This is a genomic window from Mycolicibacterium komossense (assembly GCF_025822605.1).
Taxonomy (GTDB): domain Bacteria; phylum Actinomycetota; class Actinomycetes; order Mycobacteriales; family Mycobacteriaceae; genus Mycobacterium; species Mycobacterium komossense.
Genome location: NZ_JACKTY010000038.1, coordinates 1 through 57,671 on the forward strand (window position 1 = coordinate 1; position 57,671 = coordinate 57,671).

The 57,671-nt window shown below is 65.1% G+C and carries 49 protein-coding genes and 1 pseudogene (1 of these 50 running past the window's edge); 27 read left to right on the forward strand and 23 right to left on the reverse strand.

Annotation, left to right across the window (positions count from 1 at the left end):
* On the reverse strand, positions 1 to 118 hold a 118-nt coding region (locus tag H7J73_RS23570; protein ID WP_264070212.1), incomplete at its 3' end, for an MmpS family transport accessory protein.
* Positions 119 to 554: 436 nt separating this feature from the next.
* Here H7J73_RS23570 and H7J73_RS23575 point away from each other — a divergent pair.
* Entirely contained in the window at positions 555 to 2,195 is a 1,641-nt protein-coding gene (locus H7J73_RS23575; protein ID WP_264070148.1) for a GGDEF domain-containing protein, read from the forward strand.
* A gap of 2 nt (positions 2,196 to 2,197) precedes the next feature.
* Here the strand turns inward: H7J73_RS23575 and H7J73_RS23580 are convergent, their stop codons facing one another.
* The 3 genes from H7J73_RS23580 to H7J73_RS23590 all read right to left on the reverse strand — a co-directional run bounded on the left by H7J73_RS23580 (position 2,198) and on the right by H7J73_RS23590 (position 5,488).
* Positions 2,198 to 3,709 (reverse strand): PPE family protein, encoded by a 1,512-nt coding sequence (locus H7J73_RS23580; RefSeq protein ID WP_264070149.1) that lies wholly within the window; start codon positions 3,707 to 3,709, stop codon positions 2,198 to 2,200.
* A gap of 195 nt (positions 3,710 to 3,904) precedes the next feature.
* Positions 3,905 to 4,255 carry a cupin domain-containing protein gene (locus tag H7J73_RS23585; RefSeq protein WP_264070150.1) on the reverse strand — a complete coding sequence of 117 codons (351 nt, stop codon included), beginning with the start codon at positions 4,253 to 4,255 and terminating at the stop codon, positions 3,905 to 3,907.
* A 30-nt stretch (positions 4,256 to 4,285) separates the two neighbouring features.
* Positions 4,286 to 5,488, reverse strand: coding sequence for an NAD(P)/FAD-dependent oxidoreductase (locus H7J73_RS23590; protein WP_264070151.1), 1,203 nt, complete (start codon positions 5,486 to 5,488; stop codon positions 4,286 to 4,288).
* Between the two features lie 74 nt (positions 5,489 to 5,562).
* On the opposite strand from H7J73_RS23590, the gene H7J73_RS23595 reads away from it, so the two are divergent.
* Positions 5,563 to 6,738 (forward strand): acyl-CoA dehydrogenase family protein, encoded by a 1,176-nt coding sequence (locus tag H7J73_RS23595; RefSeq protein ID WP_264070152.1) that lies wholly within the window; start codon positions 5,563 to 5,565, stop codon positions 6,736 to 6,738.
* On the opposite strand, the gene H7J73_RS23600 is transcribed toward H7J73_RS23595, so the two are convergent.
* The 3 genes from H7J73_RS23600 to H7J73_RS23610 all read right to left on the reverse strand — a co-directional run bounded on the left by H7J73_RS23600 (position 6,735) and on the right by H7J73_RS23610 (position 11,230).
* Entirely contained in the window at positions 6,735 to 8,729 is a 1,995-nt protein-coding gene (locus tag H7J73_RS23600; RefSeq protein WP_264070213.1) for a YhgE/Pip domain-containing protein, read from the reverse strand. The two genes, H7J73_RS23595 and H7J73_RS23600, sit on opposite strands and share 4 nt — an antisense overlap.
* A gap of 14 nt (positions 8,730 to 8,743) precedes the next feature.
* The gene (locus H7J73_RS23605; protein WP_264070153.1) at positions 8,744 to 9,415 is read right to left on the reverse strand and encodes an ATP-binding cassette domain-containing protein; all 672 of its coding nucleotides are present in this window, start codon (positions 9,413 to 9,415) and stop codon (positions 8,744 to 8,746) included.
* A 147-nt stretch (positions 9,416 to 9,562) separates the two neighbouring features.
* On the reverse strand, positions 9,563 to 11,230 hold the full coding sequence (locus H7J73_RS23610) for a PucR family transcriptional regulator (RefSeq protein ID WP_264070154.1): 1,668 nt from the start codon (positions 11,228 to 11,230) through the stop codon (positions 9,563 to 9,565).
* An 81-nt stretch (positions 11,231 to 11,311) separates the two neighbouring features.
* On the opposite strand from H7J73_RS23610, the gene H7J73_RS23615 reads away from it, so the two are divergent.
* Both H7J73_RS23615 and H7J73_RS23620 read left to right on the forward strand, forming a co-directional pair.
* Positions 11,312 to 12,838 carry a CoA-acylating methylmalonate-semialdehyde dehydrogenase gene (locus tag H7J73_RS23615; protein ID WP_264070156.1) on the forward strand — a complete coding sequence of 509 codons (1,527 nt, stop codon included), beginning with the start codon at positions 11,312 to 11,314 and terminating at the stop codon, positions 12,836 to 12,838.
* Between the two features lie 12 nt (positions 12,839 to 12,850).
* The gene (locus tag H7J73_RS23620) at positions 12,851 to 14,236 is read left to right on the forward strand and encodes an aspartate aminotransferase family protein (RefSeq protein WP_264070157.1); all 1,386 of its coding nucleotides are present in this window, start codon (positions 12,851 to 12,853) and stop codon (positions 14,234 to 14,236) included.
* Between the two features lie 171 nt (positions 14,237 to 14,407).
* On the opposite strand, the gene H7J73_RS23625 is transcribed toward H7J73_RS23620, so the two are convergent.
* Both H7J73_RS23625 and H7J73_RS23630 read right to left on the reverse strand, forming a co-directional pair.
* Positions 14,408 to 16,879, reverse strand: a complete 2,472-nt coding sequence (locus H7J73_RS23625) for a GcvT family protein (protein WP_264070158.1) — start codon at positions 16,877 to 16,879, stop codon at positions 14,408 to 14,410.
* Positions 16,880 to 16,920: 41 nt separating this feature from the next.
* Complete coding sequence (locus tag H7J73_RS23630; protein WP_264070159.1) at positions 16,921 to 17,841, reverse strand: phosphotransferase; 921 nt, start codon at positions 17,839 to 17,841, stop codon at positions 16,921 to 16,923.
* 376 nt (positions 17,842 to 18,217) lie between these two features.
* Between H7J73_RS23630 and H7J73_RS23635 the strand changes: the two genes are divergently transcribed.
* Together H7J73_RS23635 and H7J73_RS23640 are read left to right on the forward strand one after the other, a co-directional pair.
* Positions 18,218 to 19,024 carry an Rv1363c family protein gene (locus H7J73_RS23635; protein WP_264070160.1) on the forward strand — a complete coding sequence of 269 codons (807 nt, stop codon included), beginning with the start codon at positions 18,218 to 18,220 and terminating at the stop codon, positions 19,022 to 19,024.
* Positions 19,021 to 19,746, forward strand: coding sequence for a hypothetical protein (locus H7J73_RS23640; protein ID WP_264070161.1), 726 nt, complete (start codon positions 19,021 to 19,023; stop codon positions 19,744 to 19,746). Before H7J73_RS23635 ends, H7J73_RS23640 begins: the two co-directional genes overlap by 4 nt.
* Positions 19,747 to 19,810: 64 nt before the next feature.
* Here the strand turns inward: H7J73_RS23640 and H7J73_RS23645 are convergent, their stop codons facing one another.
* The 3 genes from H7J73_RS23645 to H7J73_RS23655 are packed head-to-tail and all read right to left on the reverse strand — an operon-like array spanning position 19,811 to position 23,096.
* A complete protein-coding gene (locus H7J73_RS23645) occupies positions 19,811 to 20,449 on the reverse strand; it encodes a fatty-acid--CoA ligase (RefSeq protein ID WP_264070162.1) in 639 nt (212 codons plus the stop codon).
* Positions 20,446 to 21,873, reverse strand: a complete 1,428-nt coding sequence (locus H7J73_RS23650) for a FadD3 family acyl-CoA ligase (protein ID WP_264070163.1) — start codon at positions 21,871 to 21,873, stop codon at positions 20,446 to 20,448. Before H7J73_RS23650 ends, H7J73_RS23645 begins: the two co-directional genes overlap by 4 nt.
* Before the next feature lie 32 nt (positions 21,874 to 21,905).
* On the reverse strand, positions 21,906 to 23,096 hold the full coding sequence (locus H7J73_RS23655) for an amidohydrolase family protein (RefSeq protein WP_264070164.1): 1,191 nt from the start codon (positions 23,094 to 23,096) through the stop codon (positions 21,906 to 21,908).
* 253 nt (positions 23,097 to 23,349) lie between these two features.
* Between H7J73_RS23655 and H7J73_RS23660 the strand changes: the two genes are divergently transcribed.
* Positions 23,350 to 24,081 carry an enoyl-CoA hydratase/isomerase family protein gene (locus H7J73_RS23660; protein WP_264070214.1) on the forward strand — a complete coding sequence of 244 codons (732 nt, stop codon included), beginning with the start codon at positions 23,350 to 23,352 and terminating at the stop codon, positions 24,079 to 24,081.
* Here the strand turns inward: H7J73_RS23660 and H7J73_RS23665 are convergent.
* From H7J73_RS23665 to H7J73_RS23680, 4 genes are all read right to left on the reverse strand, one after another.
* Positions 24,078 to 25,793, reverse strand: coding sequence for a diol dehydratase reactivase ATPase-like domain-containing protein (locus tag H7J73_RS23665; RefSeq protein ID WP_264070165.1), 1,716 nt, complete (start codon positions 25,791 to 25,793; stop codon positions 24,078 to 24,080). The two genes, H7J73_RS23660 and H7J73_RS23665, sit on opposite strands and share 4 nt — an antisense overlap.
* Positions 25,790 to 26,125 (reverse strand): diol dehydratase small subunit, encoded by a 336-nt coding sequence (locus tag H7J73_RS23670; RefSeq protein ID WP_264070166.1) that lies wholly within the window; start codon positions 26,123 to 26,125, stop codon positions 25,790 to 25,792. Before H7J73_RS23670 ends, H7J73_RS23665 begins: the two co-directional genes overlap by 4 nt.
* On the reverse strand, positions 26,122 to 28,353 hold the full coding sequence (locus tag H7J73_RS23675) for a propanediol/glycerol family dehydratase large subunit (RefSeq protein ID WP_264070216.1): 2,232 nt from the start codon (positions 28,351 to 28,353) through the stop codon (positions 26,122 to 26,124). Before H7J73_RS23675 ends, H7J73_RS23670 begins: the two co-directional genes overlap by 4 nt.
* A 145-nt stretch (positions 28,354 to 28,498) precedes the next feature.
* Positions 28,499 to 30,031, reverse strand: a complete 1,533-nt coding sequence (locus H7J73_RS23680; protein ID WP_264070167.1) for an APC family permease — start codon at positions 30,029 to 30,031, stop codon at positions 28,499 to 28,501.
* 182 nt (positions 30,032 to 30,213) lie between these two features.
* Here H7J73_RS23680 and H7J73_RS23685 point away from each other — a divergent pair, with 182 nt between their 5' ends.
* Genes H7J73_RS23685 through H7J73_RS23730 form a run of 10 tightly spaced genes read left to right on the forward strand, consistent with a single transcriptional unit; the run spans position 30,214 to position 38,083 of the window.
* A complete protein-coding gene (locus tag H7J73_RS23685) occupies positions 30,214 to 31,494 on the forward strand; it encodes a class-III pyridoxal-phosphate-dependent aminotransferase (RefSeq protein ID WP_264070168.1) in 1,281 nt (426 codons plus the stop codon).
* Positions 31,491 to 33,038, forward strand: a complete 1,548-nt coding sequence (locus H7J73_RS23690) for an aldehyde dehydrogenase family protein (RefSeq protein ID WP_264070169.1) — start codon at positions 31,491 to 31,493, stop codon at positions 33,036 to 33,038. The genes H7J73_RS23685 and H7J73_RS23690 overlap by 4 nt, the downstream gene beginning before the upstream one ends.
* A gap of 3 nt (positions 33,039 to 33,041) precedes the next feature.
* Positions 33,042 to 33,647, forward strand: coding sequence for a BMC domain-containing protein (locus H7J73_RS23695; protein ID WP_264070170.1), 606 nt, complete (start codon positions 33,042 to 33,044; stop codon positions 33,645 to 33,647).
* A gap of 8 nt (positions 33,648 to 33,655) precedes the next feature.
* On the forward strand, positions 33,656 to 34,153 hold the full coding sequence (locus H7J73_RS23700; RefSeq protein WP_264070217.1) for a hypothetical protein: 498 nt from the start codon (positions 33,656 to 33,658) through the stop codon (positions 34,151 to 34,153).
* A complete protein-coding gene (locus tag H7J73_RS23705; RefSeq protein WP_264070171.1) occupies positions 34,150 to 34,404 on the forward strand; it encodes a EutN/CcmL family microcompartment protein in 255 nt (84 codons plus the stop codon). Before H7J73_RS23700 ends, H7J73_RS23705 begins: the two co-directional genes overlap by 4 nt.
* Before the next feature lie 56 nt (positions 34,405 to 34,460).
* Positions 34,461 to 34,742, forward strand: a complete 282-nt coding sequence (locus H7J73_RS23710; protein ID WP_264070172.1) for a BMC domain-containing protein — start codon at positions 34,461 to 34,463, stop codon at positions 34,740 to 34,742.
* A gap of 11 nt (positions 34,743 to 34,753) precedes the next feature.
* Positions 34,754 to 35,419, forward strand: a complete 666-nt coding sequence (locus tag H7J73_RS23715; RefSeq protein WP_264070173.1) for a microcompartment protein — start codon at positions 34,754 to 34,756, stop codon at positions 35,417 to 35,419.
* A gap of 35 nt (positions 35,420 to 35,454) precedes the next feature.
* Positions 35,455 to 36,450 (forward strand): phosphotransferase enzyme family protein, encoded by a 996-nt coding sequence (locus tag H7J73_RS23720; protein WP_435405567.1) that lies wholly within the window; start codon positions 35,455 to 35,457, stop codon positions 36,448 to 36,450.
* Between the two features lie 27 nt (positions 36,451 to 36,477).
* On the forward strand, positions 36,478 to 37,257 hold the full coding sequence (gene fabG / locus H7J73_RS23725) for a 3-oxoacyl-ACP reductase FabG (RefSeq protein ID WP_264070175.1): 780 nt from the start codon (positions 36,478 to 36,480) through the stop codon (positions 37,255 to 37,257).
* 46 nt (positions 37,258 to 37,303) lie between these two features.
* The gene (locus H7J73_RS23730) at positions 37,304 to 38,083 is read left to right on the forward strand and encodes a GntR family transcriptional regulator (protein WP_264070176.1); all 780 of its coding nucleotides are present in this window, start codon (positions 37,304 to 37,306) and stop codon (positions 38,081 to 38,083) included.
* A gap of 45 nt (positions 38,084 to 38,128) precedes the next feature.
* Here the strand turns inward: H7J73_RS23730 and H7J73_RS23735 are convergent, their stop codons facing one another.
* A complete protein-coding gene (locus tag H7J73_RS23735) occupies positions 38,129 to 38,740 on the reverse strand; it encodes a TetR/AcrR family transcriptional regulator (RefSeq protein ID WP_264070177.1) in 612 nt (203 codons plus the stop codon).
* Between the two features lie 137 nt (positions 38,741 to 38,877).
* On the opposite strand from H7J73_RS23735, the gene H7J73_RS23740 reads away from it, so the two are divergent.
* The 4 genes and pseudogenes from H7J73_RS23740 to H7J73_RS23755 all read left to right on the forward strand — a co-directional run bounded on the left by H7J73_RS23740 (position 38,878) and on the right by H7J73_RS23755 (position 44,064).
* Entirely contained in the window at positions 38,878 to 40,155 is a 1,278-nt protein-coding gene (locus H7J73_RS23740; protein WP_264070178.1) for a cytochrome P450, read from the forward strand.
* A 222-nt stretch (positions 40,156 to 40,377) separates the two neighbouring features.
* Positions 40,378 to 41,580, forward strand: a complete 1,203-nt coding sequence (locus H7J73_RS23745) for a cytochrome P450 (protein WP_264070179.1) — start codon at positions 40,378 to 40,380, stop codon at positions 41,578 to 41,580.
* A gap of 32 nt (positions 41,581 to 41,612) precedes the next feature.
* On the forward strand, positions 41,613 to 42,452 hold the full coding sequence (locus H7J73_RS23750) for a mycofactocin-coupled SDR family oxidoreductase (protein ID WP_264070180.1): 840 nt from the start codon (positions 41,613 to 41,615) through the stop codon (positions 42,450 to 42,452).
* Positions 42,453 to 42,622: 170 nt separating this feature from the next.
* Positions 42,623 to 44,064 (forward strand): annotated as a pseudogene (locus H7J73_RS23755) (13E12 repeat family protein).
* A 13-nt stretch (positions 44,065 to 44,077) separates the two neighbouring features.
* Here the strand turns inward: H7J73_RS23755 and H7J73_RS23760 are convergent.
* From H7J73_RS23760 to H7J73_RS23780, 5 genes are read right to left on the reverse strand one after another with little or no spacing between them, the layout of a single operon-like run.
* On the reverse strand, positions 44,078 to 46,510 hold the full coding sequence (locus H7J73_RS23760; protein ID WP_264070181.1) for a CaiB/BaiF CoA transferase family protein: 2,433 nt from the start codon (positions 46,508 to 46,510) through the stop codon (positions 44,078 to 44,080).
* Positions 46,511 to 46,512: 2 nt separating this feature from the next.
* The gene (locus H7J73_RS23765; RefSeq protein WP_264070182.1) at positions 46,513 to 47,478 is read right to left on the reverse strand and encodes an enoyl-CoA hydratase/isomerase family protein; all 966 of its coding nucleotides are present in this window, start codon (positions 47,476 to 47,478) and stop codon (positions 46,513 to 46,515) included.
* Positions 47,459 to 48,601: a M24 family metallopeptidase gene (locus H7J73_RS23770; protein WP_264070183.1), complete on the reverse strand. Its 1,143-nt coding sequence runs from the start codon at positions 48,599 to 48,601 to the stop codon at positions 47,459 to 47,461. The genes H7J73_RS23765 and H7J73_RS23770 overlap by 20 nt, the downstream gene beginning before the upstream one ends.
* The gene (locus tag H7J73_RS23775; protein WP_264070184.1) at positions 48,598 to 49,860 is read right to left on the reverse strand and encodes a M24 family metallopeptidase; all 1,263 of its coding nucleotides are present in this window, start codon (positions 49,858 to 49,860) and stop codon (positions 48,598 to 48,600) included. Before H7J73_RS23775 ends, H7J73_RS23770 begins: the two co-directional genes overlap by 4 nt.
* Complete coding sequence (locus H7J73_RS23780) at positions 49,860 to 51,059, reverse strand: amidohydrolase family protein (RefSeq protein ID WP_264070185.1); 1,200 nt, start codon at positions 51,057 to 51,059, stop codon at positions 49,860 to 49,862. The genes H7J73_RS23775 and H7J73_RS23780 overlap by 1 nt, the downstream gene beginning before the upstream one ends.
* 390 nt (positions 51,060 to 51,449) lie before the next feature.
* Between H7J73_RS23780 and H7J73_RS23785 the strand changes: the two genes are divergently transcribed.
* The 6 genes from H7J73_RS23785 (at position 51,450) to H7J73_RS23810 (ending at position 57,025) form a co-directional block, all read left to right on the forward strand.
* On the forward strand, positions 51,450 to 52,514 hold the full coding sequence (locus H7J73_RS23785) for a phosphotransferase family protein (RefSeq protein ID WP_264070186.1): 1,065 nt from the start codon (positions 51,450 to 51,452) through the stop codon (positions 52,512 to 52,514).
* A gap of 1 nt (position 52,515) precedes the next feature.
* Entirely contained in the window at positions 52,516 to 53,280 is a 765-nt protein-coding gene (locus H7J73_RS23790; RefSeq protein ID WP_264070187.1) for an SDR family NAD(P)-dependent oxidoreductase, read from the forward strand.
* 10 nt (positions 53,281 to 53,290) lie between these two features.
* On the forward strand, positions 53,291 to 54,604 hold the full coding sequence (locus H7J73_RS23795) for an acyl-CoA dehydrogenase family protein (protein WP_264070188.1): 1,314 nt from the start codon (positions 53,291 to 53,293) through the stop codon (positions 54,602 to 54,604).
* Positions 54,605 to 54,606: 2 nt separating this feature from the next.
* The gene (locus H7J73_RS23800) at positions 54,607 to 55,233 is read left to right on the forward strand and encodes a TetR/AcrR family transcriptional regulator (protein ID WP_264070189.1); all 627 of its coding nucleotides are present in this window, start codon (positions 54,607 to 54,609) and stop codon (positions 55,231 to 55,233) included.
* Positions 55,230 to 56,201 carry an NADPH:quinone oxidoreductase family protein gene (locus tag H7J73_RS23805; protein ID WP_264070190.1) on the forward strand — a complete coding sequence of 324 codons (972 nt, stop codon included), beginning with the start codon at positions 55,230 to 55,232 and terminating at the stop codon, positions 56,199 to 56,201. The genes H7J73_RS23800 and H7J73_RS23805 overlap by 4 nt, the downstream gene beginning before the upstream one ends.
* 110 nt (positions 56,202 to 56,311) lie before the next feature.
* Entirely contained in the window at positions 56,312 to 57,025 is a 714-nt protein-coding gene (locus H7J73_RS23810) for an esterase (RefSeq protein WP_264070191.1), read from the forward strand.
* Here H7J73_RS23810 and H7J73_RS23815 read toward each other — a convergent pair whose 3' ends face one another.
* Positions 57,026 to 57,671: the 3' portion of a cytochrome P450 gene (locus tag H7J73_RS23815; RefSeq protein ID WP_264070192.1), read on the reverse strand. 587 nt of this gene lie beyond the right edge of the window; 646 of the gene's 1,233 nt are visible here — the last part of the coding sequence; the start codon falls outside the window, past its right edge; it ends in the stop codon at positions 57,026 to 57,028. It abuts the gene before it with no gap.

Sequence of the window (57,671 nt, forward strand, 5' to 3'; positions counted from 1 at the left end):
ACTGACTCGCCGGATCCGGCGCCCCGAAAAACGTCTTGATCCGCATCACGGTGAAAGCCCCGATCAGCACCACCACGACAATCAGCACCGGAATCCAGGCCCTCTTGAGGAGTTTCATCGCCGAGACGCCATTCGTTCATTCACCTTTCGATGCCAGTGGCCCGAGGTGGAGCCACGACAAGCCTGGGCGGGAACGACCGAGGACTCAGAAGAGTGCACCTTTAGGTGCACTCTTCGACGCCACTTCCCCGCATTCAGCGTGTTGAGCTGAGTTAAGTTATCTAATTAGTTTGTCTATGGCAAGAACATCGACCACTATGCGCGCACCCGCGCAAAAGAGTGCGCCGAATTGTCCCGCCACCTTCCGATCTGCCTCTGGACATCGGATAAATGACCGCACGAGCGGGTTGCGAGTGAGGGGGATCGCGATCAATCGCTCCGGCCTCGCGACGGCCGAGTGCCCGCACCCGCTGGCTCTTCGGCGTGTCGACGCCGACTTTCGGTACATTCGACACCGGGTGCTGTTTCGTCTCGCAAAAACTCGGGTGGGGGCTGTGTCTGACTGGACGGTGAGTCGATCACAGCACGTCAAAGCTGGCGCCGACGCACCATCGACACATGCGGCAGCCGAGGGCGATCTGCCGGTTCTGCAGGCACTCCTGCACATCTCCCGGGCAGTCTTGGCTGCCGATTACTTCGACGAAGTCCTGGAAGTCATCGCCGAACAATCGCGGGCCCTCCTCGGCGCCGCATCGGTTTCGATCAGCCGGTGGGACCTCGAGCACCAAGTGCTGCGAACACTGATCAATGCGGGCGATCTCCTGCCCGGGGATGCGCGGTGGCCTGACAGCGAGGTGTACCTGGTCTCCGACGACATCCATATCCAGGGGCTACTTCACCATGGCCGGCCCTACACCAACGCGATCGACGACCCGGACGTGGACCCCGCCTGCGCAGCGGCCCTGCGCCAACTCGGCCGGGAAAGCGAGGTCGCTGTCCCCGTCATGTCGGACGGGGCGATTTGGGGCGAAATTTGGGCCAGCGGTGGCGGCGGGCGGCGGTTCGGTTCGGACGATGTGCAGTTACTCCAAGCAGTCGCCGCGCACGCGGCCGTGGCGATCAGCCGTTCCGAACTGTTCAGCACCGTCTGGCGCTATGCCTACCAAGATCCCCTGACCGGGCTGGCCAATCGCCGCGCCCTCGACCAGTTTTTCGCCGGAATCGATTGGGATACAGCGCACCCCGTTCTGCTGCTGTGCGATCTGGACAGTTTCAAACAGATCAACGACACGGACGGCCACCCTGCCGGCGACGCCTTACTGACTCGCGTGGCCCGCACTCTGGATGAGACTGCCGCCGCCAGTCCCGGCTCGATCGTCGTACGCCTTGGTGGCGACGAGTTCTGCGTCGTACTACGCGAATCGATACTCGCCGACGCCGAGCACTTTGCCCAGCAGGTCAGTCGACGACTCATCACGCCGGGGCTGGCACCGATCACATTGAGCTGGGGCGCAGCCGATATGCGCGGCGACGTGCGCTGCGGACAGGATCTGGTCGCGGCCGCAGACTCGGCCCTGTTGGAGGCCAAACGGCTCGGGCGCGGCTGGTTTCGATCGACCAGCGCCGAACTGTACACGGCGACCAGTGACGACCGACGGCGATCCGCCTCGGACGACACCCTCCGCAATGCCGACCGGCTCGTGCCCCGTATCGTCAGCCTCCTCGACCAACGGCACCATCTGACCACTATCGCGGCGTTGGAAATCGTTGCAGCGGAGACTCATCGAGCGATCAACGCGGCCGCTTGGACGATTTCCGTGCTCACCGACGGCGGCACGGCAATACAAACCGTGCGGGGCGTCGACAGCAAGCGTGACCCGGAGTCGGGGTTGCGGGTCGCCAAGACCATCGACCCCTCGACCTCCTATCTCCTGAGTGACTACCCGGCGACCGCCAAGGCGCTGGGTGAGGGTTGTGCTTTTCTCGCCGCGATCGACCTGAAGGGATCTGATCCGGCCGAGGTTGCCCTGCTCGTCGAGCACGGCTATCGGGCGGTCCTGGCCGTCGGTCTCGACGACGGCGACGAACGCTATCTGCTCGAGATCTTTTCTGACGTCGGACACCGTGACCTCACGGCCATCTCCCCCCACGTGCGCGTGCTCACCCATTACTGCACCGCAGTGAGACAGCGGTAGGCCTACTTCTCGCCGGCCCTGGAGTCGGTGTCGTGCGCTCCCCAGGTGCCGGGCATCATCGGCACGGTCGGGCCGTTGCCGAATGAATCGGCGGCCAGGGTGGTCAGTCCGGCGGCAGGTGCCGCGGATGTGGTTGTCACCCCGGCGAATCCGGAGCTGCCAGCACCACTTGGCGATGCGCTGATCCTCACCGGTTCGTCATCGCGGGGCGGGCCGGGGGCGTCGTTGTCCATCGTCATGAACTCGTCGCGGTATCCGCGGTCTTTCGCGTTGGCGACGCGCCGGCGGCGAGCCTTGGCCTGCGCGCGACTGGCGGCCACCGCTGCCGCCGTCGCCGCCGCGGCGGCCGAATCGGGTGCGACGGCGACCGACCCGGTGCGCAGCGTCGGGCCGAAGCCGGGTGGATAGTCGCCGCGAACCGCGTAGCCGAAGCTTTCAGCGCCGGTCGTGGGCATCGGAGCCGGACTTGGCGCGGCGGGCGCCGGCGCTGGTGCAGGAGCCGGCGCGGGCGCCGCCACGCCGGGACTGACTGCGGTGGGCGCGATGCTCGCGATCGGCCAGGTTCTCGCCTCTTCGGCGGGAACGATTTCCGGGTCCAGACCGGCAGCCTGGGCCTCGGCCATCTGGGTCAGCCCGACGATGCCAAGGACGATCGGGATCGCCGCCAGCCCCGCCGTCGGAGCCAGGATCGCCGCGTAGATCGGGGTGCCGATCAGGGCGAACGTCGCCGCGTAGGCAAAAACGTAGAACAACGGTAGCCAGGTGACGGCCGCCGCCGCCGGGTTCGTCGCGAAATCGACGACGATCTGGAATAGCGTACCGATCGGGTTCTGGATCAAACTTCTGAGCACTCGGTACATGCTCGTGAAGTGCGCGGACCAGGACAGCCATTCCTCGATCGGGTCAGTGAAGGGGCCCTCGGCGGGGACAGCGGCGGCAGTGGCTGTGGCCCTTGCCGTGCCCGCCTCGCCGACGCCGGGGATGAGCACGACGGGGGCCGGGGTGAGCCGCGGCGCTGCCGCCAATGCCCCACCGGCGATGGCCTGATAGGTGGTCATCACCGTGGCCGCCTGAATCCACATCCGGACGTAGTCGGCCTCGTTGAGCGCGATCGGGATGGTGTTGATCCCAAAGAAATTCGTGCCGAGCAACACACCGTGTGTGGCGTGGTTGGCCGCCAGTTCAGCCAGTGTCGGCATCGCGGCCAGGGCGCCGGCATAGGACGCCGCGGCAGTCTCCTGGGCCGCCGCCACACCTGCGCTGTCGACACTTGCCTGCATCAACCACGCCAGGTACGGAGCGTGCGCCGCGACATACTGCTCGGCGCTTGGGCCCTGCCAGGCTGCCTGCGCGGATCCCAGGAGTGCGGTGAGTTCGGTTACCGCACTGGCATATTCGGCGCTCAATGAACTCCACGCAGCAGCGGCCGCCACGAGTGAGCCCGGGCCAGAACCGCTACTGAGCAGGGCCGAATGCACTTCGGGCGGTACAGCGAACCAGACCGGCGCGGTCATCGAGTCACCCGACCCAGTGGGAGGGCGCCGACGAAGCGGGCCACGGCGGCGGCGGTAGCGATGGCCATATCGTGTCTCGCGGAGGCTGCGCGCAGCTGTCCCGCGTCTCCTTTGCGTCTTTCCCCGGCGTTAGTTGCCATGAAGTTAGCATTGGATAACCTAACTGTCGAGTCGCCGTCGGGCGCGACCGTCGAGTCAGAAGATCGAGTAGACCTTGCGGACCGTTTCGTGGATATCCCAGCTTCCGGTCCATCCGAGCGGGAACACCGCGACATCGCCGACACCGATCTCGGCAGGCTCTCCCCCGTCGGGCGTCACCGTCATTCGGCCCGCCACGAGATAGATGACCTCGTTGGTCTCCAGCGTCCAGTGCGACGGACCGGGCGCACACTGCCAGATGCCTGCCGACGACGTGCCGTCGACCCACACCTCGAATCCGTGGGTGGCCATCGGTGCGCCGGTGGCCTCCTCCAACGGGCCCCAGTCTTCGAGCTCGGCATCGACGGCGCCGGCGAGAATCGGGGTGATCACTGCTTGGGAAGTCATTGAAGAACCGGCTTTCTGTTAGGAAACACTTTACTGTCCAACGCTTTCCGGGAACGGAAGCGAGATCGGTTCTGGTGCCACCCGGCTGCGGCCCTGCGCGTCGAACCGGTCAAGGCCGAGGTCGGTCAGGTCGAGCCAGTCACAGCCACCGGTGGTGGTCAGGTCGGCAGCCACCTGGGCGACCGCCGGGCCCCACATCATCCCGTGCCCGGCCGCGCTGGCGACCACGGAGCCCGCGACCGGCCCGTCGTCGGTCAGCAGCGGGCCGAGGATGGGCAGGTGGTCGGGGGTGTAGTCGATGGTCGCGGCCCAGGTCCGGCGCAGACCGAGGCCCTTGACCGCCGGATAGAGCACTTCCATGCGGCTCAGCGCCTTCTGGTAGTAGATCCAGTCGAATTCCCCTGCGGCACCTGGTGCTTCGTCGGGATTGCTCATCCCCCACAGCAGGCCGCCGAATTCTCCTGGCCGCCAATAGATTCCCGAGACCACGTCAAAGACCATCGGCAGGGCGTTGACGTCGACCGACGGCACCGGCGCCGTCACCACCACCTGGTGGCGGGTACCACCGGCATGAATCCGACCACCGGCCAGTGCACCGACGTCACCGAGTTGCGGTCCGCCCGTGAGCACGACATGGTCGGTGTCGATCGGGCCCGCAGACGTATCGACACCGACCACCCGCCCGCCTGCGGTCCGCAGACCGGTGAATGCGCAGCGTTCGCGAACATCGACACCCACTGCGGTAAGCGCCGCTGTGTAGGCGAGCACATTGCGCGGTGCGTCGATGTACCCGTCACCATCGGCGCTGGAAGCTCCCATGGTCACTCCGGGCGCCATCCCGGTATCGCGGTCGTCGACGTCGGCGGCGGACAACCATTCGACATCGAGCCCGATCTTCTTCTGCAACGCGATCCGGACGTGCGCCTGATCCACCTCGGCCTGGCTGAAGCAGGGCATCAGATATCCCTGGGCCCGGAATCCGCAGTCCAGCGGGAACCGGTCGCCGCTGGCACGGTAGAACTCCTGTGCGCGCATCCCCAGCCGGATCGCGGTTTCGGTGCCGCCCTGAGCGCGGACCATGCCCGCGGCGCGGCTACTGGCCCCTTCACCGAGGGTCTGCGCATCCAGCAGTACAACCCGCTTGAGCCCTCCTTCGGCGAGTAACACGGCCGTCCACCCACCGACCGTTCCACCACCCACCACGACGACATCAGCGATTTGGGAGCTGGTCATAGTACGAAACGCTGACATAGACTGAACGCTCAGTCAAGTGGTCGGGACGACTTCGAGAGAGCGGGTGCAGCCGGATGTACGGTCTGTCGGACGAGGATCTGCGGATCCGCGACACGGCGCGCGAGTTCGCGCAGTCGCTGATGCCCTACGAGGTCGAAGCCGAACTCGCCGATGGGGCGTTGCCGACCGAACTGACAGCCGAACACCAGGCCCGCGCAATCGAGCTGGGGCTCTTCGCCACCAATATGCCCACCTCTGTCGGTGGTCGGGGATGTACTGCCCTGCAACAAGTTCTGGTGCAGGAGCAGGTCGGCACCGTCACCAACGGGCTGGCCTGGGTGGCCCACACTCCCCCGCAGTGGTGGGTCGAGGTCGCCACCGAATACCAGCGTGATCGCTGGCTGCTGCCCGCGGTACGCGGCGAGAAGCACGAGGCGTACGCGATCACCGAGGAGTTCGCCGGCTCCGACGTCTCCGGCCTCGAAGCCAGCGCCACCCGAGACGGTGACGAGTACGTCGTCAACGGCATCAAATGGCACGTCACCTCGTTCAATCTTGCCGAGTACTGCTTCGTGCAAGCCGTGCTCGACAACGGCCCCCACGCCGGCGATCATGTGTTGCTGGTCGTCGACCTGCCGTGGCCGGGTGTGGAAGTGGTACGGACACCCAAGTATTCGCACAACATTGCCGACGAGCACCCCATCGTCTCCTTCACCGATGTCCGAGTGCCTGCGTCACATCTGGTGGGCGCCGAGGGTGAGGGGATGACGTTCTCCCAGGACTGGTTCCGCTTCGAAAGGGTGATGGTGGCCGCCCGCTGTGTCGGCGCGGCACAGCGACTTCTGGACGAGATGACGACATTCGCCCGCGACCGGATCATCGACGGCAAGCCACTGGGCGAGTACCAGTTGGTGGCAGGCATGTTGGCCGACAGCGCCACCGAACTGTTCGCCGCCCGGTCCATGCTCTACGAGGTCGCCCGATCAATCGACGCCGGCCTCGACCGCAAGGCGCTGCACGGTCAGGCCTCAATGGCGAAACTGTACTGTTCGGAGATGGCCGGCCGGGTCGCTGACCGCGCGGTGCAGGTGTTCGGCGGGCGCGGCTACATGCGGGAGAACGTCGCCGAGCGGATGTTCCGGGAACTGCGGGTGGAGCGCATTTGGGAAGGCGCCAGCGAGATCCAGCGGATCATCGTGGCCCGCCAACTGATGAACCGCGGGCCGCAGGCACTGCTGGGCGCCCGCTAGACCTCGATCGGCGGGTGCAGGCGTTCCATGGTGTACTGCCGATTTCGTCTTGCGGCCCAGGAGCTCGCGGCCAGCGATGCGGCGAGCACACCAGTCAGAACCGCGATCGAGATCCACAGCCGCGAATCGATCCCACCGACCGTGAGCTGACGTAAACCGTTGACCGCGTACGTCATCGGATCAAACGGATGAATGATCTGGAACGGTTTCGCGGTCGTCTCCACCGGATAGATACCGCCGGCGGACACCAGCTGGAACATCAGGAATGCCAGCGTCGCCACCCGGCCAACGGCCACCCCGAACACCGCGTTGAACGCCTGGATCAGCGCCAGGAAGCAGCCCGCGACCAACAGCAGGAACGCCACCGTCGCCACCGGATACTTGGCGTGCAGCCCGACCCCGAAGTGCACGACCGCATACATCACCACCACCTGGCAGACGGCGACCAGGAGTGCCGGCCAGTACGACGCCAGCACCACCCTCAAGGCGCCAAGGCCGTTGATGATGGGCCGGGACTGCAACGGCGTCAACAGCATCCAGATGATGAGCGCGCCGATGAACAGGGCCAAGGGAAGGAAGAACGGCGCGAAACCGGTGCCGAATGTCGCGGCCTGGTTGTGGGACACCATCTCCAGCGCGACGGGCGCGGCGACCGTGCGGGCGACCTGGGTGCGCTGCTCGGGCGTCCACGACGGCACCTGGGTGGAACCCTGCCGGAGTTTGCCTGCCAGCTCCTGCGCGCCGCCCTGCAGCTGTTGGGTGCCATCGGCGAGTGTGGTTGCCCCACCCGCCAATTGCCGACTTCCGTCGGTCAACTGCACCAGCCCCGAGGACAGTCGTTGCGCACCCGAGTCGAGTTGGTTGACGCCGTCGCGCAGTTTGACGACGTCGGCGCGCAACCCGCCGTTGAGCGCGGATGTCATGAAGGTCCGCAGCTGACTGTTGGGATCACCCAGTTCGGCCTGGAGCGACGCGGCGCTGTCGCGCAGCCGCGTCAACCCCTCGTCGGTGGTGGGGTTGATTCCCTGCGCGTTCAGCAGGTTCTGCGCGCCACCGAGGAAATCCCCCAGGTCCCGCACACTCGGGTCGGGGTTGGCGCGCAACAAGTTCACGGCCTGGTCGACGATGGCTGCCGCCTGAGCCTGGTTGATGTTCAGCGCCGCGACGCGGTCCGTCGTCGATCGCACCGCGCCGCTGAGCCGTTCAGCCGCCTTACCGACCTCGTCAGGGTCCAGATGCAGATCGCCGACGCGGTCCAATACGTGCAGCAGCGGATCGGTCGCCTTGTTGACCGAGGCCGACAACTCCCGCGTCCCCGCCGTCAGCTTCGCGGAGCCGTCGCGCGCCACAGCCATGCTGGTGGCCAACGTGTTCGCCCCGGTGGCGAGCTGGTGGGCACCGTTGTTGGCAGTGGTCAGACCGGTGGCGAGCTGGTCGGCCCCGTCGGCCGCCTTGACCAAACCGGAACCGGCGTCGGTCAACCCGGTCAGTACGGTTCCGATCGTCTGCTCCCCGACGCGCGCGTTGACCTGGCTGATCACCTCCCGCGCCGCGTTCTGCCCGATGATCGAGCCGAGATAGTTGTTGGCGTCGTTGAAGGTGAACCGCAGCGGCGCCTGCTTGGGTTGCCCCCCGGCGGGGGACGCGATGTCGGCGCTGAACTCCGCGGGAAGGGTGATGGAGAAGTAGTACTTGCCGCTCGCCACGCCGTCCGCCGCCTCCGCGGCCGAGACCTGGTGCAGATCCAGCTGGCCCGACGTCAGCAAGGCGGCGGCCACCTGATCGCCGGCCCGCAGTGGCTTGCCGTCGGCGACGGCTCCGGTGTCCTCGTTGACCAGCGCGACGGGCACCTTGTTGACTTCGGCGAAGGGATTCCAGAACGCCCAGAGATACATCGCGCCGTAGAGCAGCGGCATCAAGATGATGGTCACCAGCGCGATACGCGGCAGCACACCGCGGGAGTACTTCTTGAGATCGGTACCCAACGACATTCCGGCCAGCACGGCTACGCCCTGTCTTTCGTGGCTTCAGTGGAGTTTTCAGCGGCCTCGGCCATCTCGGCGCGAGAGGTGTTCTCGACGGGTAGGTGCCGGACGTCGTGGCCGGTGATCGTGTTCACGGTCGCGGTGATCACGGTCTGTTGACGGCCGAGCTCGAGGAGCCGTCCGATGAGCAGGTCGCGGTTGCGGTCGCTGGTCACGAAGTCCAGGTGCCCGACCACCAACAGTGGTGGGCGCAACGTGTTGGCCAGCGCGATCCGCAGCAGCAGCCGATCCAGTTCGCTGAGCTCCTCGAAATACTCAGTCAACGGGGGCAGCGGCAGCTCACCGAAAACGGGGCCACAGACCCGTGCGAGATCTTCCTCGTCGGCGCGCCGGATCAGTCGATACCACTGTGCGTCCCAGCGCAGCTGCTCGGTGATCAAGTCGCGCACCGTCACCGATTCCGCCACTGTGTCGAGTTCGTCGATGCCGGCCAGCGCTGACGCCGCGAAGATGTCTTTGGCCCGGGTATGCCCGAAGACCGTCAATTCACCTGAGGCGGGCCGCATCCGCCCGGCGAGCGTCAGCAGTAGCGCAGTTCGGCCGGAACCGGCGGGACACACCAAAGCGGTGACTCCACCGCCGGTGATGTCCAGATCGATCGGGCCGTAGACCGGCCCCCATGGCCCGTGCATCCTGATTCCCCGTGCGGTGATCGCTGGTGGTGGTTGATCTTCTGGCCCCTCGGACATCTGCCAATCCCAGCACAGTCTCGGGGACAGCACCGCCATTCGCCCGTTGCTGAGCGTATGCGTAGCCCTCGGGCATAGCCGCGCAGTGCGCTACCGGTAGATATCGCCGGCCCGCTGCCGACTCTCCAGAATGAGCATCGCCACATGCAGTGACGTCCGCGATTCCGCGTCGTCGAGGTCGACACCGAGCAGCCGTTGCAATGCGGCGAGGCGCGCGTACAGCGTCGGGCGGGACAGGTGCGTGCGCTTGGCGAGCTCGGTTTTGTTGCCGCCGACGTCAAGGAAGCTGCGCAGCAGTTCGTAGGCCTGCACCCCGGGTCCGCCGTGCTTGGCCCGGTATTCCAGTAGTCCCCGCAGCTCGGTTTCGGCGAACGCCTGTACCCGCGGGTCGGACCTGATCAGTCCAACCATCCCCCGCAGGCGCACATCGGCAGCGCGATAGAACGACTTGTCGCCCGTCCCGTCGCCGACATGGGTCGGCATCGCCATCGCGACCTCGGCGACGTGCGCGGCCTCCGCCAGCCCGCCGGCGGCGTCGAGCAGCCGGCTCGACTCCGGCCCGATTCCGATGACGCAGGACGCGATGCCCTCGATGCGGACGACGGCCCGCCGGATCGACCCGCAGACCTCCCCGAGTATCGCGGTGGACAGACCGGCGCCCGCGGTCGTCCGTTGCGGTGCCAGCAGGAGATCGATCTGACCGCTCTCGGACCCGGCGGCCAGTACGGTGTGACCGGTCGAACGGATCGCGTGGACCACGGCATCGAGCGTTCTAGCCCGGCGCTGTTGAACGATCACCTGATCGACCCCACTGCCCTCGGCCCAACGCAGACTTGCCGGCACATAGGTCAGGGCCGGACGCAGTCCGAGTGCGTACGCCCGGCTGGTCGCGTCGGCCTCGTCGTGGATTCGGCCCCTGCGCAGATCCTCGACGAGGCCGCCCTGTGCGCGCAGTTCCAGCGACGTGCGGTCCTGCTCGATCATGCGGTGCAAGACCAATGCCTGCGCGGCGCGTTCCAAGGTGGTGGATACCGACCGTTCGCCGGGCCCCGGCACATTCGGCGCCACCAGCCGGCCCCATTCCTGGCGGTAGGGACCAACCGGGGTGGCCGCCCATGACCCGGCACCCAACTCCGGAGTCAGCCGCGACCGCCGATCCCAATCCGCCAGCAGCTCCGCGGTCGGCACGCCGTGACCGGCGAACGCCAGCACCTGACGGTTGAGATCCTCCAACACGATCGGGGTGGCGAGGATATCGGCGGCGGACGCCACGATCTCGTCGAGCGAGGCTCGGCTCATGCTCAAGCTGGTGAACACTTCGTGCACGCGCCGGGTGTAGTCGACCTCGGCATACTGCTCCGCGACGATCCTGCGGTGCACCTGCTCGGTCACCTCGACGAAGCGCACCGGTCGGTGCAGGACGATCACCGCGAGACCGAGACCTCTGCCGGCGTCGAGGACGTCGGCCGGTACCGCATCGACGTGCAGCCCGAGTTCCACGACGACAGCGACCGCACCCGCGGCCGCCAGCCGCGGCAGGTACTCGGCCCGGTGTGCAGGGTCGGACAGCGCTTGGCCGGTGGTGAGGACCAGTTCACCGCCTTCGAGCAGATTCGACAGGTCAGCCAGGTCGCTGACGTGAACCCAGCGGACCGGCTGGTCCAGCGCATCTCTGTTCGGCGCACCGCCGAGCACCACTTCGGGTGCGCCGGCAGTCACCACCGGCAACTCGAGGATCTCCCGGACTGTCGGCTGCATTTACGCAGTGTAAGTGTTTGATCGATTTTGATTACGTTTCGTCGGCCCTGGTGGACGGTCGGACCGTCGAGGATCAGAGCCATGACATCGACTCTCGGCACTTCAGCCAGCACCCGTGTTCGCAGCATCGGCCACTGGGCCGACGGCAAGAAGTTCGCCGGAACCGGAGACCGCACCGCACCTGTGACCAACCCCGCCACCGGACAGATCACCGGCGACGTGGCCCTGGCCGACGTCGAGGACGCCCGCACGGTGATCGACGCGGCCGCGGCAGCCTTCCCGGCATGGCGGGACACCTCGCTGGCCAAGCGCACCGCAGTGCTGTTCGCGTTCCGCGAGCTGCTGAACGCCCGCAAGAGTGAACTGGCCGAGATCATCACCAGTGAGCACGGCAAGGTCGTCTCCGACGCACTCGGCGAGGTCAGCCGGGGCCAGGAAGTCGTCGAATTCGCCTGCGGTATCGCTCACCTGCTCAAAGGCGGGATGACCGAGAACGCCTCGACCAACGTCGACGTCGCATCCATCCGGCAGCCGCTCGGTCCGGTGGGCATCATCTCCCCGTTCAACTTCCCGGCCATGGTGCCGATGTGGTTCTTCCCGATCGCCATCGCCGCCGGCAACACCGTCGTGCTCAAACCGTCGGAGAAGGACCCGTCGGCCGCGCTGTGGATCGCCGAACTGTGGGCCGAGGCCGGGCTGCCCGCGGGTGTGTTCAACGTGCTTCAGGGCGACAAAGTCTCTGTCGACGAACTGCTGACGAACCCGAAGATCAGGGCCATCAGCTTCGTCGGCTCCACGCCCATCGCGCAGTACGTCTACGAGACCGGCACCCGGCACGGCAAGCGCGTCCAGGCCCTCGGCGGCGCCAAGAACCACGCGATCGTCCTCCCCGACGCCGATCTGGACCTGGCCGCCGATGCCATGGTCAACGCCGGCTTCGGCTCGGCCGGCGAACGGTGCATGGCCATCTCGGCCCTGGTCGCAGTCGGGCCGATCGCCGACGAGCTGGTCGCCAAGATCGCCTCGCGCGCAACGTCATTGAAGACCGGCGACGGCACCCGCGACGCCGACATGGGCCCGCTGGTGACCAAGGCCCACCGGGACAAGGTCGCCTCCTACATCGACGCAGGCGAAGCCGACGGCGCGACCATCGTGGTCGACGGCCGCGGAGCCACGGTCGACGGCGAGGCAGACGGCTTCTGGCTCGGCCCGACGCTGATCGACAACGTCACCACCGACATGAGCGTGTACACCGACGAGATCTTCGGTCCGGTGCTGTCGGTCGTCCGGGTGGATTCCTACGACGAGGCCCTGAACCTGATCAACTCCAACCCGTACGGCAACGGCACCGCGATCTTCACCAACGACGGCGGCGCCGCCCGTAGGTTCCAGAACGAGGTCGAGGTCGGTATGGTCGGCATCAACGTGCCCATCCCGGTGCCGACCGCGTACTACAGCTTCGGCGGCTGGAAGAGCTCGCTGTTCGGCGATACCCACGCGCACGGAACGGAAGGTGTGCACTTCTTCACCCGCGGCAAGGTTGTCACCACCCGCTGGCTCGACCCCAGCCACGGCGGTATCAATCTCGGCTTCCCCCAGAACAACTGAGAGTATTGACTGATGACAAGTAGCACGACATCCCATCTCCTGCCGAGCGGCCAGGATCTCGACAGCGCCATCGCCGAGGGCGCCCACGCCTACGAACTCGACCGCAAGCACGTCTTCCACTCGTGGTCGGCGCAGGCGCAGATCAAACCGATGACGATCATCGCCGCCGACGGGCAGTACGTCTGGGACGGTGACGGTAACAAACTGCTCGATTTCTCCGGACAACTGGTGTTCACCAACATCGGCCATCAGCACCCGAAAGTTGTTGCAGCCATTGCCGACCAGGCTGCCAAGCTGTGTACGATCGCGCCCCAGCATGTCAACGCGGCCCGCTCGGAGGCAGCGCGGCTGATCGCCGAGCGCACCCCCGGCGACCTGAACCGGGTGTTCTTCACCAACGGCGGCGCCGATGCCATCGAGCACGCTATCCGGATGGCCCGCCTGCACACCGGCCGCTACAAAGTGCTCTCCCGCTACCGCTCGTACCACGGCGGAACCGACACCGCGATCAACCTCACCGGTGACCCGCGGCGCTACCCGAACGACTACGCCAGCAGCGGCGTCGTGCACTTCAATGGCCCGTTCCTGTACCGGTCGTCCTTCTACTCGGAAAACGAGCAGCAGGAAACCGAACGCGCCCTGGAGTACCTGGAGCGCCTGATCAAACACGAGGGCCCGTCGTCGTTTGCGGCGATTGTCCTCGAGTCGGTTCCCGGCACCGCGGGCATCATGGTGCCGCCGCCCGGATACATGGCCGGCGTGCGGGAGATCTGCAACAAATACGGCATCGTGTTCATCGCCGACGAGGTGATGGCCGGCTTCGGCCGGACCGGAGAATGGTTCGCCATTCAGAACTTTGACGTCGTGCCCGATCTGATCACCTTCGCCAAGGGCGTCACTTCCGGGTATGTGCCGCTCGGCGGTGTCGCGATCAACGACGCGATCTACTCGACCTTCGCCGACCGTGCCTACCCGGGCGGTCTGACCTATTCGGGTCATCCGCTGGCCTGCGCGGCCGCGGTCGCCACCATCAACGTGATGGAGGACGAAGGCATGGTCGCCAATGCCAAGCGCATCGGTGAGGACGTGCTCGGTCCCGGGCTGCGCGAGCTGGCCGCCAAGCACCCGTCGGTCGGCGAGACTCGGGGTCTGGGTGTCTTCCAGGCGATCGAGCTGGTTGCCAACCCGCAGACCCGTGAGCCGCTGGCACCGTACGGGGGCAGCAGCCCTGCCATGAACGCCGTCATCGCCGCATGCAAGTCCGGCGGCCTGCTGCCGTTCGCGAACTTCAATCGGATCCATGCGGTGCCGGCCTGCAACATCACCGACGCCGAAGTGGCCGAGGGATTGGGCATTCTCGACGCTGCGCTGACCGTCGCGGACGGGCACGTAGTTTAAAAACGTTGCACGACTGTGGACTTGAGACACGCTTCCGTATTGCGAGCGTGACTCAAGTCCACTTTCGTGTGAGCGAAAGTCCACTTACGACACGCCAGACGCACGAACGGGTGCATCAACTGGACTCTCGACGCAGCACGGCGCTCAGCCGGTTTCCTGGAGCGGTTCGTCTCAGCGGATCCGCGAGTTGGCCGGATCGTAGATCGCCTTGAGCGACACCGTGATCGGATACCGCTGTCCCCCGACGTTGACCTCGTACCGGCCGGCCTTGATCCAGTCTGCGGTGACCGGTGCGGCATCCGCTGCCCGCAGATATGCCAGACCTACACACGATCCCGTCGTCTCACCCCAGGCCGCCGAGCTGACCTGCCCGGCGGCGACAGGGCCAGCTGAACCATCGTCGCGCAGCACCAGCTCGCCGCCCCAGAGCATCGCTTCGGAGTTGTCGACCGAGAAGCTGACCAGCCTGCGCTGAGGTCCGGCCGCCTTCGCCTTCTCGACGGCTTCGCGACCGAGGAAGTCGATATCGGTTTTCAGCTTGCAGGCGAACAACAGTCCCGCCTCGACGGGGTTGTCGTTGGGCGTCAGCTCGCGGCCGAATGCGCGGTAGCCCTTCTCCAGCCGCAGCGATTCGATGGCGTAGTAGCCGCCACGGGTCACCTCGAATTCGGCTCCCGCCGCCATCAGGTCTTCGTACACCCCGACCGCGAACTCGGTGGGAACATAAATCTCCCAACCCAATTCGCCTACATAGGTGATCCTGGTCGCCCGCACGGTCGCATAGCCGAGTGAAATCTGCCTGCTGGTGCCGAACGGGAACGCCGCATCGGACAGGTCGGCGTCGGACAGCGCGCTCAGCAGGTCACGCGACCGGGGGCCCATCACACCGAACACGGCCAGTGACGAGGTGACGTCGACGAGCGTGGCCCGCGCACCCGTCGGCAGGTGGGTGCGGATGTGGTCCTTGTCGCGTTCGGTGGTGGCCGCACTGCTGACGATCAGGAACTCGTCGGGCGCAGTCCGGGTGATCGTGACATCCGACTCGTAGGTGCCGCGCGCGTTGAGCATCCCGGTGTACACGGTGGTGCCCACCTCCACCGCGACATCGGCCGTGCACAGCCATTGCAGGGCCGCCTCGGCGTCGGCGCCGACGAGCAGGTACTTCGAGAAGGATGTCTGGTCGAAGACGGTGACGCCGGTGCGGGTGCTGGCCTGTTCCGCGGCCGACCAGGGCAGCCAGTTCGGCTTGCCCCACGTGTATTCGATCACCGGCGCACAGTCTGGTGGGGCGAAGAAGTTCGCCCGTTCCCAGCCCATCCGGCTACCGAAGTTGGCGTTCGCGGCGACGAGCAGGTGGTGCACGGGTGAGCGGCGGAACGGCCGGGCAGTCGTCATCTCCCGGTTGGGCCAGGGGATTTCATAATGCAACCCGAGGATCTCGGCAACCCGGTCGTGCAGCCAGCTGACGTTGCCGTTGAACGGCGCGAACCGGCGGATGTCGACGCTGGTCAGATCGCTGGTCGGAGAACCGTTGACAATCCACTCCGCCAGCGCCCGGCCCGCGCCGCCGGCTGATGCGATACCCACCGAGTTGAAGCCCGCGGCCACGAAGAAGTTCGTCAGGCCGGGGGCTTCGCCGAGGATGAACTGGTTGTCCGGGGTGAAGCTCTCCGGGCCGTTGTAGAACTTCTTGATCCCGGTGTCCTCGAGTGCGGGAATCCGGAGCATCGCGTTGTCCATCAGGATCTGGAAATGGTCCCAATCCTCGTCCAGCAGCTGGAATTCGAACGGGTAGGGAATCTCCCGCGGCGACACCCAAGGTTTGGCCTCGGGTTCGAAGCCACCGATGACCAGCCCGCCGACCTCCTCCTTGAAATAGGTGTAGCCGTCGGGATCTCGCAGGATCGGCATATCGGGGTGGACCCCGGCGATGGTCTCGCTGACCACGTAGAAGTGCTCCGCGGAGTGCAGCGGCACGTTGACGCCGGCCATCAGCCCGATCTGCAGCGCCCACTGGCCTGCGCAGTTGACCACGATCTCCGCTTCGATATCCCCGGCATCAGTGCGGACGCCGGTCACCCGCCCGCCCGCGACCAGGATGTCGATCACGCGGGTGTGCTCGACGATACGTGCCCCGCGTTGCCGAGCACCCTTGGCCAGCGCGGCCGTCAGATCGGTCGGGTTGGCCTTGCCGTCGGCGGGAAGCCAGATTGCGCCCACGAGATCGTCGACGCGCATCACCGGGTAGCGGGCGAATGCCTCGTCAGGGGTGAGCAGCTCACATTCGAGGTCGTAGGCGGCAGCGTTGGCGGCGGTCCGGCGCAGCTGCACCATCCGGTCCTCGGACCGTGCCACCGTCACGCCGCCGCATTGCTTGTAACCGGCGGACAGCCCGGTCTCGGCCTCCAACTCGGCATACAGCTCAGTGGAGTACTGCACCAGGCGCGTCCCACTCTCCGAGGCCCGCAGCTGCCCGACCAGCCCCGCGGCGTGCCAGGTGGTCCCCGACGACAGCTGGCCCTGTTCGAGCAGCACGATATCGGTGTACCCGAGCTTCGTCAGGTGGTAGGCGACGCTGGTGCCGATGACACCGCCGCCGATGACGACGATATGTGCCCGGTCAGGCAGGGGTCCGGAGGGCAACGGTCAGCTCCTTCTCAGTGGGATCAGTGGGATCAGTGGGGTCAGTCATCGGCGGACACTTCGTCGAGTAATCGGCCGAAGTCGGGCCGGCTGAACTCGGCCACGGCATTGTCGTAACGCTCCATCACCCACTCCCAGAAGTCGAATTCCAATGAGCTGGAACCGTTCTGGATACATCCCCACAGAGTCCAGCCGTACTGGGAGACAGTGCCCTGCAGCCGGGCCCTGGCAATCTTATGCCGTAGCGGCCGGCCGTAGTAGGTGCTGACCAGTTCCTCGAGCCCGGCGATCGAAAGCCGGCATTCGCGCCAGATGTTGCCCAGTTCGAAGCACGGGTCGTTGTTCCCCGAGTACTCGTAGTCGATCAGCCAGACTTTGTCGCCGTCCTCGACGAAGTTCGCGGCCAGCAGGTCGTTGTTGCACGGCACGGTCGGCACTTCGGTGGCCGCCAGCACCCGCCGAATCGCATCGAACTGGTCGGCGAAGTCCATGTACCCATCCGGAATGCGGAAGCCGTTGTCCTGCAGCACCTTCAGGTAGGCCGGCTGCTGGGCGAACATGTCGAAGTCCCCTCGGAACCGCGGGCCGGCATGCAGTGCGCGGCACGCCTGGGCCGCCTTGGCGATCACGCCGGGCCGGGCGAAGTCGGCGTTGGACAGCGTGGCGCCGTCGAGGTAGCCGAGCAGCAGGATGCCCAGGTCCGGGCGGTAGTCGTAGACCGGCGCGCCGACGCCGGCCGCCGCGGCGGCCCTGGTGTTGTAGTGCTCCTGGTCCCGATCGATGCCCAGCAGATTGGCCGGATCCGCACAGCGGGCGACGTACACACCGGCGGCGGTGGTGATCTTCACGTTGCGATTCGTCAGGCCGCCGGCGAGGTCCTCGACCTGCCGCGGCTGCCCGGCAAGCAGTGGAAGTTGTTCCAACAGTGCGTCCAGCGCAGCGTCGCTGAGCGAGAACGACATGCGGACAACGCTAGTGGCTCAACCTCGATCCGACCCGGCTTCGCTTCCTTGACATTCACCGTCGGTGAGGTCATTGTCATGGCTCAAGTGCGCATACCGTGGTCGTCCGCGGTTGCCGGCCAACGCGGTGGACGAATGCGCGAAAAACAAAAATGGAAATGGCATTTCCGCAGATGAATAGTGTTCTCAATCGTGTAAACCGGGACCGGCATGGGCTGCTTCCAGATTCGGCGAGTAACGTCATTCTCGCCCGACCGCAGCGGATGGATGAGGAGGTAAGCGTGCAATCCGAGGTGTGCACACTTACCGCGCGACCTACCGTTGGCCAGATCTGCCGCGCCGTCCACCGTGATTCGGCATACGCGTCGGTCAGCCGATGACGGCACAACCGACAAACGGAACTCGGGCGGGCGCCGACGACGCCGAGTTGGCGGCAGCGCAGGCCGAGGACGAGGCTGCCGAAGCCGAGGCCGCGGCAACAGCTGCCAGAGCCCGCGCCAAGGCGGCGCGCCTGCGCCGGGAGGCCCAGGAGGAAGAGGCCAGGAAAGCCGACCTGGTGCCGCCCGCTGAGACCGAGCCGGTGCCAGACGCCGAGGACGAGGACGACACCAACGAAGCATCGGACGGCGAGGCGTCTGAGGACGATCTATCGGACGACGATCTCGACGATCCGGCAGAGCAACGGCGATTCAAGCTCGTCTGGTGGTGGCCCGCAGTGGCCGTCACCGTGGCGATCCTCGTGCTCTGCGGGTCGCTGTTCGCCACCGGTTACTTCATCAAGCAACACCACGATGCGACGGCGCTGAGCGACCTGAAGTCCCAATTCGAAACCGGCGCACGTCAGGACGTGGTGAACCTGATGTCGCTGAATTTCAACAGCGCGCAGACTGACCTGCAACGGGTGATCGACAGCACCACCGGCCAGTTCCACGACGATTTCCAGAAGAGCGCCGGCGACTTCCTGTCGGTGATGAAGGAATCCAAGGTGGTCACCACCGCCAGCGTCAGCGCCGTCGCCGTCGAATCCATGACCAAGGACTCCGCCGTTGTGCTGGTGGCGGCCGTATCCCAAGTGGCCAACACCGCCAGCGGCCAACCGACTCCCCGGAACTGGCGGCTCAGCGTGACCGTCAACAAAGTAAACGACCAGATCAAGATGTCGAGAGTTGAGTTCGTCCCGTGACCACTGATCAGAGATCGCGCAACGACGATCCCACCGACGCTGACGCTGCCACCGCCGGGTCGGACACCCCGGACGAGAGCACGGAAGCCGCCGATGTCGAGTCCGGCGCCACGGAGGCAACCGAGGCGGAGGCAACCGAGACCGAGACCTCGGATTCCGAAGACGCGGTGGAGTTCCCGGCCGAGGCCACCGACGGCGATCTGACGGAGCCGGCAGAACCGAAGCAGTCCGGACGACTGTGGTCGCGGATCAGCGTCGCGGTGCTCGCCCTGCTGCTCGTCGTGTCCATCGGGTTGAGCACCTGGTTGTACTTCTTCCAGTACCGGGTGGACCAGCAGACCGGACCCGCGGCGCAGAGCGTTGCACTGCAGGCCGCCAAAGACGGCACTATCGCCTTGTTGTCGTACGCCCCGGAGACGCTGGACAAAGACCTCGATGCCGCCAAGACCCATCTGACCGGCGACTTCCTGAGCTATTACACCAACTTCACCGATCAGGTGGTCCGTGCCGCCGCCAAGCAGAAATCGGTCAAGACCACGGCCACCATCCCCCGCGGCGCAGTCTCGGAGATGCAGCCCGGGTCGGCCAAGGTGTTGCTGTTCGTCAACCAGATCACGATGAGCGCGGACCGTCAGGAGCCGTCGGCAACCTCGAGCAGCGTATTGGTCACCATGACCAAAGTCGACAATTCGTGGCTGATTTCATCATTCGACCCGGTCTAGCGCTCAGAACGGCGTGCTCTTTCCAGGATGGTCCGCACAGGTACACCTACATCGGGGCGTGGCCTCAGTCCGCCCCGTCGATCCGCACCATGCGGTCGAATTCGCCGATGAACAACGGCGGGTAGACGCCGACGCCGGCGTGAGACATCCACTCGGTGGCCGCATCCGGATGGGCCATCCATCGGCGGGCGCTGGCCTCATCCACGACGTCCTGCAGGATCAGCACCTCCTGTGGGTCATCCAGTGCCTGGAACACCCACAGCTTCCTGATCCCGAACGATGTGAACCGGTCGGCCGCGACCCGTAGCTGTGCGGTCAGGATCGCCACATCGTCGACCGAGACGATCCCGGCCACGACGACCCCCGGAGCCAGCGGTACTTCGCCGGGTCGGGTCAGATCGAACCGCTCGATGATCTCGCCGGCGAAGACCGCCGGAATATCTTCGACGCCAACGGAATCGAACCACCCCATCAATACGCCTGAGCGCATCAAGTTCTCGATGGGTTCCCGGCTGCGCACACCCGTCATCACCAGCACGCGACCGTGTTCGTGAGTCGACCGATAAACCAGGACGTGATGTGCACCCATATCGGCGAGGGCCTTCGTGCGCCTCGCCAGCAGCGGACCGACCCGCGACGGGTCGGGGATCCGATAGTCGAACGCGATGACCAAGGAGTGCCGGTAAACGTCGGAGACGTTCACTGCAATTGGTCTTTCATCACCTTGCCGGTTGCGTTCAGGGGAAGTGCTGGCAGGAACACCATCGAGCGGGGCACCTTGAAGCCGGCCATGCGCTGCCTGCTCCACGTGATCAATTCCGCCTCCAGGTCCGCTTCTGCGATACCGGTGTCGGCGGCATCCTTCGGCACCACGAACGCCTTCCCCACCTGGCCGAGCCGATCGTCGGGCACCCCGATCACGGCGGCCTGGGCGACGGCCGGATGTTCCAGCAGGAAGCCTTCGATCTCGGCGGGGTAGGCGTTGAACCCGCCGACGATGAACATGTCCTTCTTGCGACCGACGATCCGCACCCGGCCATCGCCGTCGATGGTGGCGAGGTCACCGGTGTGCAGCCAACCGTCCGGATCGATGGCTTCGTCGGTGGCGACCGAGTCGTCGAGGTAGCCCTTCATCACGTTGTAGCCGCGGACCAGAAGTTCGCCGTCGTCGGCGACGTGAAGTTCCATCCCGTCGCAGGCCTGCCCGACAGTGGTGGCGATGTCCTCGAAGGAGTCGCCGGGCCGCGATGCGGTTACCGTCCCGCCCTCGGTCAGCCCGTAGCCGGTCATGATCGACCGGAACGGCAGTTCACTGCGAACGCGGCGGATGAGTTCGACGGGGATATCGGCGGATCCGGTGACGGCGGCGCGCAAGGACGACAGCCGGCTCTTGTCCGGCACTTCCAGCAGCGAGTGGTACAGGGTTGGCGGTCCGGGAAGCATGGTGACATTCTCGCGCTCGATCAGCTCGACCACCCGGCCGATGTCGAAAACTGGTACCGGCAGCACCGTGGCACCGCGGATCATTGCCGCGATGCACCCGGCCTTCCAGCCGAAGGTATGGAAGAAGGGATTGACGATCAGGTACCGGTCACCTTGGCGGAGGTCGGCCAAGTTGCACCACTCTGTGTAGAGCCGCAGGGTCTGTCGGTGGGTCATCATGACGCCCTTGGGGCGCCCTGTGGTTCCTGAGGTGTAGACGATGTCGGCGACGTCCGAGCCATCGACCGCCCGCTCCAACGGTGACCCGCTGGCCAGGAAGTCGGACTTCAGATCGATCACGGGCACATCGGAGGGTGCGGCGTAATCCAAGCCGAGGAAACCCTTTTCGATCAGCACCGCCTTGGCTCCGCTGCGCGTGATGATATCGGCGGCTTCTTCGGCCCGGTAGCGGGTGTTGACCGGGACGAGCACACCGCCAGCTGTCATCAGCCCAAACGCCGCGACCATCCACGCATGAGAGTTGGGCGCCCAGATCGCCACCCGGTCGCCTGTGTTGACCCCAATTTCCGCGAATGCACCTGCAGCGCAGCGTATTCGGTGAACAAGATCAGTGAACGTGATACGCAGTGAACCGTCGACGACCGCTTCGGAAGCACCGAAGCGGTCGCCGACGCTCAAGACCATCTCAGGGATGGTCCGCCAGACTTCTGTCGTCGTCACACCGTGACGAGGCGACTCAGGTTCCCGCCCATGATCTTTGCCTGATCCTCCAGCGCGAGGTGCTCGAGCGCGGTCACGTAGTGGGTCGGCTCGGCCAAGCCCTCGGGGTGCGGCCAGTCCGAACCGTACAACACCTGGTCGACGCCGATCAGGTTGATCAGGTCGTCGATGCCCTCCTCATAGAACGGGCTGACGTAGATCCGGTTCTTGATCTCTTCCATCGGGTTGCCAAGGAAGGCCTCGGGTGCCTTCTTGTACACCTCGGTCATCGAATCCAGCAGTGGGAACATCCATTTCGATCCCGCCTCAACGATCCCGACCTTGAGCGTCGGGAACCGGAACAGCGCGCCGTGGATAACCCATGAGGCCACCGCATCCTGGATGGGCCGCCACTCGTTGAGGATCGACATCGCGTTGGTCTGGAACGGCAGCATTTCCTGCGCGGCACCGTCCCACTCGGAGGTGTAGCGCGAGTAACCGCTGTCGCTGGAGTGCATCCCCACGAAGATGTCGTACTCGACGCATTTCTGCCAGAACGGGTCGAACTCGGGCAGCGCGAACGACCGCGGACCGCGGAAACCGGGGACCGGAGCCGGCCGGATCAGGATGGCGCGGGCACCGCGCTTGACCGCCCACTCGAGTTCCTCGATCGCCTTTTCGACGATGGGCAACGTGATCACCGGCGTGGTGAAGATGCGGTTCTGGTAGTTGAAGCCCCAGACCTCGTGCAGCCATTCGTTCAGTGCGTGAACGATGACGTGGATGGCGAGCGGGTCGTCGGATAACCGCTCCTCGATCAGGCTGGCCAGCGTCGGAAACATCAGTGAGCGGTCGATACCCAGCTCGGTCATCTTCTCCAGGCGCGGAGCGGGCTCGAAGAACGCCGGAATGGCCCGCATCGGTTCGCCGAACAGTTCACGCTTGCTCTTGCCGTCGGGATTGCCGAACTTGAAGTACTCCTCCCACGCGCCCGGCTTGGCGACCACCGAGAAGGTCGGGTTGGGAATGTAGTTGCTGATCTGGCCCTTCAACGCGATCTTGGTGCGGCCGTTGATCTCCACGTACTGGACGACGTCCTTGTACTCCTTGGGCAGGAACTTCGTCAGCGCCTCCGGCGGCTCGTAAAGGTGATTATCCGCATCGAAGAGCGGAAAAGGAATGTCGACCCGGTGCGACAGTTGACCCATGGAATTCTCCTTTGCAGTTACAGAGAATCATATTCTCACATTGCAGCGGTGGCAATGCCCCCGACTGTGCGGTTGACCGCCGACCAGGGGTCATCGGCCCACGGACCCTGCGCCGGATACCGCCCGCAGATCGGCGGGACGGTCACGCATGTGCCGGGCACTCCGTCAAGCTCGGATCACGAGGCAGTCAGCGGTAGTCGCGGTGCTATTCTCACTTTTCGAGAATGTCAATATTCAACTGGGAGAACGCATCGTGGTGGACCTGGAACTGGACAGCGGCGGTGTTGCCGGCCTGGCCGTCATCACCATCGATCGGCCCGCGGCTCGCAATGCCATCGCGCCGGAGACGATGGACCAACTGGACAACGCCCTACAGCGGGCCGACGGCGCCCTGGCTCTGGTGATTCGCGGCGGCGGTAACCGGGCGTTCGTCTCCGGGGGCGACCTCAAGGAACTGGCCACGCTCCGCACTCTCGACGAGGCCTCGGCGATGGCGAACCGGATGCGGACGATCTGCGATCAGATCGCCGATTTTCCGGCACCGGTGATCGCCGCGCTCAACGGGCATGCGCTCGGCGGTGGCGCCGAGGTCGCGGTGGCCGCCGATATCCGCGTCGCGGCCGATGACATCAAGATCGGCTTCAACCAGGTGTCGCTGGCGATCATGCCGGCGTGGGGCGGGGCCGAGCGGCTGGCCGCGCTGGTCGGACCGGGTCGGGCGCTGCTGCTCGCCGGCGCCGGCACGGTCCTGGACGCGGCCGCGGCCGAACGGGTCGGGCTCGTGGACCAGGTGCTGCCCCGCGCCTCCTTCGACGACGGCTGGCGGGCGATCGCACAGTCACTGACGAACCGGCCCGCCACGTCGATCAAACGAGTCATCAAGGGCGCCACACCCACTGAGGCCGTCGGCGCGTTCGCTCACCTCTGGGTCGACGACGAGCACTGGGCTGCGGCAGACCGGGTGATCAACCGGGCACGCACCTAATCGCGTCCGGCGGCGTAGAGGTGGACCAGACCGGAGGCCACCGCGAACCGCGGACCGTGCACGCCATCGATATTCGCCCGGCCCACTGCGACGGGGATCGAACGCAGCGACTCGCCCACGGTGCGTAACAGCTCGTCATCGAGCGCACCCCCGCCGGCCAGGACCAGCGCCGAGGGCGACTCATCGAAGGCCCGCATACACCGGGTGATGTTCGCCGCAACCGTTTCCTGTTTGATCGCCAACCGCAGGCTGCGCCATTCCTCAGCGGCCAGCTTGTAGGAAAACGGCACCAGCCCGGCCCCGCCGCGCGTGCACAACCGGCCGATCGCGTCAGCCGAGGCAGGACTGTCCAGGAATAGCCGGCGGCCGTCCTCCTCATGCGCGACGTGAGGTCCTTCGACCCGCAGCGCCGGTGACCGTTTCACCCGTTCCGCGAGGGCCCGTGGGATACCCAGGATCTGCGCCACCGCCGTCGTGATCGCCTCGCCCGCACCGGCCGCTATCACCGTGTGGTGCGGGCCGATCAGATCGATTGTGCCCCCACCGATATCGCACACCACGGCGTCCGGAGGCAATCCCGGCGTCGTACGCGCGCCGACCGCTGCAGCCTCCGGTTCAGTGGCAAGTGTCTGCGTGGGCCGTCCGGTCAGCACCTGCAGAGTCGCGGCCGCGTCGGCGGCAAGCTCGGCAGCCAGCAGCGCGACGACAGTCCCGCGGGTGTCGGCCACGCCGCGGCGCAGCCACGCACCGTTGTCGATCGAGGACAGGTCGGTGAAGAACGCGTCATCCACTGAGATGCCCTGCTTGGCCGTGGGAACCGAACGCAGCCGGACGGCCACGACGTTGCCCGGCGGTTCGACGCGTAGGAGGCTATGTGCCTGTGCGGGCGAGTACCGCAGCAGCTGCCCGTCGACCAGGCAATCGACGTAGTCGTCGTCGACGGCGGGCGGATCGGGGTGTCCGGTCCGGCGGGCCACCGCGATCGCCGGGGAATCCGCCAGTTCGCGGGTGAATTCGGCTACGTGCCGAATCTGCTCGTGTCCGAGTTCCATGGCGACGCAGAGCGCAATCGGGTCCGCCATCGCGCGGTAGGCGCGGCCCTCGGCGACAACCTCGACCGCGACCAGCGCCCCCGTCGCAAGACCGTCGAGGTCGACCTCGTCGACAACCGGCACGTCAATGGATATCCGGTTGCGGATCAGCACCGCGTCGTCCTCGGCCGCGATCACCCCGACGACGTCCCAACCGCGGCCGGCGGCCGCGTTGATCTCGCACGCCGCCACTTCGAAATCGGTGCCGGAATCGACGGAAACGATTGCCGGACCGTCGAAGACGTTGCCGTCAAGGGAACTCAACGGGACGTGCCTACCGACACCGGAGCCCGTTCCGGCCGGTGTGCTGGCATCGGGTCTGCGCAAACTTCGCACCGGCGATCGCGGCGACGACGGCGGTGGGAGTGGCGCCGTCGCCGTATCCACCGGACGAAGAGCGGACAGCAACAGTCGGTCCGCCGTCGCACCCGCGTCGACTTCTATCTTCTGCAGCAGCGCGGCTGCACCTTCCAACGATTCCGTGGAGCCCTTACGACCACGCGTCGGGGCCTGGCCCTGGGCGATCGGTTCGACGGGTTCCGCCGTACGCCCGCCCACGATGCGAGCAAGGACGATCTCAGTGGTGTGGTTGCCGATGTCGATACCCGCGACAACCGTCACCGCAACAGGCCTCGCCTGGCGTAGACGGCGGCCGCCTGACTCACCAACTCTGCGCACCGCAACGCGCCGCGCGCTTCCAGTGACACCCGCAGTGCCTCCAGCTGTTCGGCCGAGGAACGGTGTGGCCGCAACGCCTCGTAGAGATTCATCACCTCTTCGTCGTCGATGCTGGTCAGTTCTGCTGCACGCCGGAAGTTCTCGGCAAGCTGCGGATTACCGCCGGCCTCGGCGACATCGGCCTGATGAGCCAGCGTCGCAGGGTCCATCCGAAGATCCGACAGCTGAAGTTTGCCGTCGACCGCAGCCTGGACGGTGAACTTTTCGTCGTTCATCGCCGTGTCACCTCCACCGTCATCGGTGCCTGACCAGGTTCGCAACAGTCACGCTCGAGCGCAACGAGGGCGACCGCCCTGGCGTGATAACGCGCGGATATCGATTCGTCGGTGCCGCCGGTGAGAATCGGGACGGGAGCCATTCCCTTTGCATGCCGTGCCGCGTTCTTGCCCAGCTCACGGTAGTTCTTTGCCGTCAACAACGGGGCGACGCTGAACAGCTCAAGGTTGGCCAGCGGAGCGAGATCCCGTCGGTGAATGAGGGCGGTTCCCTTGCCTTGCAAGCCAATTCCGATCCCAGACCCGGACAGCCTGGCCGCGGTCAATCCGATCAGCCCGACGTCGATGGTCGAGCGAACACGCACCAGTCTCGGCAGACATCCTTCCTCCTCCAGGCCAGCCGAGAGTTGGCGCAGCACTTCACCCACGGTGAGTCCGGACAGGCTCAGCCAGACCGTGCGGCCGAATGCCGGGGAGAGCCCGATGCACACTTCCCTTGGGTCACTGCCCTGCCTGGCGGGCTCGACATCGGTGAGGACGATGTGCTCTCGATGCTCGGCTTGATCAGCGGTCAGCTCCGCGGTGGTCCGTTCCTGCCGAATGCCGTCGATCTCTGCACGTCGGCCAGCGGTCAACGCATAGCCACTGCCGGGCCCCGCGTAGTCGTTCGGATCCGTGAGTTTGGACAGCACCTGCATGTTCTCGTCGAAGATCGCCGAGGTCTGCAGCTGATCACCGCGCAGCCGCTCACGGGTCAACCGCATGATGGCGTCGGCTTCCTCATCGAACCCGGTTCGCTTCAGCGATGCGATCACATCGAACACGGTGAGCTGCTTGGCCTCGATGGCGGTGGCCGCCTCCGCAACCGCCTTCGGGTCGCCGGGGGGAAGGTCACGCGATCCGTTGGCCACCACTGCTGCGTCCACCCGGTCGTCGCCGAAGTCCGCAAGACCGAGATCACGGTACACCGCCTGGACGGCCGTCGCCGCGCGTCTGCGCACCATCGCCTGATGCTCGGCGGTGATCGTGCGCAGGCCGCCGTCGACCCCCCAGTCCCGTTGCAACACAAGGAAATCGTCCATGTCATCGGAATTGAAGTTCGACAAGGCGAAGGCATTGTCGTAGCGCGGTATCGATCCGAAGCCCGAGAAGACGAAGTCTGCGCCCGCCAGCAGCACGGGCAGGGTGTGTGCGCTGCGGCGGATATCGGACTCGGAGATCAGATTGTCATTGCCCGCGCAGGATTCGAGGTCGCGCATCATCACCATCAAGTTCTCGGCGAGCAGCTCCTTCATCCCTTCCGGTACCGACGCCACCACGCCGACACCGTCGATGCCGCCGTTCTGGACCCCCTGTGACCCCAGAGCTCGTGCGAGCGAGACACACCGGGATTCCAGATAGAGGATGGAGCACTGCTCGGCCGCGCCCATCAGCACCTCGGCGCCACCCCCACTGGTCACCCGCATCTTCAGTCCGCGCGAGGCGTAGGCAGAGGTGAGGATCGCCTTCGAGAACGGGGTGTCATCCCCGTCGATGAAGACTTGTTCGGTGCCGTAGATCGAGATCGTCTCGGCATAGCTGGTCAGCCCGCGGAGCCCGAGACGCAGCTCCATCGCCTCCTCGATAGAGCATTGGGCCATCGCTCCGGGAACTCCGACTTGGCTGCCGATCAACAGCGCCACAGCATTGGACGGCGCGTCACCCAGCACCGGTACGGTCGTCTCGACTTCCCGGAAGCCGTAGGCGACCGCGCTGGCTGCGTCGGCGGCGATCAACAGCGGATCATCGAGCTGATTGGTGACGTGCGCCTGGTTGCTCGGCGTCTTCCTGGCGCGCAGTCTGCTCATCGCCATCTGCATCTCGACGGGAGTCAGTAGCGCCACGACGCGCGCCAGCTTGGCAGGCGTAGTCCCCCCGATCAGACGCACCACTTCCGCCCGTGGCACGTTGACGTCGACAGCCATCCTGGCCAGCGTCGCATCATCGAGCGCCATGGCCTCTTGAGCACACTCGAGATCCAGGCCGTACAGCGCGATGAACTCATCGATCACATCGAAGTCCGCAGCCGGTTTGCCGTCGAGCTCGACGACCTGCTTCCCGTCGGGGGTATCCCGAATCACCAGCGAAGGCTCAGGATCGTGGGGGCTGCGCATCGCAACCAGCCCGAGCTCCGGGTTGATGACGCTGAAGCCGTCCAGGTTCACCGGTTTGGCATCGAGAACCCGCATCCGACCCAGGTCGAGATCTCGCTCGTAGGTGTCTTCGCCCTTATCGATAGCGCCCATCGGCCCTCCTCAGTACTGGAGCCGGCGATCCGGAAATCTCCGGACCGCCGGCTGCTATCCTCTCACCACTCGGCGGCGATGGATGGATCTAGTCCCGTACTACGTTGTCCTCGTAGACAATCCGACCGATCATGTCGTAGCGCCGGGTGTCTTTGAACTTAAAGTAGGTGGCCATTGCCGCACCGAACACGAACAGTCCCACCACGATCCACGGCGTGAGCTTGAACAGTAGGGTGCCAGATGCGGTACCCGCGGCAGCATCTTTGTGCTCCCAGAGCAGGTAAACCACGTAGAGCATGCCCAGGCCGCCGAGCAACGGAGCCACGAAGGTCTTGAACCAGTGCTTGCTGACCGGATGGTTCTTGTGGAAGTGGAAATAGCTGATCACCGAGAACGCGCACAACGCCTGCACGATCAGGATCGCCATGGTTCCGAGAATGGCCAGCAGCGTGTACATGTGCACGTAGGGATCCATACCCGCGGCCAGGAACGCCAGAATGATCACCAAAGTGATCCCGCTCTGCACAAAGGAGGCGATGTGAGGCGAGCCGTGCTTGGGATGCGTTGCGCCGATGGTCTTCTGGAGCCCGGTCGACAAACCCTCGCGGCCGAGCGCATACAGGTAGCGCGAGGCGCAGTTGTGGAACGCCATCCCGCAGGCGAAGGATCCGGTGACCAGCAGGAAGTTGAACATCGTGATCGCCCACTCGCCGTAGTAGCTCCGCACCGGACCGAAGAAGATCTCCGAGGCGGTGTTCGGGTCCTGCGCGAGTGCGATGGCCTCCTGCGGGCCGGTTCCGGCGATCGCCATCCAGGAGACGAACACGTAGAAGATGCCGACACCCAGGACGCTGAGCATCGTGGCCCGCGGGATGATCTTTTTGGGTTCGCGCGACTCTTCGCCGTACATCGCGGTGGACTCGAAGCCCACCCAGGACCAGAAGGCGAAGAACAGGCCGAGACCCGCGCTCGCCCCCGCAATGGCTGCCGGCTGGAATGCGCCGACGGGGTTGATGATCTCGCCGACCGCGAAGCCGTGCGGTCCGCCGCCGTGGATCAGCACGGCCAGGGCGCCCAACGACAGCATGGCGATCTCGGTCACCAGGAAGACTCCGAGCACCTTGGCGGTCAAGTTCACGTCGAAGTACGTCAGGATCGTGTTGAGTACCAGCATCAGCAGTGCCGGCACGATCCAGTGGATGCTGACGTCGAACTGGGTCTTCAACAGGTTCTGGAAGAAGAACGAGAAGATACCGATCAGTGATGCCTCGAAGACGACATAGGCCATCGTGATCAACAGACCGCTGGCCATCCCGACGATCCGGCCGAGGCCGTGCGAGATATAGCCATAGAAGGCACCGGTGGTGGTGATGTGCTTGGCCATGGTGGCGTAGCCGATGGCGAACAGCCCGAGTACGACCGTTGCAACGATGTACCCCGCCGGCGCATGTGAACCGTTTCCGAAGCCAACGGCGATCGGAACGTTGCCGACCATTGCCGTGATGGGCGCCGCTGTTGCGACCGCCATGAAGATCACGCCGACGGTACCGACGGCGTTGCGCTTCAGGTGCTGAACACCCCCACCTGCATTTTCCTCGCGTGATACCGCTTGTTCTGTCATCTACGGACGAACCTTCCTGACTGTCAGAGGAGACCGCTGTGGCCTGGACCACACTTCGACCGGTTCGTATATTGGCATCGCTCATCGAGTTTGGCAATACCCATTTCAGACCGTTGACATAAATGGTCCATCCATTTAGGTTGGGCGAGTCACGGTGCGGCGAATCCGAGCAGAGGGGCCGAATGTACGACTACGGCACGTTCTCGTTCGATTCCAAGGCAGATGTCTTGGAACGGGCGAAGACGTTCTGGAATCCGGACAAGACACAGTTCTGGTCCGATGAAGGCGTCGATCTGGTGATCGACCGCCGCGAAGGCTACTTCCTATGGGATATGTCGGGGCGACGCCTGATCGACATGCATCTCAACGGGGGCACCTACAACCTGGGCCATCGCAATCCCGAAGTGATGCAAGCACTTACGGAAGGCATGGCGCATTTCGACATCGGTAACCACCACTTTCCCTCGGTGGCACGTACCGCGCTGGCACAACGGCTCGTCGAGACAGCTCCGGCGTCGATCACGAAGGTCGCATTCGGCTCCGGCGGCGGCGAAGCCATCGACATCGCGCTCAAGAGCGCGCGCCACGCAACCCAGCGCCGCAAGATCATCTCGGTTGTGAAGGCGTACCACGGCCATACCGGATTGGCGGTGGCCACCGGAGACGACCGATTTGCCAAGTTGTTCCTCTCCGACCGTCCTGACGAATTCAGTCAGGTGCTCTTCGGTGACATCGCCGCGATGGAAAAAGCCCTGTCCGGCAACGACGTTGCCGCGGTGATCATGGAGACGATCCCGGCAACGTACGGCTTCCCGCTGCCCCCCATGGGATATCTGGAAGCAGTCAAGGAACTGACCGTCCGCTACGGCGCCCTGTACATCGCCGATGAAGTGCAGACCGGTTTGATGCGCACCGGTGAACTCTGGGCGATCACCAAACACGGTATCGAGCCGGACATTATCGTCAGCGGTAAGGGACTTTCCGGCGGCATGTACCCCATCACCGCAGCCTTGCTCTCCGACCGGGCCGCCCAGTGGCTGAACCAGGACGGATTCGGTCACATCTCGACATTCGGCGGTGCCGAACTCGGCTGTGTGGCCGCGCTGAAGACGCTGGAGATCTCCACCCGACCCGAGGTCCGGTCAATGGTGCACTACATCTCCGACCTTTTCGGCGCCGGCATGCGCCGTATCCAGAGCGACTACCCCGACTGGTTCGTCGGCATCCGACAGAACGGCGTGGTGTTCGGGCTGGAGTTCAACCACCCAGAGGGCGCCAAGTATGTGATGCGCGAACTCTACGAAAACGGGGTGTGGGCAATCTTCTCGACGTTGGATCCCCGAGTGCTGCAGTTCAAACCGGGCATCCTGCTCGGCCGCGACCTGTGCGAAGACGTGCTGGACCGGCTCGAGGTCGCGATCGGCCGCGCCCGAACCGTCGCAGGAGACCGGAGGCGATCATGACAACCATTCCTCACGCCGGCCATCTGCTCGAGCGCGCGCGCTGGGCAGCCCGCGCCTACGCCGACTACGACGCCGCCGCGGTATCCGCCATCGTCACCGCAGTGGCCGACGCTGCCTACGCCGAGTCCGAACGCTTCGCCGGCGAGGCCGTCGCCGAGACCGGCATGGGTGTCGCGGCCGACAAGCTCATCAAGAACCGGGCGTGCTCCCGCGGGATCCTCGATTACTACCGCGGCGAGGATTTCATCTCGCCGCGGGTCGACACCGCCCGCAGGATCGTGGAGATACCGCGCCCGGCCGGCGTGGTCTTGGCCTTGACACCCACCACCAACCCGGTGTCCACGGTGTACTTCAAGGTGATCCTCGCGCTGATGACCCGCAATGCGGTGGTGGTCGCTCCGCACCCGCGTGCCAAGATCTGCTCGGCCCAGGCCGCGCGGATGCTGGCCGAGGTCGCGGTCGCCGCCGGCGCACCGGACGGCATCGTGCAGGTGATCGACGAGCCGGCCATCCCGCTGGTGGAAGCGCTGATGGCCGACGAGCGCACCGACGTGGTCGTGGCCACCGGCGGTACCGGCGTGGTGCGGGCGGCCTATTCATCAGGCAATCCGGCGCTCGGCGTCGGCCCGGGCAACGTGCCGGTACTCGTCGACTCGACTGCCGATATCGCGGCCGCAGCGCGGCGCATCGTCGACAGCAAGGCCTTCGACAACTCGTTGTTGTGCACCAACGAATCGGTGCTGATCGCCGAGGAGTCCATCGCGGCGGCACTGTGCGCGGCGATGACCCGCCAAGGGGCACACATCCTCGACGCCGACGCGACCCGGCGACTGAGCGCGTTCATGTTCACCGACGGGCACCTCAACACCGATGTCGTCGGCCGGGACGCCGCCTGGATCGCCGGTCAGGCCGGGATTCGAGTGACTCCCAAGACGCGGGTGCTGGTCGCGCCTTTCGACCACGTGATCGCCGAAGAGATGTTGGCCCACGAAAAGCTGTCACCGGTGCTCGGCATGACCACGGTCGCCGACACGGCCAGGGGCATCCGCGCGGCACGCGCCGTCGTCCGCATCGCCGGCGCCGGGCACTCGGCCGCTATCCACAGCGAGAACCCCTCGGTGATAACCGATTTCGCTGCCCAGGTTCCGGTGCTTCGAGTTTCGGTCAACGTCGGCAACAGCACGGGAAGCTCCGGTTTGGAGACCAACCTGGCTCCGTCGATGACCATCGGCACCGGGTTCGTCGGCCGCAGCTCGATCGGCGAGAACCTCCAGCCGCACCACCTGCTGGATTGGGCTCGGATCGCCTACAACAGCGACCCCGCCGTGGTGATGCCGAGCTTCGCGGGCATCTCACCGTGGCACACGCCCGCCGCCCCGGTACCCGAATACCCCCGCGCGTCCAATGACCCCGCAAACGGGCCGCTACCGCAGCGCATTCCCCCCGTCGGCGCCGGCCGCACGTTGGGACCGGATGTCGACGCGTTGCGCGCCGAACTGCGCGCGCTTGTCGTCGAAGAGCTCGCACAATTGATCAAGAGGTGAGTCGTGGCTGAACTACGTTCCTTTATCTTCATCGACCGGCTTCAGCCGCAGACGATGTCCTACCTGGGCACCTGGACCCGCGGTGTGCTCCCGCGCGCCGATGTCGCCGCCCAGATCATCGAGGTGGCACCGGGACTCGACATCGAAGGCATCACCGATGTCGCGCTCAAACACGCCGAGGTCCAGGCCGGTGTCCTGGTGGTCGAGCGCCAGTTCGGTTACCTGGAGTTCCACGGGGAAACGGGCTCGGTCAAGGCAGCCGCCGATGCTGCACTGGAAGAGCTGGGCGGCGACCGAAGCTCGGCTGTCCGGCCCACCATCCTGGCCTCCCGCATCATCTCCAGCATCGACAAGCAGCACGCATTCCTGGTCAACCGCAACAAGATCGGTTCCATGGTGCTGGCCGGTGAGTCGCTGTACGTCTTGGAAGTCCAGCCGGCGTCGTATGCGATCCTCGCGACCAACGAGGCTGAGAAGGCCGCCGACATCAAGGTTGTCGACTTCCGGATGATGGGTGCCACCGGTCGGGTATACCTGTCCGGGACCGAGGCCGACGTCCGGCAGGCGGCCACTGCCGCCGAGGACGCCTTGGCCAGGAGCTCATCGTGACCGGCCCGCTGCCGATCGACCGCGGGCAACTGCGGTTGCTGGTACGGGAAGTGTTGCGCGACGCTCTGCCCGACCTAAAATCCGCGCTGCCCGCGGCACCACCGAAACCCCAGCCTGCGGTCTCTCAGACTCCGGTGGCCGAAGCGATCGGAGCCATCCCCACCGGCCCGCTGGCTGCCGGCGAGAAGAGCCGCACCGACACGGTCCGGATCGCCAACGACCGCGACTTGCAGGGCTTCGTCCGCACTCTTCTGCAGCTGTTCGAGAACCCCAAGAACCGCGCCGATCTTCGTGCCGGCCGACTGACCTTCCGGTTGGTGGAACAGGGACGCTCGGGCGCCCCTACGACCCATCGGTTCGACAGCGGCGCGGTAACCGAGCGCCAGGTCGCCGATCTGGCGGCAGCCGGCGGGGTTCTCGTCCTCGGCCGCAGAGCCGTGCTCACGCCGTTGGCCCGGGAGAAAGCCCGGGCACTGGGAATCACGATCGAGAAAGAGCGCACATGATCTCAGCGACCGTCACCGGCCACGTCTGGTCGACCCGCCGCATCGACGGGTTGCCCGCCGGTGCCCTACTGGAGGTGGAGGTCGACGGAACTTCCGGATCCCGCCTCATCGCCTTCGACGTGCTTGGCAGCGGTCTGGGCGAACGCGTGCTCATAGCGCAGGGCTCAGTGGCGGCGAACTGGTTCGTCGGCACCCCGCCGCCGGTCGACGCGCTCATCATCGGATCCATCGACCCCGACGTCAGCGGATAGCTCCACACTCACTGGTAACAGCAGCAACAGCACCGAGATAAACAAGGAGAAAAACGATGTCCAGCAACGCAATCGGAATGATCGAGACCAAGGGCTTCGTCGCCGCGCTCGCGGCTGCGGACGCGATGGTGAAGGCGGCCAATGTGACGATCACCGACCGCCAGCAGGTCGGCGACGGTCTGGTCGCCGTCATCGTCACCGGCGAGGTCGGCGCAGTCAAGGCCGCGACCGAAGCCGGAGCCGAGTCCGCCTCACAGGTCGGTGAACTGGTCAGCGTCCACGTCATCCCCCGCCCGCACAGCGAACTCGGTGCTCACTTCTCGGTGTCCGACAAGTAATTTCGGCTGCCATGACTTCAACCGACGCCCACGTGAGTACGGAGACGCGTACCGACATCCGGGTGTACCTCCTGGTGGAGGATCTGCAACAGCAGTTCGCCGCCTATCTCGGTACCCCCACCCGGGCCCGCGGCTATCCGCCTTACGCCGGCGATCACGCATTGATCGTCGAAGTATCCCCCGCCTTGGCGATCGAGCGGGTCATTGACCTGGCACTGCGCGAGGTGCCCGGTATCCAGCCCGGAATCCTCTACGTAGAGCGGCAATTCGGTGTACTGGAGATCCATTCCAGTAACCTGGCCGACGTCCGGCGGGCTGGAAACGCCATCCTCGCGGGCACCGGCAACGAAGCAACAGGCCAGTTGCGGCCGCGGGTGCTGTACCACGACATCATCGAGGACATCACCGATCAGCACGCGGTCATCCTCAACCGCAACCGACAGGCGTCGATGATCCTGCCGGGGCAGGCGTTGCTCGTCTACGAGATGACGCCGGCACTGTTCGCCGCGGTGGCCGCCAACGAAGCAGAACGCGTGGCGCCCGGCCTGACGGTGGTCGATGTCCAGATGATCGGTGCAGCAGGCCGGCTCTACATTGCGGGCACCATCGACGACGTGACCAGGGCACGGGACCGCATCACCGAGGTGCTGGCCGGGATAGTAGGGCGCGATCATTGATGGCCGAGCCTGATAAAGGGTTGCCTGATACAAGGTTGTCCGACAACACGATCGATGACGACATCACCATCGCGGAACGGGCGCTCTCGGAGTACGACCTGCCCACGGATTCCGGGCTGAGCCTGCTCAACCTGTCCGAGAACGCCACGTATGCAGTCACGGATTCCGAGACCGGCACCCGCACCATCCTGCGGGTGCACCGCCAGAACTATCACCGCGAACACGAGATCGAATCCGAACTCGCCTGGCTCGACGCGCTCCGGGCCGACAGTGACATCACGGTTCCGACTGTGCTCCCGGCCCGTGACGGACGCCGGGTGGTCACCGTCGACGTGGACGGAAGCCCGCGCCACATCGTGCATTTCGAGATGGTGGCCGGAACTGAACCCGACGAGGAGTCGGTCACCGGCCAGGACTTCCACACGCTCGGCCAGATAACCGCTGCCCTGCACCAGCATTCGCAGAGCTGGACAAGGCCGCCGGGGTTCGGGCGATTCTCCTGGGACTGGGAGCACAGCCTCGGCGGCCAGCCCCGCTGGGGCCGTTGGCAGGACGCGGAAGGTATCGGTGAGCGCGAGCGGACTCTGCTCGACCGCGCCGCGCAACTGCTCAAGCATCGACTGGACGAGTACGGATCCGGGCCGGACCGGTTCGGGCTCGTGCACGCCGACCTCCGATTGGCCAATTTGCTCACCGACGGCTCGGCCATCACCGTCATCGACTTCGACGACTGCGGATTCGGCTGGTTCTTCTACGATTTCGGCACCGCAGTATCGTTCATCGAGCACGATCCGGCGCTGCCCGAGTGGCAAGACTCCTGGGTCAGCGGCTACCGCAGCGTCTGCCCGATGGACGCTGCCGACGAAAGTATGCTGGCATCGTTCGTGCTGCTCCGCCGACTGCTTCTGCTGGCATGGATGGGGACGCACAGTCACTCCAAGGAATCCCGCACCAAGGCGATCACCTATGCCGAAGGCAGCTGCGCGATCGCCGAGCGCTATCTCACTTCCAACGGCCTGCGCTTGTACTGACCAGCCTGATCACCTAAGGACGCAACTATGTTCACCTCACTTCAGGGCCGCACCGCTATCGTCACCGGAGGCAGCAAGGGCATCGGCCGCGGGATCGCCGAGGTCTTCGCTGCCGCCGGCGTCAACGTCCTGGTGACCGCCCGCAATCAGGACGACATCGATACCACCGTGGCCGACCTCGCCGATCACCCTGCACAGGTGAGCGGCCTGCGCGCGGATGTAACCGATCCAGCGGATTGCCGGCGGGTGGTCGAGACTGCCGTCGAGCGGCACGGCGGTCTGGATATCGTGTGCGCCAACGCCGGTATCTTCCCGTCCGGCAGACTCGAGGACCTCACACCGGCCGATATCGAGAACGTGCTGGCAGTGAACTTCAAGGGCACGGTGTTCATCGTGCAGGCCGCACTGGCGGCCCTGACCGCCAGCGGCCACGGTCGAGTGATCCTCACGTCCTCGATCACCGGTCCGATCACCGGCTACCCCGGGTGGTCGCACTACGGGGCCAGCAAAGCAGCCCAGCTCGGATTCCTCCGGACGGCAGCGATCGAGCTGGCGCCGAAGAAGATCACCATGAACGCGGTTCTGCCCGGCAACATCATGACCGAGGGTTTGGTCGAAATGGGCCAGGACTACATGGACCAAATGGCGGCCGCCGTGCCTGCCGGTTGCCTCGGTAGCGTCGCCGACATCGGGAACGCTGCACTGTTCTTCGCCACCGACGAGGCGGCCTACATCACCGGTCAGTCGTTGGTGGTCGACGGGGGGCAGATCCTGCCCGAATCCCACCAGGCGCTCAGCGAGCTGTAATCTCTCCTAGAATTGGGCGTACCAAATCGCGTGGGGCAGGAGGGGTGTGCCGACGCCAAGTGAGGAATTGCGACGCAGAATCGTCGCCGACATCAATGCCGGCATGCCCGGAGCGAAGCTGGGTAGCGAACGCGATCTAGCCGAGCGTTACGACACCAGTCGCTCCAGTCTGCGTCAGGTGCTCGCGGCGTTGGAAGAGGCCGGCCTGGTGCACCGCGTGATCGGTCGATCCGGGGGTATCTTCATCAGCCAGGTTCAGGTTCAGCGCAGCCTGTCCGACGTCGTCGGCGTGCCCGCGTTCCTGGTCAACCAGGGTTACGTGGCCGGGACTCGGGTGCTGTCCACCAAGATCACCGCGCCGGACCGCACCTCACAGAAAGCTCTGCGGCTCGGGGCCAACAACTTCGTCGTCGAAATCCAGCGGGTCCGCCTCGCCGACGGGTCACCCATCTCGCTGGAGCTCGCACAGTTTCCCGCCGATGCCTTTCCTGGGCTCCTGGAGCAACAGCTCAGCGGATCGATCTACGAGATCCTCGAAAAACGTTACGGCTTGGTCACTTCCCAGGCCGAAGAGCGAATCGAGGCGGTCAACGCAACTGCGGACGAAGCCGCACTACTCGGCATCAAGGCGAAGTCGGCACTGCTGTTGATCACCCGCATCACCTACGACCAGCACGGAACTCCGTGCGAATTCTCTCGGGATCTGTTCCGCGGTGACCGCACACGGCTCGCCGTCACCGTGCAAGGCCGTGGAATCGGAATCCAGTCGCCCGCCGGCTCGGCATCGGTTGCCCTGCAAAGTGAGAGCGCCCAAACGACGGGTTGACCGCGGATCGGCGCAGCCGGCCCGATACTGGTCGCCGGTTAACCGCTAGCGCGCCCGCCAGTCGTCGTCGGGCAGCCGCTCACCCTCGAGAATGGTCAGCCACTTCTCCGCGAACTGCGCGGTCTCCTCGTGGCCGGTGGTCATGCCGAGCATCTGTTCCTGGACCAGCACCTGGGTGGCACCGGTCATCAGCACCATCAGCACGGTGGGCGGGAATTCGTCGAAGTCGACATCGTAGCGTTCAATCGCACTGGTCAGCGTTTTGATCTGCTCGACGCGGAACATCTCGGCGTAACGGGCGATCTCGGTGCGCAGCGCCTTGCGATGGTTGGACAGCGCGACGAACTCCATCGTCATGGCGGTACCGGCTGCGTCGGTTGTGAGCTCCCACAGCGCCCACAACGGCTGGCGCGCCTTCAGTGCCCTCTGGTGGTGCTGCAGCATGGCTTCAGCGCCCCGCCGGAACATCTCCAGGAACAGATCGTCCATCGTCCGGAAGTAGTAATGCACGAGCTGCGGCTTGAGGCCGGCCTGCTCGGCCACCCGCCGCGACGTGACCGCCGCATAGCCCTCGTCTCGCATGAGTTGTTCCGCGGCATCGAGCAGGACCGTGCGGTTCTTCGCGTCAGGCGCGCCGAGCCGACGAGGTGCCGTCATGGTGTTCACTCCGTTTCCCCGGTCCGAGCCCCTGATGGTGAACCGACATGTTATCGCCGCCCCCATTTCCTTGACCCTGCGCTCGAACACATGCTAAGCAAGTGCTCAGCATGTGTCAGCCCCTTCAGGAGACTCTTTTGCCCGATTACGACAGCGTTGACTTCTTCACCGACCAGTCCCTGGTCGGTGACCCCTATCCGTATTACGACCATCTGCGGTCTAAGTGCCCGGTTCTGAAGACCTCGATGTACGACGTGGTGGCGGTGACCGGCTACGAAGAAGCCAGCATCGTCTTCAAGAACAACGACATCTACTCCTCGGCGATCGCGGTCGGCGGCCCGTTCCCGCCGCTGCCCTTCACACCGGAGGGCTCCGATATCAGCGAGCAGCTCGAAGAACATCGCGACAGCATGATCATGAGCGAGCACATGGTCACGATGGACCCACCCCAGCACGCCAGGGCGCGCTCGCTGCTGAACCGGCTGCTGACACCGAGTCGGCTCAAGCACAACGAAGAGTTCATGTGGCGCCTGGCCGATCAGCAGCTCGAGGAGTTCCTGGCCAGAGATGAATGCGAGTTCCTGGGCGCATACGCCAACCCGTTCTCGATGCTGGTGATTGCCGACCTGCTCGGCGTTCCCGAAGAGGACCACGAGAAGTTCCGGCTGGTGTTGGCTTCCAATCATGAAGGCAGCCGCGTCGGCTCACTGGAGGGCGAGCTGCTGGCACACAATCCACTCGCCTGGCTCGACGACAAGTTCAGCACCTATATCACCGAGCGCAGGCACGAACCGCGCGGCGACGTACTGACCGCGCTGGCCCAGGGCAAGTACCCCGATGGCTCGACGCCGGAGGTGTCCGAGGTGGTTCGATCTGCCACCTTCCTGTTCGCGGCAGGCCAGCACACCACCACCAAGATGCTGACCTCTGCGGTACGGGTGCTGGCCGAGCACCCCGACATCCAGCAACGGCTTCGCGACGAACCCGCCCGCATCCCGGCGTTCATCGAGGAAATCCTGCGGATGGAGAGCCCGGTCAAGAGTGCGTTCCGGCTGGCCAAGAAAGACACTACCCTCGGGGAGGTCGATATCCCGGCGGGCAGCGTCGTCATGGTGTGTCCGGGTGGAATGAACCGTGATCCAAGGCATTTCGAAAATCCACACGAGATCCAGATCGATCGCCCCAATGTCCGGGAGCACCTTGCGTTCGGCCGCGGTGTGCACTCCTGCCCCGGCGGTCCACTGGCGCGCGTCGAAGGCAAGGTCACCGTCCAGCGCATGCTCGATCGAATGGCCGACATCAGGATCGACGACGATAAACACGGTCCGGCCGAAGCGCGTGCCTTCACCTACGAGCCGACGTTCATCCTGCGCGGGCTCACCGAACTGCACATCACGTTCACTCCGGTCGCGTGAGCCCGACGAGGAAGGCCGCCCACCCCGGTCGCACCGCTGACCCCCGGCAGTCGACGATCATCGCGCAGCAAAGCGGGAGCACGCTCCGAGCGTGTGCGATTATCGCTCACCTCAGAAGGTTAGATCGTTGACACACAACATATTTCGTGACACTGTCTGATTTTCTTGGAGATGCAGGTATTCCGGGACTCGCAAGGTCATGAGCGTGAAGAGGACAAGACCATGACAGTCGATGCCACCAGCGACGTCTATTTCGATCCGTATGACGTCACGATCAACGCCGACCCGTACCCGACGTTTCGCCGGCTGCGCGAGGAGGCACCGCTCTACTACAATCAACAGCGCGACTTCTTCGCGCTGAGCCGCTACGAGGACGTCAAGCGCGGCATCGTCGACCACGGGCTCTACAGCTCGGCGAAGGGCGCCATCCTCGAACTTATCCGGGCCGACTTCCCGATTCCGTCGGGCGTGCTGATCTTCGAGGATCCGCCGATCCACGATATCCATCGCAAGCTGCTGGCCCGCATGTTCACACCGCGCAAGATCGCCGTGCTCGAGGAGAAGATCCGGCAGTACTGCGCAGACAGTCTCGACCCCGTGGTCGGCAGCGGAAAGTTCGACTTCGTCACCGATCTGGGTGCCCTCATGCCGATGAAGACGATCAGCGCCCTGATCGGGATCCCCGAGGGAGACCAGCAGGCGGTGCGCGACTACGTCACCGAACAGATGAAAACCGAGGCCGGCCAGCCGATGAAGGCAGCCGAAGAAGGTCTGGTCAGCGGCGAGATCTTCGCCGACTACATCGACTGGCGCGTCGACCACCCCTCCGATGACATCATGACCGAGCTGCTCAACGTCGAGTTCGTCGATGAGACGGGCGCGACGCGCCGGTTGACCCGCGACGAATTGCTGATCTACCTCAATGTGGTGGCCGGGGCGGGCAATGACACCACCACCCGGCTGATCGGTTGGGCTGGAAAGGTTCTCGCCGAACATCCCGATCAGCGTCGTCAACTCGTCGATGATCCGGAGCTGATCCCCAGGGCCGTGGAGGAACTCGTCCGCTTCGAACCGCCTGCCCCGCACGTGGCGCGCTACGTGACCCGCGACGTCGAGTACTACGGCCGGACCGTGCCACAGGGCGCCGTGATGATGATGTTGATCGGTGCAGGCAATCGTGATCACCGCCAGTTCGCGCCCGACGGCGACGAATTCGACATCAATCGCGAGCCGCGGGCGCACCTGGGCTTCAGTGTCGGCGCGCATCACTGTCTCGGAGCATCCCTGGCCCGCCTCGAAGGCAGGGTGGCACTCGAAGAAATCCTCAAGCGCTTCCCGGAATGGACGGTGGATCTACCCAACGCGGTCCTGTCCTCGACGTCGACGATCCGCGGCTGGGACTGTCTTCCGGCCTTTGTTCCCTGAACCTCCTATACCCCAACAGAATTGAGGATGCCATGACTGGACGCGTAGAGGGCAAGGTCGCTTTCATCACCGGCGCGGCGCGCGGCCAGGGCCGCGCCCATGCAGTGCGCCTTGCACAGGAGGGCGCCGACATCATCGCGGTCGACGTGTGCAAGAAGCTCGACACGGTCGATCTGATCGCAGCGTCCACGCCGGAGGATCTGGCCGAGACGGCCGGTCTGGTGAAGAACACCGGGGCCCGTATCTTCACCGCCGAGGTCGATGTCCGTGACTACGACGCGCTCAAGGCGGCCGTCGACGCCGGCGTCGAGGAGTTCGGCAAGCTCGACATCATCGTGGCCAACGCCGGTATCGGCAATGGCGGCCAGACGCTGGACAAGACCAGCGAGCGGGACTGGACCGAGATGATCGACATCAACCTTGCCGGTGTCTGGAAGACGGTGAAAGCCGCTGTCCCCCATCTTATTGCCGCCGGCAATGGCGGTTCGATCATCCTGACGAGCTCGGTCGGCGGCATCAAGGCCTACCCCCATTGCGGCCATTACGTCGCTGCCAAACACGGTGTCGTCGGCCTGATGAAGACCTTTGCCGTCGAGCTGGGTCCTCAGAACATCCGGGTCAACTCGGTGCATCCGACCAACGTGAACACGCCGCTGTTCATGAACGACGGAACCATGAAGCTGTTCCGCCCCGACCTGGAGAACCCCGGCCCTGACGACATCAAGGTCGTGGGCGAGTTCATGCACACGCTGCCGATCGGCTGGGTCGAGCCCGAGGATATCGCCAACGCAGTGCTGTTCCTGGCCTCCGACGAGGCCCGATACATCACCGGTGTACAGCTTCCGGTCGACGGCGGCAGTTGCCTGAAGTAGCCGCAGCGATGTGCCCCGGCCGGCCCCGCCACACGGGATCGCCGGCAACGTGATCGTCCGATGCCCAATGCAAACGGCGGAACCTCTTGTGTCACTTCAGTTTCAGGTGATCAGGTTCTGTCGGTGGGGCGGGCTAGTTTCGGGGTGTGAGTTCTGGTCGGGAGGCAGTGCTGGACGCGCTGGCGGGGCTGGAGGGTGCGGTGGAGGTGTTGGCTGGGGTGTCGTGGGACGAGTTGACCGGTCCTGACGTGGTGCGGGTGTTGGTGCGGTTGGAGGCGCTGTCGCGGCGTCAGCCGGTGATCGAGCACCGCCTGATCGGGACGTTGATGCGCGACGGGTCGGCGAAAGAGCTGGGCACCAAGAATTTCAGCGATGTGTTGACCACCGCACTACGCATCAGCCCCAAAGACGCCAAGCGGCGGCTCAGGGACGCCGAAGAACTTGGCGAACGCACGTCGTTGACTGGACAGCCGTTGGCGCCGCGGATGCCGCACGTCGCGGCCGGCCAAGCTGCCGGGGTTATCGGTGGCGAGCATAGTGCGATCATTCGGGGATTCCTCACGGATCTGCCGGTGTGGGTGGATACGCCGACCCGGGAGAAAGCCGACGCCGAGTTGGCTGGGGTGGCCGCCGAGTTCGGGCCCGAAGAGTTGCGTAAAGNGATCTGCCGGTGTGGGTGGATACGCCGACCCGGGAGAAAGCCGACGCCGAGTTGGCTGGGGTGGCCGCCGAGTTCGGGCCCGAAGAGTTGCGTAAAGCAGCAGCGTTGATTGCTGCGCTGGTCAATCCCGATGGGGAGTTCTCCGATGCCGACCGGGGCCGTAAACGCGGGGTCACCATCGGCCGGCAGGGCCCGGATGCGATGTCCACCATCTCCGGGCAGATCACCCCGGAGTTGCGGGCCACGGTGGAGGCGGTGTCCTCGAAATCGGCCGCACCGGGCATGTGCAACCCGGACGACGACGCCCCGTGCGTGAAGGGAAAAGCGAGTGAGGCGCAGGTCAAAGGTGATCGCCGCACCCCCGCCCAGCGCCAGCATGATGCACTGACGGCGATGGGCCGCAACACCCTGTGCTCAGGAGAACTGGGTAGCCATCACGGCCTGCCCGTCACCATCGTGGTGTCCACCACCCTCACAGAACGCGAACCCGGGGCCGGACTCGCCGTCACCTCGAGTGGCACCCGGATGCCGATGACCGACGCCGTCCGACTGGCCTCCCACGCGTTTCATTACCTGGTGATCTTCGACCACATGGGCCGCGTACTGGACCTGGGTCGCAGCAAGCGGATCACCTCGGCCGATCAACGGATCGTCCTGCACGCCAAAGACCGCGGCTGCACCGTCCCCGGGTTTCTCACCGAAGTCCACCACGCCGAATGCGACTGGGCCCAGAACGGAGTGACCAACATCAACGACCTCACCTTCGCCTGCGGCCCCCACAACCGCCTCGTCACACCCGGCGGCTGGCGCACCCGGAAACGCAAAGACGGCCGCACTGAATGGATCCCACCACCACACCTCGACACCGGCCACGGCCGCATCAACAAACACCACCACCCCGAAGAGCTCCTGCGCCGCGAGAAGCCCGCGGGTGACGATGACGCACGCTAACTGCGCGCAGACTTCAGCCTGATACCTTTTTGGCCCCGCGCGCTCCCGGTACCCGGCCGATCACACCGTCGGCCTCCAACGCGGCGATCTCGCCTTCGCTGAGACCCAGCTCGGTGAGCAGTTCGTGGTTGTGCTCGCCCAGCAGCGGAGCCGGTGAGGTGTGATACCGCGCGGGTCCGTGTGACATCCGCATCGGCACTGTGCTGTGCAACGCCGCCCTGTTGACGGGATGACCCACCTCTTCGAAGAATTCGCGGAACGCCAGCTGCGGTATCTCGCTCTGCCGATGCGGTTGCATCACCTTGGCGGCGGGTACCCCGGCGCCCCAGAGACGGTCGACGATCTCATCGCTGCTGCGCTGCCCACACCACGCCGACAGATGTTGGTCGATCAGGTCGTGGCCCGCCCGACGGCCGCCGGCGGTGAGAAGCGCGGGGTCCATCGCCCAGTCGGGAGCACCGATCGCCTCCCGCAACAACACCCACTGGGCGTCGGTGCTCACCGCCACGGCCACCCAAGAGTCGGCGCGACCGAATTCGTCGATATCGATGGAGCGGTAGAGGTTCTGCGGTGCCGCGGCCGGACCGCGGTTGCCGTCACGTTCCAAAAGCGCCCCGTAGGAGGAGTATTCGATGACCTGCTCGGCAGCGATATTGAGCGCGGCGTCCACCATGGCGGCTTCGACCAGCACCCCCTCCCCCGTGCGACGCCGGTGTTCCAGTGCCAGGAGCAACGCGTTGAGTGCGTGCACACCCGCGTTGGGGTCACCGACGGAGTACGGCTCATACGGGTTGCGGTCCGGGTAGCCCGTCAACCAGCTCAGCCCAGACGCGTCCTCGATGATGTACGCGAACGCCGGGTTGTCCCGCCACGGCCCGTCGAGACCGAAACCGGGCATCCGGACCATGATCGCGCCGGGCCGCAGCGCCTGCACGGTGTCGAAGTCCAGCCCGATGTGGTCCATCACCCGCGGCGTGTAGTTCTCGACGATCACATCGCAGGTGGCGATCACCCGAAGCAGCAGGTCGCGGCCCTGCTCGGTCTGGAAATCCAGCGTCAGGCTCTTCTTGTTGGTGTTGAGCCCGGAGAAGATCGGCGACCGCTCCCACCACTGCTCGACCGAGGCCGGGATACCGGCGATCAACCGGGTGCCGTCGGGGCGGGGCGTGGACTCCAGGTGGATCAGCTCCGCCCCGAGGAGCGCCAGTGCATGCGTGCAGGACGGACCAGCCCAGAAGGTGGTCATATCGAGTACCCGTAACCCGCTGAACGGCGATCGATCTGGCGCACCCGCGGGGGTCGGCGCGGGGCGCACCGGTACTGCCGCACTGCGATAGGTCTCGGTGTGCTCACCGAGTCGCGGCGCCCCCCGCGGCGGCTGCAGCATCGCGGGCGAGATGCGGTACGGGTGCGCGGGCTGGGTGAATCCGTCGCGGGGATTGGTCACGAACGAGCCGCGCTCCACGAAATGATCCATAGCGGTGACATTCTCGCCGTTTCCCACCGGCGCGTTGGGGATCCGGAATGCCGATGCCAGGTCGCGGATATCCTCGACCTTCTCGCCCTTGAGCCAGTCGTAGAGCTCCGCCGCGTGCAGATTCGCCTGTTCGGTGATGGTCAGTGTGCTGTCTTCGTCGATCCACTCCTGGTGGCCGGACATCGCGCACAGGTCGTGCCATTGCTGGGCGGTCCCGCAGCCCACCGCCACCAGCCCGTCGGCGGCGGTCGCCACCCCTGGCACGGTGGGTTTACGCTCGGTGCGCCACGGTCTGCCGAGCATTTCGAAGTAGGTAACGGGATAATATGTGAGACAGAGGATTTGGGATTCCAGCATCGAGAGATCGACGAGCTCCCCGACTCCCGTGCCCAGCCGGGCGGCCCTGGACGCCAGGGTGGCCACGCTGGCATGGGCACCGGCAACCCAGTCCCCGACCTGCCCGCCGACGAAGACCGGCGCCCGGTCCTGGGCGCCACGCCCGATTCCCGTCATCCCGCCCGACCAGGCCTGCAGGGTGAACTCGGTGGCCGGGCGGTCTCGCCACGGACCCTCCAGACCAAACGGGGTGATCGCGGTGACGATCAGGTGCGGATGTCGGCGCAGGATTTCCGCGGGTGCCATCGACCCGAGCTCGGCGACCCGCGAACCAGGCGACCACACCACCGCATCAGCACCGGCCAGCAGGCCCTCGAGCATGACTGCGTCAGCCTCAGCACCCGGGTCGGCCACCACACTGTGTTTGGAGCACGCCAGGAAACTGAACAGGGCTCCGCCCGCCTCGGCGTCCACCTCGGCGCCGGACGCTGACCACATGCGTAGCGAATCACCCTCCGGTGGTTCGACTTTGGTGATATGTGCGCCACCGTCGGCGAGGAGCTTGGTGCAATATCCGCCGGCGATCCCGGTGGACAGGTCCACCACGGAGTAGCCGGACAACGGGCCGGACACGTTCAATCCTTCTTTTTGCGGTTCTTCTTGCTCAGCCTGAAATCCGGCGGGAACTTGCTGTCATTGTCATTGACCGCCCCGGCGAGACCGCTGCCGATCGCCTCGTGCATGTCGAGATCGTCCGCGCCGTCGTTTTGCACGCCGCTACCCATCGACTCGAAGAACGCGCTGAGCAGGCTGCCCAGATATTCGCCCTGGTGCTGTTTGTAGATCTCGAAGAACATCTTCTGCATGAAGACCGTGTCGACGGGTCGATTTCGCGCACACGCCAGCGCGTACTTGTATACCTCGCCTTCGAGTTCATCGCGAGAGACGACCTTGTTGAGGAAGTTGCACTTCTCCATGTCCTCGGCTGTGAAAGGCCTGCCGGTGAAGACCATCTCCTGGAACTTGCGCAGGCCCATCATCTGCACCCAGGTCCACATCCGCGGGCCCCAGCCGTAGTACCGGAACGACGGATGCCCGAACAGGGCGTCATCGGAGGAGATAACCAGATCGGCGTCGGCGCACTGATAGAAGTGCCAGCCGTAGCAATAGCCTTTGGCCTCGACGATGCTGATCTTCTTCAGTTCCTGCAGCGGCCGGTTACCGGCTTGCACGTTGGCATACCAGGCGCTGATCGTCGCGCCGTTGCGGAAGGTGCCCTGCGGAGGATACGCGGTGTCGGTGCCATCCAATTTCAGTTCTGCCAGCCGCCTTTCGGGATTCTCATTGCCTTCCATGAACTCGGGGAGGTCGGCGCCGCTACCCAGGTTGTCCCCGACCCCGCGGATCACCACGACCTTGACGTCGTTGTCGACCGAGGCACTGCGCACCACATCGGCGTACCGAAGGCGCGCGAGCGATGTCGGCGCATTGAGATACTCGGGTCGATTGAATGTGACGGTCGCGATCTTGGTCTTGGGGTCTTTCTCGTAGAGGATGATCTCCTCCGGCTCAGGCCGCTTCTTAGACACTGGCTGCCGCATCCGAGAAGGACGGGCTGGATGTCAGTACTTCCGGACCGTCATCGTTGATCAGGACGGCGTCGCGGCTGAATATCGCGCCGACCCCCTGCTCCCACACATACGAAGTGACGGCCAGGACTGTGCCGGGGTCCAACCGCTCCGCAGCAGAGGTCGTGGGCAGATCGGGCGAGATCACCGGCGGATCGAAGCCCAGCCCGAGACCGTGGGCTACAGGTATCGGCGGCAGCGCTTCGCCGGCGGTTTCGTAAGCGCTCAACAGGTCACCGGCGGATGCGCCCGGGCGGCACGCGTCGAGAAGCCGCTCCCACAGATCATGTGAACGCCGGTACAGCGCCCGTACTTCTGAGGCAGCCTTGACCTCGCCGACCGGCCAGGTCCGACCGACCTCGCCCACGTAGCCGTCGGCCAGCGCACCGGCGGCGAGAGCCACCAGATCGCCCTCGGCGATCCGGCCGTCGCGACGTCCGACCCGCCACGAATGCTCAGGTGAGGTGATCCACACTCCATCCTGGGTGGCCGAGGTGCTGAAACCGCCGGCTGCCATCGCCTCCATGAGCACGCCGTTCAAAGCCTGTTCGGTGGTTCCTGCCGCGAGCTCGGAAACCGCGGCGGCGAGCCCGCGCTCGGCAACCGTGAGCGCTCCGCGCAGCACCCGGAGCTCGTCCGCGGTCTTGATTCGGCGTGCCGCCTTCATCGCAGTCTCAGCATCGACGAACTCGGCGTTGGGGAATGCCATCGGCAACAACTGCGCGAATGACGGCGACATCGCGTCGGTACCCACGCGTTTGGCGTCAGCGGCTCCGTCAATGTGTTTGAGCACCTCGATCAGCGTCATCGGGTTCCAGGCCAGGCCGTAAAGGTGATCATGGCCGATCTCCTCGGGGATGCCCTCGTCCCAGCTGCTGTTGAGGTGAATCTCGCCGGTGGCGCGGACCAGTACACAGATCGGCGCAAACGGCCGGGTGCCCGCAACCCAGAGTTGTGGCGCGCCGGTGACATAACGGACATTGGCCTGCCTACCGAGGACGAGGATGTCGAGGTCGTCGGCCTCGAGTTGAGCGAGAACCCGTGCTCGTCGTCCGGTACGAAGGGCCAGGTCGTCAGGAACGATCTCGTCGCTCATCTGTGAAGGCCTATCAGTTCCTGCCCATAGGGCGCGTAGGAAAAGTCGGTGATCGATCGATACCCGCCCTCGGTGATGACCACGATCTCCTCGCCGCGGTATCCGCCGGTGCCGTCCTCCCAGACGACGGGCTCGAGCACAAGCAACATACCTGCCGGGAACACAAAGTTGTCGTCGAACTCCTGGCCGAGATCTGTTCCGATCATCGGCATTTCGGCGGCATTGGTGCCGATGCCGTGACCGAGGTAGAAGTGCGGCAGCCAGGGCTTCGCCCCTCCGTTGGCCGCGATCGCCGCACGGGCGAGGTCACCTGAGGTGGCGCCGGCTTTCGTCACAGCCAGCACTGCGTCGAGAATGTGGCGCCATTGTGCGAACTGGGCCTGCTGCCGGTCGGTAGGTTCGCGCCCCACCACCCAGGTGCGTCCCCAGTCGGAGCAGTAGCCCTCATAGGTGATGCTGATATCGGTCCACAGCACGTCGCCCTCGGCCAACTCCTTCTCCGTGGGCAACAGCGGCAACGCCAGGTCGCCGGTGGTGGTCCACACGGCGCCGCTGTCCCGCGTCGTGGGCATCACCTGCCAGATGGCTTCGATCATGTTGGTCGTGGCGCCGAGTTCGAACGCGCGGCGGACGAACTGCGCCGACAGGTCCATCTGGCGAACACCGGGAGCGAGCGATCGGTAAACGTCGGCGACCGCCTCTTCGGTGATGCGACAAGCCTTTCGGACCGCGGCGATCTGGTCGACGGTCTTCACCAGCTTGGCCGGGCCGATCACCGATGCGGCGTCCGAGGGCGGCCCGGCAGGGAATAGGCGACCCGCCGCCCGCCGCATCGCGCCGGTCAGCTCATCGACCGCGATCGTCGCCCGAGAGGGCACCAGAGTGGCCAGCACCCGGGCGAAATGCTCGACGCCCTCGTCGAATTCGAGGTACAGCGGACCGTGGACGTGGTCGGTTGGAACCTCGGACTCGAAGGCACTACCTTCCCGGAACGGCATGAACAGATGCGGGTGCTCATCGCCGGCCAGTACGATGGCCACGGGGCGTTCGACATGCGATAAGCCGGCATCGAGCAGGGGCCAACTGGCACCCGTCGCGTAGACGACGTTGCCGTTGCCCAACAGCACCAGCGCGTCGATACCCTTGTCATTCATGGATTCCCGAAGCCGCGCACCGCATTCGCGGTACATCCGACCACGGTCTGGCAGGTCGGGGATGCCGAGCTGCGTGCGTCCGCTCGACGTGGCAAAGGTGGTCATCAGATCCCCAGGAACTTCTGGATGTTGGTGCTGACGATCTTCGCTGCCGCTTCCGGACCGACCATCTCTACCACCGATGCCAGGGACTTCTCCGAATAGCCGAACGTGCTCTCGTTGTGGGGATAGTCCGAGGACCACATCACTTTGTCCACGCCGATATCGTCGATCAGCTTCAGCCCTAGTGGGTCGACCATGAACGACGCCGACATGTGATTGTCCCAGTAGTGACGCACGGGATGGTGCAACTCGTGGTTGAACATGTGCTGATAGGACGCCAGCAGGTGCTCGGCGTCCTGCAGAGCCGTTGGCACCCAGGCGATCCCGCCCTCGAACCAACCGATCTGCAGCTGCGGGTGCCGATCCAAGATGCCGGAGAACACATACTTGGCGAACTGCTCGCGGAACGAATCGACGTTGACCATCATGCCCACCACCACGCTGTTGTGCTCACACGGCGTCTTCGGTGGCGTCTCACCGATGTGGTGGGTGACCGGAATGCCGGCCTCCTCGATCTCGTCCCACACGGCGTCCATCGTGGTGGCGCCGTAGTCGTAGATAGTGCCTTCGTCGTCCCTGCCCGGATTCAACGGCAGGAGGAAGGTTTTGAGCCCAAGGGATTTCAGCTCGGCCAGCGTGCTGCGCGTGCCTTTCGGGTCCCACCAGTTGATCAGGCCGACACCGTAGAAGTGGCCGTGGGAGCTCTCCTGGAGTTCGGCCATGTACTCGTTGTAGATGCGGAAGACCCGCTCCCGCAGCGCCTTGTCCGGGTAGTGGAACAGCGCCAGCACGGCGTTGGGGAAGGCCAACTCTTTTTCGATACCGTCCTCGGCGAGCTCGCGGATGCGGGCCTCGATGTTGTTGGAGGCCGCCCCGGCCAGATCGTCGTACTGCATCAGCACCCGGCCGAAGTCACCGCCGGTCCAGGACTTGCCCTTCATCCCGACCATGTATGCGCCATCTTCGTACCAAATGCGCGGTGCGGAGCCTTTGAGGTCATCCGGAAAGCGTTCGTAGAAGATGTCGTCCGCCACCGAGATGTGATTGTCGGCCGAAAACACCACGGTGCCGACAGGCAGACCCACGTCTTCGCCGGCGTGGCCGTGGCGGTCCTTAGGTGCGCCGTATCCCCCTGGCGGGTAGATCACGGCGGTGTTGGACCGAGCAGTGTTGGATGGCGCGGTGCTGAAATGTGGTGCCATCTTCGGCTCTCCGTTCGAATCTGCGACAGGCGCGGCAACCGGGCCGTCTCGATTGGGCAGGACCTGGATCCCGACCGGGCGCGACTGGTGCGATAGGACCCACCTGGGCCGACCCGGACTGGGCAAGCTCCGCAGGGGAGGTGTAAGCGCCATACTCGCCCATGGGTAATGACGTTATCAGCCTATTGCCGTATCTAATAGCGAGTTCTGTGTTGCAAATACCGCACTGTCGGCTTCACACTGCGGTAATACAATTCTCCTTTAGCGAGAATCAGCTACCGCATCGCTAACGACTGAGGACCCCACTCGTCACGTGGCCGCGGACCCAGAGACCCGTGGTACCCCGAATGGGGAATGCTATTCTCCGTTTCGAGACTAAGGGGTTTGAACATGACTGAGGCAACCGAGGTGTTCGAGCGCAAGGCCGGCAAGATCGACGCCACGGCGCTGGGCCACTGGCTCGATACGCACCATGCACCCGGCCATGGAGAGTTACCCGTCCTTGAACTACTGACCGGCGGTTCACAGAACACGCTGTACCTGGTCCAGCGCGGTCAACACCGGATGGTGCTGCGGATGCCCGGCCCCAGGGCGGACACTGCGCGTCTCGACGGATTACTCCGCGAGATTCGCTTGGTGCGTGGACTCAAAGGCACCGACGTGCCGCATGCCGAACTTGTCGCGGCCGACGACTCGGGTGCCGTTCTCGGCAAGCCGTTCTATGTGATGGCCGAGATCGACGGCTGGAGCCCGATGGGCGGCGGCTGGCAGGCGCCGTTCGACACCGACCTGGGCGCCCGGCGCGACTTGGCGTTCGAACTCGTCACCGGCGCGGCCCTGCTCGGCCGGGTCGACTGGCGGGCCCAGGGCCTGGAGGGTTTCGGTCGGCCCGACGGTTTCCACGAGCGTCAGGTCGACCGGTGGTTGAATTTCCTCGCGGCATATCAGGTACGCGAACTTCCCGGGCTCGATGTCGCGGCCGACTGGTTGCGCCGCAACCGTCCTATTCACTACACACCCGGCATCATGCACGGCGACTACCAGTTCGCCAATGTCATGTTCGCGCATGGCAGCCCGGCCGATCTGGCGGCGATCGTGGACTGGGAGATGACCACCATCGGGGATCCACTGCTCGATCTGGGCTGGTGCCTGCTCGGCTACGACGGTGAAGAGCCCAGCTCCGACGGCTTCTACCTCGACATGAGCGGAATGCCCAGTCGCAGTGAACTACTCGAGCACTACGAGAAGATCAGCGGCCTGTCCACCGAGAACATCGACTACTACCTCGTCCTGGCGAATTTCAAACTCGGCATCGTGCTGGAGAAGACCTACGCGGCCTCGGTGACACATCCGGGCAAGGTCGACGCCGAGGTCGCCCAGGCCATGGGGGCGATGATCCCCGGACTGATCACCACTGCGGCGGACCTCGCCCGCTCACTACCGGATAGGGGCTGAGATGGGGTATGCCGATCAGCTCTTCGATTTGACCGACCGGGTCGTCCTCATCACCGGGGGCAGCCGGGGCCTCGGCCGGGAAATGGCGTTCGCCGCAGCACGGTGCGGAGCCGATGTCGTCATCGCCAGCCGCACATTCGACAGCTGCGTCGAGACGGCCAACGAAATCGAAGCGGCCACTGGCCGTTCGGCCATGCCGTACGGAGTTCACGTCGGCCGGTGGGATCAACTCGACGGTCTGGTCGACGCCGTCTACACCCGGTTCGGCAGAGTCGACGTGCTGGTCAACAACGCCGGTATGTCCCCGACCTACGACAAGCTGACCGACGTCACCGAAAAGCTGTTCGACGCCGTCATGAACCTGAATCTGAAGGGCCCGTTCCGGCTCAGCGCACTGATCGGCGAGCGGATGGTGGCCGCAGGTCGCGGTGCGATCATCAACGTCAGCACCCACGGCTCGGTGCGGCCCTCCCCCTGGTTCATCCCGTACGCCGCATCGAAGGCGGGACTCAACGCCATGACCGAGGCGTTGGCGCTGGCATTCGGTCCCACTGTGCGGGTCAACACGCTGATGCCGGGGCCCTACCTCACCGATATCAGCAAGGCGTGGAACCTCGACGAAGACGATCCGGAGCCGTTCCCGCAGCACGCGCTGAAGCGAGCCGGGAAGCCGGCCGAAATCGTCGGCGCCGCACTGTTTCTGATGTCCGATGCATCAAGTTTCACCACGGGGTCGATTCTTCGATCCGACGGCGGCATACCTTAGGAGATGTGGCATGGCCTGGGATTTCTCGACCGAGCCCGAGTTCGAAGCGAAGCTGGACTGGATTCGCACCTTTGTGCGCGACGAAGTCGAACCACTCGACACGCTTTTCCCCAGCTGCGCATTCCTGCCGCTCGACGACGAGCGGCGCACATTCGTCGACCCGCTCAAACAGCAGGTCCGCGAGCAGGGATTGTGGGCGCCCCACCTGGGACCCGAGCTCGGCGGCCAGGGATTCGGCGCGGTCAAGCTGACGCTGATCAACGAGATCCTCGGCCGCAGTTCGTGGGCACCGATCATCTTCGGCACCCAGGCGCCGGACACCGGTAACGCCGAGATCCTCGCCCGGTTCGGCACCCAGGAGCAGAAGGACCGGTATCTGACGGGGCTGCTGTCGGGTGAGATCTTCTCCTGTTTCTCCATGACCGAGCCGCAGGGCGGCTCCGACCCAAGGGTGTTCACCACTCGCGCCGTTCGCGATGGGTCAGGAGAAGATGCGGACTGGCTCGTTACCGGCCGGAAGTACTTCTCCTCCAACGCATCCGTCGCATCGTTCTTCATCGTCGTCGCGATCACCGATCCTGATGTACCCGTGCACAAGGGCGCGTCGACGTTCCTGGTGCCGGCCGGCACGCCGGGGATGACCATCGAGGCGACCCACCAGCTGTTCGGCGCGCCGTCCTACGATCCCGGCCATTCGCTGATCCGGTACGACAACATGCGGGTGCCGGCCGACGCGATACTCGGCGAACCGGGGCAGGGTTTTGCCGTGGCACAATCCCGGCTGGCCGGTGGCAGGATCCATCACGCGATGCGCACCATCGGCCTGGCGCAGCACGCCGTCGACATGATGGCGCGCCGGTCCAAAAGCCGCTTCACCCAGGGAAGTTCACTGGCCGACAAGCAGTTGGTGCAGGCGTACATCGCCGACTCGTACACGGAGTTGATGCCGTTCCGGCTGGCCGTACTTCATGCCGCCTGGCTCATCGACACCCAGGGCGAACCTGCCGCGCGCGCCGAGATCGGCGCCTGCAAGATCCTGGCCAGCAAGGTGTTGGAGAACATCGCGCGCCGAGCCATCCAGGTGCACGGTGCCATCGGCGTCAGTGAGCAACTGCCGCTGGCCAATATGCTGCTCGGCGGCCTGGTCCTCGGCATGGCCGACGGGCCCAGTGAAGCCCACAAAGTGAATCTGGCTCGCCTGTTGTTGAAGAATTACGTGGCCGGGGACCCGGACTGGCCCGACGAATTCCTGGACAATCGGGTTGCCGCGGTCAAGGCCAAGTACGGTGACCTGATCGACCGCGTGCCGGCTCTTCCGTTGTGACGGTGAGCAATCGGGTCTCGGCTGCCGTCGACCGCGCGCTCGACGACCGTCAACGGGAAGCCAGTGAGGAAGTGGAGCGGATCCTGTCCGCGGCCATCTGCGTGCTGGAGCGGGTCACGCCGCAAGCACCCCGCGTGGACGCCATTGTCGCCGAGGCCGGTGTGTCGAAGAAGGCGTTCTACAAATACTTCGCGGGTAAGGACGACCTACTGCTCGCCGTCATGGAACGCGGCGTCGCCATCATCGTGTCCTATCTCGAACACCAGATGGCCAAGGAATCCCGGCCTCAAGAGAAGATCGTCCGGTGGATCGAGGGCGCGCTGGCGCAAGTGGCGGATCCAGAACTGATCAGCATGAGCCGGGCTGCAGTGGGGCAGATGTCGACCGCCGACCAGACCGGGCCCGTGGACGCCATCATGGCGCCGATGCGTGATCTGCTGGTCAAACCGGTCGCCGCACTCGGTGGGCCCGAGCCGCTGCGCGACGCCGACGCCGTCTTCCAGATCACCGCCGCCGCCATGCGCCGCTACGTCGGGTCCGCGGAAGCGCCCAGTGCCGGCGATATCGACCACCTGCTGCGGTTCTGCCTCGGCGGACTCGGCGTGCCACGAGAGGACGGCGATCGATGAAGGCCATGCTGTGCCGCAAGTATGGCCCGCCGGAAAGCCTGGTACTTGAGGAACTTCCAGACCTCGATCCAGGACCGGGCGAGCTGGTGGTCCGAGTGCACGCCGCCGCCGTGAATTTTCCCGACGTGCTGTTGATGTCGGGTGACTACCAGGTCAAGGTGCCACCCCCGTTTGCTCCCGGCAGCGAGTTCGCCGGCGAGGTACTTGCCACGGGGGACGGTGTCGCTCGACGGGTCGGCGACCGGGTCGCGGGATCGACGATGGTCGGAGCCTTCGCCGAGCAGGTCCGCCTCGCCGCCGCGGCGGTGACGCCCATCCCCGACGGAGTCGATTATGCGCACGCGGCCGCATTCGGCGTCAGCTATCGGACCGCCTATCACTGTCTGCGGTCAGTCGCCCAGATCGAACCCGACGACTGGGTGGTCGTGCTGGGCGCCGCCGGCGGAGTCGGTCTGGCCGCAGTCGACCTCGCCGTCGGGATGAATGCGCGGGTGATCGCGGCGGCGTCCACCCCGGAGAAACTCGAATTGTGCCTGCGCCGAGGTGCGACCGCCACTGTCGACTATCACCGCGAGAGGTTGCGCGACCGCATCCGCGAGATCACCGGCACCGGAGCCGATGTGGTGCTCGATCCCGTCGGCGGCCCCTATTCCGAACCGGCGCTGCGCGCACTTGGCCGCGGCGGCAAGTTCATCACACTCGGCTATGCCGCGGGCAGCATTCCGTCGATTCCGCTGAATCTTGTTCTACTCAAAGGAATTAACGTGGAAGGTATGGAAATCCGCACCTTCATGGGCGACCACCCACAAGAGGCCGCTCGCGATCTGCAAGAACTGCAGGGCATGTTGGCCTCCGGCGCGGTCAGCCCGCATATCGGCGCCCGCTTCCCACTGAGCGATGCAGCGCTGGCGTTACGCCATGTCGCCGATCGAAAAGCGCTGGGCAAGGTGATCATCGACATCGGGTGAACGACCGATTCCCTGAGTCGCTCCGGCGCTTGCTGTGATTCGCCTGCGAATCCTTGCGTACCGCTACTATCTTTGACGGCGCAATGGTCATCCAAGGGGGAAACGGTCAGATGAAAACCATAGTCAGTACCGCCGTTGCGGCAGCGGCAGTGGGTGCGGCGGCGGTCGGGTTGGCGGGCACCGCGGCGGCCGGGCCACTCAATGATCCCGCCGGCCTGTGCAACTTCCACGATAACCGCGGCAACTGCCAGGTCGCCGCATCGGGTCCGTCGGTCAACATCGACATGGTGTTTCCCGCGAACGATCCGCAGGAGCAGGCCATCGTTGATTACCTGACGACCGTCCAGAAGGATTTCAACGACAACACCTCACTCGGCGGCCTCGACGACCCCAAGCCGATGCAGGAACTGGATGTCACCACCACGGCTTACACCTCCGGCACGCCCAAGACGGGCACGCAGACCACCGTACTGAAGGTGTACCAGAACGAGGGCGGCCCGTACCCGCAGACGTACTACAAGGCGTTCAGCTACAACAACGCGGCCAAGGCACCGATCACCTTCGATGCCCTGTTCCGGCCCGGCAGCCAACCCCTGGACACGATCCTGCCGATCGTCCAGGACGAGATGACACACCAAGCGGGACAGCCGATCACGATCGATCCGAGGGTGGGGCTCGACCCGGTCAACTACCAGAACTTCGCCATCACCGACGATGCGATCATTTTCTTCTTCGACAAGAACCAGCTGCACCCGGCCTACGGCGACACCCAGGTTTCGGTACCGCGCAACGCTGTCGCGGCCATGCTCAGTGCGGGACTCTGATCACCAGGTGACGGGCAGGCTGTAGACACCGAAGGCCAGCCGGTCGTGCTTGAACGGCACGTCCTCGAACGGGATGGCCAGCTTCATCGTCGGGATGCGACGCAGCAGCGTGGGGAAGACGATCTGCATCTCGGCACGGGCCAACTGCTGCCCCACGCACTGGTGTCTGCCGTAGCCGAAACCGACTTCCTGGCCGGCGTTCTCCCGCGTCAGGTCCAGACGGTCCGGCTCCGGGAAGGACGTGGCGTCCCAGTTGGCCGGTGCCAGATCGATGATGATTCCCTCACCGGCGCGAATCGTCTGGCCAGAAATCTCGATATCGCCGGTCGCGACACGGCGCTGCCCGTTCTGGATGATGGACAGATAACGCATCAATTCCTCGACGGCGTTGGCGATCACCTTCGGATCGTCGGTATCCCGAAGCAGCGCAGCCTGATCGGGATTCTCCAACAGGGCCAGCACGCCGATGCCGATCATGTTGGCGGTGGTCTCGTGCCCCGCGATCAGTAAACCCGTGCCCAGCTGAGCGGCCTCCTTGACACTGATCTCCCCTGCGGTGACGCGTTCCGCGAGATCGGAGATCGCATCCTCCGCCGGATTCTCCATCTTCTTGGTGACCAGGTCGATGAGGTACTTGTGCAGGCTC

What these genes read in the sequence shown, in the direction of transcription:
- H7J73_RS23600 (WP_264070213.1), bottom strand. Translation starts at nt 8,729, where the DNA reads ATGTCGTTGGGTACCGATCTCAAGAAGTACTCCCGCGGTGTGCTGCCG.
- H7J73_RS23805 (WP_264070190.1), top strand. Translation starts at nt 55,230, where the DNA reads ATGAAGGCCATGCTGTGCCGCAAGTATGGCCCGCCGGAAAGCCTGGTA.
- H7J73_RS23710 (WP_264070172.1), top strand. Translation starts at nt 34,461, where the DNA reads ATGTCCAGCAACGCAATCGGAATGATCGAGACCAAGGGCTTCGTCGCC.
- H7J73_RS23765 (WP_264070182.1), bottom strand. Translation starts at nt 47,478, where the DNA reads ATGCGGCAGCCAGTGTCTAAGAAGCGGCCTGAGCCGGAGGAGATCATC.
- H7J73_RS23735 (WP_264070177.1), bottom strand. Translation starts at nt 38,740, where the DNA reads ATGACGGCACCTCGTCGGCTCGGCGCGCCTGACGCGAAGAACCGCACG.
- H7J73_RS23610 (WP_264070154.1), bottom strand. Translation starts at nt 11,230, where the DNA reads ATGCAGCCGACAGTCCGGGAGATCCTCGAGTTGCCGGTGGTGACTGCC.
- H7J73_RS23790 (WP_264070187.1), top strand. Translation starts at nt 52,516, where the DNA reads ATGGGGTATGCCGATCAGCTCTTCGATTTGACCGACCGGGTCGTCCTC.
- H7J73_RS23780 (WP_264070185.1), bottom strand. Translation starts at nt 51,059, where the DNA reads ATGGCACCACATTTCAGCACCGCGCCATCCAACACTGCTCGGTCCAAC.
- H7J73_RS23705 (WP_264070171.1), top strand. Translation starts at nt 34,150, where the DNA reads ATGATCTCAGCGACCGTCACCGGCCACGTCTGGTCGACCCGCCGCATC.
- H7J73_RS23635 (WP_264070160.1), top strand. Translation starts at nt 18,218, where the DNA reads ATGACGGCACAACCGACAAACGGAACTCGGGCGGGCGCCGACGACGCC.
- H7J73_RS23770 (WP_264070183.1), bottom strand. Translation starts at nt 48,601, where the DNA reads ATGAGCGACGAGATCGTTCCTGACGACCTGGCCCTTCGTACCGGACGA.
- H7J73_RS23595 (WP_264070152.1), top strand. Translation starts at nt 5,563, where the DNA reads ATGTACGGTCTGTCGGACGAGGATCTGCGGATCCGCGACACGGCGCGC.
- H7J73_RS23615 (WP_264070156.1), top strand. Translation starts at nt 11,312, where the DNA reads ATGACATCGACTCTCGGCACTTCAGCCAGCACCCGTGTTCGCAGCATC.
- H7J73_RS23775 (WP_264070184.1), bottom strand. Translation starts at nt 49,860, where the DNA reads ATGACCACCTTTGCCACGTCGAGCGGACGCACGCAGCTCGGCATCCCC.
- H7J73_RS23810 (WP_264070191.1), top strand. Translation starts at nt 56,312, where the DNA reads ATGAAAACCATAGTCAGTACCGCCGTTGCGGCAGCGGCAGTGGGTGCG.
- H7J73_RS23655 (WP_264070164.1), bottom strand. Translation starts at nt 23,096, where the DNA reads ATGGGTCAACTGTCGCACCGGGTCGACATTCCTTTTCCGCTCTTCGAT.
- H7J73_RS23670 (WP_264070166.1), bottom strand. Translation starts at nt 26,125, where the DNA reads ATGAACGACGAAAAGTTCACCGTCCAGGCTGCGGTCGACGGCAAACTT.
- H7J73_RS23585 (WP_264070150.1), bottom strand. Translation starts at nt 4,255, where the DNA reads ATGACTTCCCAAGCAGTGATCACCCCGATTCTCGCCGGCGCCGTCGAT.
- H7J73_RS23675 (WP_264070216.1), bottom strand. Translation starts at nt 28,353, where the DNA reads ATGCGGGTTCTCGATGCCAAACCGGTGAACCTGGACGGCTTCAGCGTC.
- H7J73_RS23590 (WP_264070151.1), bottom strand. Translation starts at nt 5,488, where the DNA reads ATGACCAGCTCCCAAATCGCTGATGTCGTCGTGGTGGGTGGTGGAACG.
- H7J73_RS23750 (WP_264070180.1), top strand. Translation starts at nt 41,613, where the DNA reads ATGACTGGACGCGTAGAGGGCAAGGTCGCTTTCATCACCGGCGCGGCG.
- fabG (WP_264070175.1), top strand. Translation starts at nt 36,478, where the DNA reads ATGTTCACCTCACTTCAGGGCCGCACCGCTATCGTCACCGGAGGCAGC.
- H7J73_RS23620 (WP_264070157.1), top strand. Translation starts at nt 12,851, where the DNA reads ATGACAAGTAGCACGACATCCCATCTCCTGCCGAGCGGCCAGGATCTC.
- H7J73_RS23785 (WP_264070186.1), top strand. Translation starts at nt 51,450, where the DNA reads ATGACTGAGGCAACCGAGGTGTTCGAGCGCAAGGCCGGCAAGATCGAC.
- H7J73_RS23605 (WP_264070153.1), bottom strand. Translation starts at nt 9,415, where the DNA reads ATGCACGGGCCATGGGGGCCGGTCTACGGCCCGATCGATCTGGACATC.
- H7J73_RS23630 (WP_264070159.1), bottom strand. Translation starts at nt 17,841, where the DNA reads ATGTCGTTCTCGCTCAGCGACGCTGCGCTGGACGCACTGTTGGAACAA.
- H7J73_RS23680 (WP_264070167.1), bottom strand. Translation starts at nt 30,031, where the DNA reads ATGACAGAACAAGCGGTATCACGCGAGGAAAATGCAGGTGGGGGTGTT.
- H7J73_RS23745 (WP_264070179.1), top strand. Translation starts at nt 40,378, where the DNA reads ATGACAGTCGATGCCACCAGCGACGTCTATTTCGATCCGTATGACGTC.
- H7J73_RS23685 (WP_264070168.1), top strand. Translation starts at nt 30,214, where the DNA reads ATGTACGACTACGGCACGTTCTCGTTCGATTCCAAGGCAGATGTCTTG.
- H7J73_RS23795 (WP_264070188.1), top strand. Translation starts at nt 53,291, where the DNA reads ATGGCCTGGGATTTCTCGACCGAGCCCGAGTTCGAAGCGAAGCTGGAC.
- H7J73_RS23690 (WP_264070169.1), top strand. Translation starts at nt 31,491, where the DNA reads ATGACAACCATTCCTCACGCCGGCCATCTGCTCGAGCGCGCGCGCTGG.
- H7J73_RS23715 (WP_264070173.1), top strand. Translation starts at nt 34,754, where the DNA reads ATGACTTCAACCGACGCCCACGTGAGTACGGAGACGCGTACCGACATC.
- H7J73_RS23580 (WP_264070149.1), bottom strand. Translation starts at nt 3,709, where the DNA reads ATGACCGCGCCGGTCTGGTTCGCTGTACCGCCCGAAGTGCATTCGGCC.
- H7J73_RS23650 (WP_264070163.1), bottom strand. Translation starts at nt 21,873, where the DNA reads ATGGTCTTGAGCGTCGGCGACCGCTTCGGTGCTTCCGAAGCGGTCGTC.